Source organism: Citrobacter sp. Ce129 (assembly GCF_030334545.1).
GTDB lineage: Bacteria > Pseudomonadota > Gammaproteobacteria > Enterobacterales > Enterobacteriaceae > Citrobacter > Citrobacter europaeus.
The window spans coordinates 57672-109659 of the sequence record NZ_JAOWDS010000027.1 but is presented as its reverse complement, the minus strand read 5'-3'; the positions used below and the strand labels follow the sequence as shown (position 1 = coordinate 109659).

The 51988-nt window shown below is 52.6% G+C and carries 44 protein-coding genes and 1 pseudogene (1 of these 45 running past the window's edge); 19 read left to right on the top strand and 26 right to left on the bottom strand.

All coding sequences use genetic code 11. The features are described 5' to 3' along the window. Positions 1-426, bottom strand: a 426-nt coding sequence (locus OGV77_RS00815; RefSeq protein ID WP_286502530.1) for an acetyltransferase, incomplete at its 3' end; no start/stop codon positions are given. A gap of 158 nt (positions 427-584) precedes the next feature. On the opposite strand from OGV77_RS00815, the gene metA reads away from it, so the two are divergent. The 4 genes from metA to aceK all read left to right on the top strand — a co-directional run bounded on the left by metA (position 585) and on the right by aceK (position 6604). Beyond that, positions 585-1514 (top strand): homoserine O-acetyltransferase MetA, encoded by a 930-nt coding sequence (gene metA / locus OGV77_RS00810; protein ID WP_043018036.1) that lies wholly within the window; start codon positions 585-587, stop codon positions 1512-1514. A 268-nt stretch (positions 1515-1782) separates the two neighbouring features. Then, the gene (gene aceB, locus OGV77_RS00805) at positions 1783-3384 is read left to right on the top strand and encodes a malate synthase A (protein WP_047407301.1); all 1602 of its coding nucleotides are present in this window, start codon (positions 1783-1785) and stop codon (positions 3382-3384) included. A gap of 31 nt (positions 3385-3415) precedes the next feature. Further along, entirely contained in the window at positions 3416-4720 is a 1305-nt protein-coding gene (gene aceA, locus OGV77_RS00800; protein ID WP_087050422.1) for an isocitrate lyase, read from the top strand. 102 nt (positions 4721-4822) lie between these two features. Beyond that, positions 4823-6604: a bifunctional isocitrate dehydrogenase kinase/phosphatase gene (aceK, locus tag OGV77_RS00795; protein ID WP_087050423.1), complete on the top strand. Its 1782-nt coding sequence runs from the start codon at positions 4823-4825 to the stop codon at positions 6602-6604. Positions 6605-6690: 86 nt separating this feature from the next. On the opposite strand, the gene iclR is transcribed toward aceK, so the two are convergent. Beyond that, complete coding sequence (iclR, locus tag OGV77_RS00790; protein ID WP_043018039.1) at positions 6691-7515, bottom strand: glyoxylate bypass operon transcriptional repressor IclR; 825 nt, start codon at positions 7513-7515, stop codon at positions 6691-6693. 195 nt (positions 7516-7710) lie between these two features. Between iclR and metH the strand changes: the two genes are divergently transcribed. Both metH and OGV77_RS00780 read left to right on the top strand, forming a co-directional pair. Further along, positions 7711-11394, top strand: a complete 3684-nt coding sequence (gene metH, locus OGV77_RS00785; RefSeq protein ID WP_043018040.1) for a methionine synthase — start codon at positions 7711-7713, stop codon at positions 11392-11394. Positions 11395-11530: 136 nt separating this feature from the next. Then, complete coding sequence (locus OGV77_RS00780) at positions 11531-13162, top strand: Na/Pi cotransporter family protein (RefSeq protein ID WP_047407292.1); 1632 nt, start codon at positions 11531-11533, stop codon at positions 13160-13162. Between the two features lie 115 nt (positions 13163-13277). On the opposite strand, the gene pepE is transcribed toward OGV77_RS00780, so the two are convergent. The 10 genes from pepE to OGV77_RS00730 form a co-directional block, all read right to left on the bottom strand. Then, entirely contained in the window at positions 13278-13967 is a 690-nt protein-coding gene (gene pepE, locus OGV77_RS00775) for a dipeptidase PepE (protein ID WP_003841421.1), read from the bottom strand. 508 nt (positions 13968-14475) lie between these two features. Then, positions 14476-14637: a hypothetical protein gene (locus OGV77_RS00770; protein WP_087050424.1), complete on the bottom strand. Its 162-nt coding sequence runs from the start codon at positions 14635-14637 to the stop codon at positions 14476-14478. Between the two features lie 249 nt (positions 14638-14886). Beyond that, positions 14887-15699 (bottom strand): shikimate 5-dehydrogenase, encoded by an 813-nt coding sequence (locus OGV77_RS00765; RefSeq protein WP_087050425.1) that lies wholly within the window; start codon positions 15697-15699, stop codon positions 14887-14889. Between the two features lies 1 nt (position 15700). Then, positions 15701-16924: an L-sorbose 1-phosphate reductase gene (gene sorE / locus OGV77_RS00760; RefSeq protein ID WP_087050426.1), complete on the bottom strand. Its 1224-nt coding sequence runs from the start codon at positions 16922-16924 to the stop codon at positions 15701-15703. A gap of 68 nt (positions 16925-16992) precedes the next feature. After that, positions 16993-17817, bottom strand: a complete 825-nt coding sequence (locus OGV77_RS00755; protein WP_047407282.1) for a PTS system mannose/fructose/sorbose family transporter subunit IID — start codon at positions 17815-17817, stop codon at positions 16993-16995. An 11-nt stretch (positions 17818-17828) separates the two neighbouring features. Next, positions 17829-18626, bottom strand: coding sequence for a PTS mannose/fructose/sorbose transporter subunit IIC (locus OGV77_RS00750; RefSeq protein WP_047407279.1), 798 nt, complete (start codon positions 18624-18626; stop codon positions 17829-17831). Positions 18627-18691: 65 nt separating this feature from the next. Further along, entirely contained in the window at positions 18692-19186 is a 495-nt protein-coding gene (locus OGV77_RS00745) for a PTS sugar transporter subunit IIB (protein ID WP_047407276.1), read from the bottom strand. After that, positions 19186-19593 (bottom strand): mannose/fructose/sorbose PTS transporter subunit IIA, encoded by a 408-nt coding sequence (locus OGV77_RS00740; protein WP_047407273.1) that lies wholly within the window; start codon positions 19591-19593, stop codon positions 19186-19188. The genes OGV77_RS00745 and OGV77_RS00740 overlap by 1 nt, the downstream gene beginning before the upstream one ends. A gap of 9 nt (positions 19594-19602) precedes the next feature. Then, on the bottom strand, positions 19603-20409 hold the full coding sequence (locus OGV77_RS00735; RefSeq protein ID WP_043018051.1) for an SDR family oxidoreductase: 807 nt from the start codon (positions 20407-20409) through the stop codon (positions 19603-19605). Between the two features lie 70 nt (positions 20410-20479). Further along, the gene (locus OGV77_RS00730) at positions 20480-21427 is read right to left on the bottom strand and encodes a sugar-binding transcriptional regulator (RefSeq protein WP_087050431.1); all 948 of its coding nucleotides are present in this window, start codon (positions 21425-21427) and stop codon (positions 20480-20482) included. 475 nt (positions 21428-21902) lie between these two features. Between OGV77_RS00730 and rluF the strand changes: the two genes are divergently transcribed. Beyond that, on the top strand, positions 21903-22778 hold the full coding sequence (rluF, locus tag OGV77_RS00725) for a 23S rRNA pseudouridine(2604) synthase RluF (RefSeq protein WP_008786901.1): 876 nt from the start codon (positions 21903-21905) through the stop codon (positions 22776-22778). Here the strand turns inward: rluF and OGV77_RS00720 are convergent. From OGV77_RS00720 to rtcR, 7 genes are all read right to left on the bottom strand, one after another. After that, entirely contained in the window at positions 22775-23047 is a 273-nt protein-coding gene (locus OGV77_RS00720) for a YjbD family protein (RefSeq protein WP_087050427.1), read from the bottom strand. The two genes, rluF and OGV77_RS00720, sit on opposite strands and share 4 nt — an antisense overlap. Positions 23048-23120: 73 nt before the next feature. After that, the gene (locus OGV77_RS00715) at positions 23121-23879 is read right to left on the bottom strand and encodes a DeoR/GlpR family DNA-binding transcription regulator (protein ID WP_032942078.1); all 759 of its coding nucleotides are present in this window, start codon (positions 23877-23879) and stop codon (positions 23121-23123) included. Next, positions 23866-24729, bottom strand: coding sequence for a Cof-type HAD-IIB family hydrolase (locus OGV77_RS00710; RefSeq protein WP_047407265.1), 864 nt, complete (start codon positions 24727-24729; stop codon positions 23866-23868). Before OGV77_RS00710 ends, OGV77_RS00715 begins: the two co-directional genes overlap by 14 nt. Before the next feature lie 18 nt (positions 24730-24747). Then, on the bottom strand, positions 24748-25587 hold the full coding sequence (locus tag OGV77_RS00705) for a beta/alpha barrel domain-containing protein (RefSeq protein WP_032942081.1): 840 nt from the start codon (positions 25585-25587) through the stop codon (positions 24748-24750). A gap of 27 nt (positions 25588-25614) precedes the next feature. Further along, on the bottom strand, positions 25615-27201 hold the full coding sequence (locus OGV77_RS00700) for a PTS sugar transporter (protein ID WP_043018055.1): 1587 nt from the start codon (positions 27199-27201) through the stop codon (positions 25615-25617). Positions 27202-27444: 243 nt separating this feature from the next. After that, on the bottom strand, positions 27445-28383 hold the full coding sequence (gene panS / locus OGV77_RS00695) for a ketopantoate/pantoate/pantothenate transporter PanS (RefSeq protein WP_043018056.1): 939 nt from the start codon (positions 28381-28383) through the stop codon (positions 27445-27447). Between the two features lie 110 nt (positions 28384-28493). Further along, a complete protein-coding gene (gene rtcR, locus OGV77_RS00690; protein ID WP_087050428.1) occupies positions 28494-30074 on the bottom strand; it encodes an RNA repair transcriptional activator RtcR in 1581 nt (526 codons plus the stop codon). A gap of 451 nt (positions 30075-30525) precedes the next feature. Between rtcR and OGV77_RS00685 the strand changes: the two genes are divergently transcribed. Continuing rightward, on the top strand, positions 30526-31653 hold the full coding sequence (locus OGV77_RS00685; protein WP_087050429.1) for a slipin family protein: 1128 nt from the start codon (positions 30526-30528) through the stop codon (positions 31651-31653). 5 nt (positions 31654-31658) lie between these two features. Beyond that, positions 31659-32444, top strand: coding sequence for a nucleotidyltransferase domain-containing protein (locus OGV77_RS00680; RefSeq protein WP_087050430.1), 786 nt, complete (start codon positions 31659-31661; stop codon positions 32442-32444). A 42-nt stretch (positions 32445-32486) separates the two neighbouring features. Here OGV77_RS00680 and lysC read toward each other — a convergent pair whose 3' ends face one another. Next, entirely contained in the window at positions 32487-33836 is a 1350-nt protein-coding gene (lysC, locus tag OGV77_RS00675; RefSeq protein ID WP_043018060.1) for a lysine-sensitive aspartokinase 3, read from the bottom strand. A gap of 436 nt (positions 33837-34272) precedes the next feature. Between lysC and pgi the strand changes: the two genes are divergently transcribed. The 5 genes from pgi to OGV77_RS00650 all read left to right on the top strand — a co-directional run bounded on the left by pgi (position 34273) and on the right by OGV77_RS00650 (position 40289). After that, entirely contained in the window at positions 34273-35919 is a 1647-nt protein-coding gene (gene pgi / locus OGV77_RS00670) for a glucose-6-phosphate isomerase (protein WP_075145361.1), read from the top strand. Between the two features lie 471 nt (positions 35920-36390). Beyond that, positions 36391-36633, top strand: a complete 243-nt coding sequence (gene yjbE / locus OGV77_RS00665; protein ID WP_043018063.1) for an exopolysaccharide production protein YjbE — start codon at positions 36391-36393, stop codon at positions 36631-36633. A 187-nt stretch (positions 36634-36820) separates the two neighbouring features. Continuing rightward, complete coding sequence (locus OGV77_RS00660; RefSeq protein WP_087051795.1) at positions 36821-37459, top strand: YjbF family lipoprotein; 639 nt, start codon at positions 36821-36823, stop codon at positions 37457-37459. Next, positions 37456-38193, top strand: a complete 738-nt coding sequence (locus OGV77_RS00655; protein WP_087051796.1) for a capsule biosynthesis GfcC family protein — start codon at positions 37456-37458, stop codon at positions 38191-38193. The genes OGV77_RS00660 and OGV77_RS00655 overlap by 4 nt, the downstream gene beginning before the upstream one ends. Further along, complete coding sequence (locus tag OGV77_RS00650) at positions 38193-40289, top strand: YjbH domain-containing protein (RefSeq protein ID WP_087051797.1); 2097 nt, start codon at positions 38193-38195, stop codon at positions 40287-40289. The genes OGV77_RS00655 and OGV77_RS00650 overlap by 1 nt, the downstream gene beginning before the upstream one ends. An 85-nt stretch (positions 40290-40374) precedes the next feature. Here OGV77_RS00650 and OGV77_RS00645 read toward each other — a convergent pair whose 3' ends face one another. Beyond that, on the bottom strand, positions 40375-40827 hold the full coding sequence (locus tag OGV77_RS00645; protein WP_043018067.1) for an acyltransferase: 453 nt from the start codon (positions 40825-40827) through the stop codon (positions 40375-40377). Positions 40828-40965: 138 nt separating this feature from the next. Here OGV77_RS00645 and psiE point away from each other — a divergent pair, with 138 nt between their 5' ends. Then, positions 40966-41376 carry a phosphate-starvation-inducible protein PsiE gene (gene psiE, locus OGV77_RS00640; RefSeq protein WP_003031674.1) on the top strand — a complete coding sequence of 137 codons (411 nt, stop codon included), beginning with the start codon at positions 40966-40968 and terminating at the stop codon, positions 41374-41376. A gap of 75 nt (positions 41377-41451) precedes the next feature. Here psiE and nhaC read toward each other — a convergent pair whose 3' ends face one another. The 4 genes from nhaC to malF all read right to left on the bottom strand — a co-directional run bounded on the left by nhaC (position 41452) and on the right by malF (position 46825). Next, entirely contained in the window at positions 41452-42903 is a 1452-nt protein-coding gene (gene nhaC / locus OGV77_RS00635; protein ID WP_087051798.1) for a Na+/H+ antiporter NhaC, read from the bottom strand. Next, complete coding sequence (locus tag OGV77_RS00630) at positions 42896-44074, bottom strand: MalY/PatB family protein (protein WP_047413313.1); 1179 nt, start codon at positions 44072-44074, stop codon at positions 42896-42898. The genes nhaC and OGV77_RS00630 overlap by 8 nt, the downstream gene beginning before the upstream one ends. A gap of 301 nt (positions 44075-44375) precedes the next feature. After that, positions 44376-45266: a maltose ABC transporter permease MalG gene (gene malG, locus OGV77_RS00625; protein WP_043018069.1), complete on the bottom strand. Its 891-nt coding sequence runs from the start codon at positions 45264-45266 to the stop codon at positions 44376-44378. A gap of 14 nt (positions 45267-45280) precedes the next feature. Further along, entirely contained in the window at positions 45281-46825 is a 1545-nt protein-coding gene (malF, locus tag OGV77_RS00620; RefSeq protein WP_043018070.1) for a maltose ABC transporter permease MalF, read from the bottom strand. A gap of 40 nt (positions 46826-46865) precedes the next feature. Here malF and OGV77_RS24800 point away from each other — a divergent pair. Beyond that, positions 46866-46940 (top strand): annotated as a pseudogene (locus tag OGV77_RS24800) (hypothetical protein); the annotation flags it as partial. Positions 46941-46955: 15 nt separating this feature from the next. Here OGV77_RS24800 and malE read toward each other — a convergent pair. Then, positions 46956-48146, bottom strand: coding sequence for a maltose/maltodextrin ABC transporter substrate-binding protein MalE (gene malE, locus OGV77_RS00615; protein ID WP_047407230.1), 1191 nt, complete (start codon positions 48144-48146; stop codon positions 46956-46958). A gap of 360 nt (positions 48147-48506) precedes the next feature. Between malE and malK the strand changes: the two genes are divergently transcribed. The 3 genes from malK to malM all read left to right on the top strand — a co-directional run. Then, positions 48507-49616, top strand: a complete 1110-nt coding sequence (gene malK / locus OGV77_RS00610; RefSeq protein ID WP_048215134.1) for a maltose/maltodextrin ABC transporter ATP-binding protein MalK — start codon at positions 48507-48509, stop codon at positions 49614-49616. A 91-nt stretch (positions 49617-49707) separates the two neighbouring features. After that, entirely contained in the window at positions 49708-51063 is a 1356-nt protein-coding gene (locus OGV77_RS00605; RefSeq protein ID WP_087051799.1) for a maltoporin, read from the top strand. A gap of 113 nt (positions 51064-51176) precedes the next feature. Next, a protein-coding gene (gene malM, locus OGV77_RS00600) for a maltose operon protein MalM (RefSeq protein WP_087051800.1) crosses the window boundary here: on the top strand, positions 51177-51988 show its 5' portion. 136 nt of this gene lie beyond the right edge of the window; 812 of the gene's 948 nt are visible here — the first part of the coding sequence; it begins with the start codon at positions 51177-51179; its stop codon lies off the right edge, out of view.

Genomic DNA, 51988 nt, shown 5'->3' with positions numbered 1-51988 from the left:
GAGGTTGAGTAACGGGTACGGCCGTCCGAGATCGTCCACTTCTGTACGTCCCGTCACGTTAAATCCCATCTTCTTATAGAATCCAACTGCCTGCTCATTCTGTTCGTTAACGTTGGTTGTTAGCGTTGAACTCATTGATAAAGCATGTTCAATCAGCAACTTACCCACACCACTCCCACGCACATCCGGATCGACAAACAACGCATCTATATGCTTATCGGTAAGGAGCATGAAGGCGACGGGCTCATCCTGTTCTGTCACTGCAACCCATAGAGGGGCTTCAGGTAAAAATGAACGTACCAGCTCCTCCAGCTCAATCCGATAATCCGCAGAGAGGAAATGGTGTGTGGCATCTACTGAACGACACCAAATAGAAACTAACTTATCTCCTTCGTCCAGACGCGAACGACGAATGGTAATGGTCATAGCATTCTCCTTTTTTTCTTTACTCCACTATTCTACAGCAAGGAGCCGTGAAACTTTCTCAACTTGAGGATGCAGGCTCGACATTCGCATGATTCCTGGGTATCTTCAGCTATCTGGATGTCTAAACGTTTAAGCGTATGTAGTGAGGTTATCAGGTTATGCCAATTCGCGTGCAGGACGAGCTACCCGCCGTCAATTTCTTGCGTGAGGAAAACGTCTTCGTGATGACGACATCCCGCGCTTCCGGTCAGGAAATTCGTCCACTGAAGGTGCTCATCCTCAACCTGATGCCCAAGAAGATTGAAACGGAAAACCAGTTCCTGCGTTTACTCTCTAACTCACCGCTGCAGGTAGATGTTCAGCTATTGCGCATCGATGCCCGCGAGTCACGCAACACCCCAACGGAGCATCTGAATAACTTTTACTGTAATTTCGAGGATATCTGCGATCAGAACTTTGACGGACTGATTGTGACCGGCGCGCCGTTGGGCCTGGTTGAATTTAATGATGTGGCTTACTGGCCGCAGATTAAACAAGTGCTTGAATGGGCGAAAGATCATGTTACATCGACGCTATTTGTCTGTTGGGCGGTGCAAGCCGCGTTGAATATCCTGTACGGAATTCCTAAGCAAACCCGCACGGATAAACTCTCAGGTGTCTATGAGCACCATATTCTTCACCCTCATGCGCTGCTGACGCGTGGATTTGATGATGCGTTCCTGGCCCCGCATTCGCGCTATGCCGATTTCCCTGCTGCGCTTATCCGCGACTACACCGATCTCGAGATTTTTGCTGAAACCGAAGAGGGAGATGCTTACCTGTTTGCCAGCAAAGATAAACGTATTGCCTTCGTGACGGGTCATCCTGAGTATGACGATCACACACTCGGCAGCGAATATTTTCGTGACGTCGAAGCGGGCTTAACGCCGGAAGTTCCCTATAACTATTTCCCGAAAGATGACCCACAAAACAAACCGCGGGCAACCTGGCGTAGCCACGGCAATCTGTTGTTCACCAACTGGCTCAACTATTACGTCTACCAGATCACGCCATATGATCTGCGTCACATGAATCCAACGCTGGATTAATCTTCTGTAGCAGACGATCCTTAAGCGTTTCAGCATGTTGAATCAGGCACCTTCGGGTGCCTTTTTTATTTCCGAAACGCACCTCATCATGTAATTAAATTTAATTTATATTGTTATCAATAAGTTAATTGATAATTAAATTAAAAATGGAAATTGTTTTTGATTTTGAAATTTAAATGAGTAGTCTTAGTTGTGCTGAACGAAAACCGCACAACGATCCTTCGTTCGCATTGGGGATGTGTTTGGATCAATGACGAGGAACTACGCAATGAATCAACAGGCAACGACAACCGATGAACTGGTCTTTACCAGGCCGAGCGGCGAACAGGAGCAACAAATTCTGACCGCTGAAGCGGTAGAGTTTCTTACCGAGCTGGTGACAAGATTTACGCCAAAGCGGAATAAACTTCTGGCTGCGCGTATCCAGCAGCAGCAGGATATTGATGACGGTAAGTTGCCTGATTTTATTTCGGAAACAGCTTCCATTCGTGAGGGTGACTGGAAGATCCGCGGAATTCCTGATGATTTACTGGATCGCCGCGTAGAGATTACCGGACCGGTTGAGCGCAAGATGGTCATCAACGCGCTGAACGCGAACGTCAAAGTCTTTATGGCTGATTTTGAAGATTCGCTGGCTCCTGAGTGGAGCAAAGTTATCGACGGGCAGATCAACCTGCGCGATGCGGTCAATGGCACCATTAGCTATACCAATGAAGCGGGTAAAATTTATCAGCTCAAACCCAACCCGGCTCTGTTGGTGTGTCGTGTTCGTGGTCTGCACCTGCCGGAAAAACACGTCACCTGGCGTGGCGAATCGATCCCAGGCAGCTTGTTCGACTTTGCCCTCTATTTCTTCCACAACTACAAAACGTTGCTGGCGAAAGGCAGCGGCCCTTATTTCTATCTGCCAAAAACACAGGCCTGGCAAGAAGCGGCATGGTGGAGCGAAGTGTTCAGCTATGCAGAGGACCGCTTTAACCTGCCGCGCGGCACCATTAAAGCGACCCTGTTGATTGAAACGCTGCCGGCTGTTTTCCAGATGGACGAAATTCTGCACGCCCTGCGTGACCACATTGTGGGCCTGAACTGCGGTCGCTGGGACTACATTTTTAGCTATATCAAGACGCTGAAGAACCACCCGGATCGCGTGCTGCCGGACCGTCAGGTGGTGACGATGGATAAGCCATTCCTCAGCGCCTATTCGCGTCTGCTGATTAAAACCTGTCATAAACGCGGCGCGTTCGCGATGGGCGGCATGGCGGCGTTCATTCCCAGCAAAGATGCGGAACGTAACAACCAGGTTCTGACCAAGGTAAAAGCGGACAAAGCGCTGGAAGCGAATAACGGTCATGACGGCACATGGATTGCCCATCCGGGACTGGCAGATACCGCTATGGCGGTGTTCAACGACGTACTCGGTGAAAACAAAAATCAGCTATTCGTGACCCGTGAAGAAGATGCGCCGATTACCGCAGAACAACTGCTGGCGCCTTGTGAAGGTGAGCGTACTGAAGAAGGCATGCGCGCCAATATCCGTGTCGCGGTGCAGTACATCGAAGCGTGGATCTCCGGTAACGGCTGCGTACCGATTTACGGTCTGATGGAAGATGCGGCCACCGCCGAAATCTCCCGTACCTCCATCTGGCAGTGGATCCACCACCAGAAGACGCTCAGCAACGGTAAGCCGGTTACCAAACCGCTGTTCCGTCAGATGCTGGCCGAAGAGATGTTGGTGATTCAGGACGAACTGGGCGAGCACCGCTACAGCAGCGGGCGTTTTGACGATGCCGCGCGCCTGATGGAACAAATCACCACATCAGATGACTTAATCGACTTCCTCACCCTGCCAGGTTACCGCCTGCTGGCGTAATCCACCACATAACAATATGGAGCATCTGCACATGAAAACCCGTACTCAACAAATCGAAGAATTACAGAAAGAATGGACTCAACCGCGCTGGGAAGGCATCACCCGTCCATATAGCGCGGAGGAAGTGGTGAAATTACGTGGCTCGGTCAACCCGGAATGTACGCTGGCGCAGCTTGGCACGGCAAAAATGTGGCGTCTGCTGCACGGTGAATCGAAGAAAGGTTATATCAACAGCCTCGGCGCGCTGACTGGCGGTCAGGCGCTGCAACAGGCGAAAGCCGGTATCGAAGCAGTCTACCTTTCAGGTTGGCAGGTGGCGGCAGATGCCAACCTGGCATCCAGCATGTATCCAGACCAATCGCTGTATCCGGCGAACTCGGTCCCGGCAGTGGTGGACAGGATCAACAACACATTCCGTCGCGCCGATCAGATCCAATGGTCAACCGGCATTGAGCCGAACGATCCGCGCTATGTCGATTACTTCCTGCCGATTGTTGCCGATGCGGAAGCTGGGTTTGGTGGCGTACTGAACGCGTTTGAACTGATGAAATCGATGATTGAGGCTGGTGCAGCGGCCGTTCACTTCGAAGATCAGCTCGCATCGGTGAAAAAATGTGGTCACATGGGCGGCAAAGTGCTGGTTCCGACTCAGGAAGCTATCCAGAAACTGGTGGCCGCCCGTCTGGCAGCCGACGTCATGGGTGTTCCGACGCTGGTGATTGCGCGTACTGATGCTGACGCAGCCGATCTGATTACGTCTGATTGCGACCCTTACGATAGCGAGTTCATCACCGGCGAACGTACCAGCGAAGGGTTCTACCGTACGCATGCGGGCATTGAGCAGGCGATCAGTCGTGGCCTGGCCTACGCACCGTATGCGGATCTGGTGTGGTGTGAAACTTCCACGCCGGACCTCGAACTGGCGAAGCGCTTTGCCGATGCGATTCACGCGAAATTCCCAGGCAAACTGCTGGCCTACAACTGTTCGCCGTCGTTTAACTGGCAGAAAAACCTCGACGACAAAACCATTGCCAGCTTCCAGCAGCAGCTGTCGGATATGGGTTACAAATACCAGTTCATTACCCTGGCGGGCATCCACAGCATGTGGTTCAACATGTTCGACCTCGCGCATTCCTATGCGCAGGGCGAAGGCATGCGCCACTATGTTGAGAAGGTTCAGCAGCCAGAATTTGCGGCGGCTAAAGACGGTTACACCTTCGTATCCCATCAGCAGGAAGTGGGTACAGGCTACTTCGATAAAGTCACCACCATCATTCAGGGCGGTACTTCCTCGGTGACCGCGCTGACCGGCTCGACCGAAGAATCGCAGTTTTGATTAATGCCCGGTGGCGCTGCGCTTACCGGGCCTACGAAGGGATGTAGGCCGGATAAGCGAACGCGCCATCCGGCATGACGTTGTGCCGGATGGGAGAAATCGATGACGCGTGGCCTGGAATTACTGATTGCTCAGACTATCTTGCAAGGTTTCGACGCCCAGTACGGGCGTTTTCTGGAAGTCACCTCCGGCGCGCAGCAGCGTTTTGAACATGCCGACTGGCATGCGGTTCAGCAGGCGATGAAAAGCCGTATTCACCTTTACGATCATCATGTGGGTCTGGTGGTGGAACAGCTGCGCTGCATTACTGACGGTAAAAGTACCGACGCGGATTTTTTACTTCGCGTGAAAGAGCATTACACCCGGCTACTGCCGGATTACCCGCGCTTCGAGATTGCGGAGAGTTTCTTTAACTCCGTCTACTGCCGGTTATTTGACCACCGCTCGCTGACTCCCGAGCGGCTGTTTATTTTCAGTTCTCAGCCAGAGCGCCGTTTTCGCACGATCCCACGTCCGCTGGCGAAAGACTTCTTTCCTGATACCGGCTGGGAGTGGCTGCTTACGCGCGTCCTTAGCGATCTGCCCCTGCGCCTACCGTGGCAGAATAAACATCGTGATATCCACTTCATCATCGAACACCTGACCGAAACCCTGGGAGCGGATGTGTTGCCGGGCTGTCATTTACAGGTGGCGAACGAACTGTTTTATCGCAACAAGGCCGCCTGGCTGGTCGGTAAATTGATTACCCCTTCCGGGACGCTGCCGTTTTTATTGCCAATCCACCGGACTGACGAAGGCGAACTGTTTGTCGATACCTGTCTGACCACGACAGCGGAGGCGAGCATTGTGTTTGGCTTCGCCCGCTCCTATTTTATGGTGTACGCTCCGTTGCCTGCGGCGCTGGTGGAGTGGCTGCGCGAGATCCTGCCCGGAAAAACCACCGCCGAACTGTACATGGCGATTGGCTGTCAGAAACACGCGAAGACCGAAAGTTACCGCGAGTATCTGCTCTATCTTGCCCATTGCGATGAGCATTTTATCGAAGCGCCGGGTATTCGTGGCATGGTGATGCTGGTGTTTACCCTGCCGGGCTTTGACCGGGTGTTTAAAATCATCAAAGACAAATTTGCCCCGCAAAAAGAGATGTCTGCCGCCCACGTCCGCGCCTGCTATCAGCTGGTCAAAGAGCACGATCGTGTTGGGCGAATGGCTGACACTCAGGAGTTCGAGAACTTTGTGCTGGATAAACGGCAAATCGATCCGGCGCTGATGGCGCTGTTATTGCAGGAAGCCCCGGAAAAAATTACCGATCTCGGCGATCAGATTGTCATTCGCCATCTGTATATCGAACGACGGATGGTGCCGCTGAATATCTGGCTGGAGCAGGTCGAAGGCCAGCAGCTGCGCGATGCCATTGAAGAGTACGGCAACGCGATTCGCCAACTGGCTGCCGCCAATATTTTCCCCGGCGATATGCTGTTTAAGAACTTCGGCGTGACCCGCCACGGGCGCGTGGTGTTCTACGACTACGATGAAATATGCTACATGACGGAGGTGAATTTCCGCCATATCCCGCCGCCACGCTACCCGGAAGATGAGATGAGCGCTGAGCCTTGGTACAGCGTATCGCCGGGAGATGTCTTCCCGGAAGAGTTTCGTCACTGGCTTTGTGCCGATCCGCGTATCGGGCCGCTATTTGAAGAGATGCACGCTGACCTGTTCAGCGCTGACTACTGGCGCGGCCTACAGACGCGCATCAAAAACGGTCACGTGGAAGATGTTTACGCCTACCGGCGTCGGCAACGGTTCAGCGTACGTTATGAAACCGACCGTAGGCCGGATAAGGCGCTTGCGCCGCCATCCGGCAATGTGCGCCGTGCCTGATGCGCTACGCTTATCAGGCCTACAAATCTGCACTAACCCTGGACAGTAGGCCGGATAAGGCGTAGCCGCCACCCGGCAATCCCATCTTAGCGAATCCCGCCATACGCCAGCGTCACTTCTTTCGCCGCTTTGATCGCCATAGCGCCAAACTCGGTCACGCGATCGTCGGTAATGCGCGAAATGGGTCCGGAAATGGAAATAGCGGCGAACGGCTCGCGGTGCTCGTCATAAATGCATGACGCCACGCAGCGCAGGCCCAGCGCATGTTCCTCATCATCAAAGGAATAGCCGCGCTTGCGCGTCTGGGCCAAATCCTCTTTCAGATGCACCGGCGACACCAGCGTGGCGTGGGTGTAAGCGTGCAGGCCTTTACGGTGTAGCAGGCCAGTCACCTGTTCTTCGCTCAGTTGGGATAAAAACGCCTTACCCGCGCCGGAAGCGTGCATCGGCAGTTTGCCGCCGATAGGCGCGGACATGCGCATCAGTTGGGTGCACTGCACCTGGTCGATAATAATGGCCTGATGGTCGCTTTGATCCAGCACGGCGAGGTTTACCGTCTCACCGGAGTCTTCCATCAGCTTGCGCAGGATCGGGTGGACAATCGCCAGCAAATTACGGCTTTGTAAAAAGCTGCTGCCGACGATAAACGCATGTGCACCGACGGCCCAGTGTCCTAAGTCACCGACCTGGCGGACAAAACCCTGCTGCTGCATGGTGGTCAATAAACGGTGAGTCGTGGAATTTGGCAGGCCGGCCTGCTGTGCCAGTTCGGTTAGCGCCACGCTGCCGTTGGATTCCGCAATCCACTCCAGTAGCTTCAGGCCGCGGGTCAGAGACTGAACCTGCCCGGTTGCAGGCGCAGTAGCAGCGGCGGGTTTTCTACCGCGTTTCGCGGGGATTGTGGCAACCATGGCGGACTCCTTTTCTGTATCGTGGAAATCATTTTCGTTTTATTCAATTATAATGCAAGAATTCCTGTACTGATCGGATGAGTGAAGCTGAACATGTCTCATGTTGGCCGTTGTTCCCTTTTCCACCTCTCAGGTTTGTGCCAGTATGGCCTGTTGAGTTTTTTTCGGTCTGGTTGAGCGTTGTCGGGAGCGAGTGTGAGCAGCAAAGTAGAACAATTACGTCAGCAGTTAAATGAACGTATTCTGGTGCTGGACGGCGGTATGGGCACCATGATCCAGGGATATCGTCTGAGCGAAGAGGATTTCCGCGGCGAACGCTTTGCCGACTGGCCGTGCGATCTGAAAGGCAACAACGACCTGTTGGTGCTCAGCAAACCGGAGGTGATCGCCGCGATCCATAACGCCTACTTTGAGGCGGGCGCGGATATCATCGAAACCAACACCTTTAACTCCACGACTATCGCCATGGCGGATTACCAGATGGAATCCCTGTCGGCGGAAATCAACTTTACGGCAGCTAAACTGGCGCGTGCGGCGGCAGACGAATGGACGGCGCGCACGCCGGAAAAACCGCGCTATGTCGCGGGCGTGCTCGGCCCAACCAACCGTACGGCGTCTATCTCGCCTGACGTTAACGACCCGGCTTACCGCAACATTACCTTTGATCAACTGGTGGCCGCCTACCGTGAATCTACCAAAGCGCTGGTGGAAGGCGGCAGTGACCTGATCCTGATTGAAACCGTCTTCGATACCCTGAACGCCAAAGCCGCTATTTTTGCGGTGAAAACCGAATTCGAAGCGCTGGGCGTTGAGCTGCCGATTATGCTCTCCGGCACCATCACCGATGCTTCCGGGCGTACGCTTTCCGGCCAGACTACCGAAGCATTCTATAACTCCTTGCGCCACGCGGATGCGCTGACTTTCGGCCTGAACTGCGCCTTAGGTCCGGACGAGCTGCGCCAGTACGTGCAGGAACTGTCGCGCATTGCCGAATGCTACGTGACCGCGCACCCGAATGCCGGTTTACCAAACGCCTTTGGCGAATACGATCTCGACGCCGACACCATGGCGGCACAAATCCGCGAGTGGGCGCAGGCGGGCTTTCTCAACGTGGTCGGCGGCTGCTGCGGCACCACGCCGGAACACATCGCCGCCATGAGCCGCGCGGTGGATGGCTTGCCGCCACGCCGTTTGCCGGAAATCCCGGTTGCCTGCCGCCTGTCCGGCCTTGAACCGCTGAACATCGGCGACGACAGCCTGTTTGTGAACGTCGGCGAGCGCACCAACGTCACCGGTTCGGCGAAATTTAAACGCCTGATCAAAGAAGAGAAATACAGCGAAGCGCTGGATGTCGCCCGCCAGCAGGTGGAAAGCGGTGCGCAGATTATCGATATCAACATGGACGAGGGGATGCTCGACGCCGAAGCGGCAATGGTGCGTTTCCTCAACCTGATCGCCGGTGAGCCGGATATCGCCCGCGTACCGATCATGATCGACTCCTCGAAATGGGACGTTATCGAGAAAGGGCTGAAGTGCATTCAGGGTAAAGGCATCGTTAACTCCATCTCGATGAAAGAGGGGGTTGAGACCTTTATTCATCACGCGAAGCTTCTGCGTCGCTACGGTGCCGCGGTGGTGGTGATGGCTTTTGACGAGCAGGGGCAGGCCGACACCCGCGCGCGTAAAATCGAGATCTGCCGTCGGGCGTACAAAATTCTTACCGAAGAAGTGGGCTTCCCGCCGGAAGACATTATCTTTGACCCGAACATCTTTGCCGTCGCGACCGGTATTGATGAGCACAACAACTACGCGCAGGACTTTATCGGCGCCTGTGAGGACATCAAACGCGAACTGCCGCATGCGCTGATCTCCGGCGGCGTTTCAAACGTTTCATTCTCGTTTCGCGGCAACGACCCGGTACGTGAAGCTATTCACGCGGTATTCCTCTACTACGCCATTCGCAACGGTATGGACATGGGGATCGTCAACGCCGGACAGTTGGCGATTTATGACGACCTGCCCGCCGAGCTGCGCGATGCGGTTGAAGACGTGATCCTTAACCGCCGTGACGATGGCACCGAACGACTGCTGGAGCTGGCTGAGAAATATCGCGGCAGTAAAACCGACGACACGGCGAATGCCCAGATGGCGGAATGGCGCACCTGGGACGTGAAAAAGCGCCTCGAATACTCGCTGGTGAAAGGCATTACCGAGTTTATTGAGCTGGATACCGAAGAAGCGCGCCAGCAAGCTGCGCGTCCGATCGAGGTTATTGAAGGACCGCTGATGGACGGCATGAACGTGGTCGGCGACCTGTTCGGCGAGGGAAAAATGTTCCTGCCGCAGGTGGTGAAATCCGCTCGCGTGATGAAGCAGGCGGTGGCCTACCTCGAACCGTACATTGAGGCCAGCAAAGAGAAAGGCTCCAGCAACGGCAAGATGGTCATCGCGACCGTGAAGGGCGATGTGCACGATATCGGCAAAAACATTGTTGGCGTGGTGCTGCAATGTAACAACTACGAAATCGTCGATCTTGGCGTGATGGTGCCCGCGGAGAAAATCCTCAGAACGGCGCGTGAAGTGAATGCCGATCTGATTGGCCTTTCCGGGCTGATTACCCCATCGCTGGACGAAATGGTCAACGTGGCGAAAGAGATGGAGCGTCAGGGCTTCACCATCCCACTGCTGATTGGCGGTGCGACCACCTCGAAAGCACACACCGCGGTGAAAATTGAGCAGAACTACAGTGGCCCGACGGTTTACGTGCAAAACGCCTCGCGTACCGTTGGCGTCGTGGCCGCGCTGCTCTCAGACACCCAGCGCGATGACTTTGTCGCCCGTACGCGTAAAGAGTACGAAACCGTGCGTATCCAGCATGCGCGTAAGAAACCGCGTACCCCGCCGGTAACGTTACAGGTTGCCCGTGACAACGATCTGGCCTTCGACTGGGAAAACTACACGCCGCCGGTGGCGCACCGCCTCGGCGTGCAGGAAGTTGAAGCCAGTATCGAAACCCTGCGCAACTACATCGACTGGACGCCGTTCTTTATGACCTGGTCGTTGGCCGGGAAATATCCGCGCATTCTTGAAGATGAGGTGGTAGGAGAAGAGGCGAAGCGCCTGTTCAAAGATGCCAACGACATGCTGGATAAACTCAGCGCTGAGAAGACCCTGAATCCGCGCGGCGTGGTGGGTTTATTCCCGGCCAATCGCGTGGGTGACGACATCGAGATTTACCGTGACGAGACGCGTACGCATGTCATCAACGTGAGTCATCACCTGCGCCAGCAGACGGAAAAAGTCGGTTTCGCCAACTATTGCCTGTCTGACTTTGTCGCGCCGAAACTGAGCGGCAAAGCGGATTACATCGGTGCTTTCGCGGTTACCGGCGGTCTGGAGGAAGATGCGCTGGCGGACGCCTTTGAAGCCCAGCATGACGACTACAACAAGATCATGGTGAAAGCGATCGCTGACCGTCTGGCGGAAGCATTCGCGGAGTATCTGCATGAGCGCGTGCGTAAAGTTTACTGGGGCTATGCGGCGAATGAGAACCTCAGTAACGAGGAGCTTATCCGCGAAAACTACCAGGGGATTCGCCCGGCGCCGGGCTATCCGGCGTGCCCGGAACACACTGAAAAGGCCACCATTTGGGAACTGCTGGACGTGGAAGCGCACACCGGGATGAAGCTCACTGAATCATTTGCGATGTGGCCAGGCGCGTCGGTCTCCGGCTGGTATTTCAGTCATCCGGACAGCAAGTACTACGCCGTGGCGCAAATCCAGCGCGATCAGGTTGAAGATTATGCCTTCCGTAAAGGCATGAGCGTGGCGGAAGTCGAACGTTGGTTAGCGCCAAACCTCGGCTACGACGCTGATTGATTCACAAAACTGTCATCTTTATTTACAACAAACAGGGCACTCATTGAGTGCCCTGTCTCTTTATTACGTTTAAACCCTTATACTGAAAGAAGGCTTCGGCCTCAGGAACATATAACGATAAGGAGTACCTGATTCCGTGTTAACTCTGTTACACCTGCTTTCTGCCGTCGCGATGCTGGTTTGGGGTACGCATATTGTGCGTACCGGCGTGATGCGTGTCTTTGGCGCCCGCTTGCGTACCGTCCTCAGCCGTAGTGTTGAAAAGAAGCCGCTCGCCTTTTGTGCGGGTATCGGCGTGACGGCGCTGGTGCAAAGCAGCAACGCCACCACCATGCTGGTCACTTCGTTTGTCGCGCAAGATCTCGTGGCGCTCACCCCTGCACTGGTGATTGTACTCGGCGCCGACGTGGGGACCGCTCTGATGGCGCGTATCCTGACTTTCGACCTCTCCTGGCTGTCGCCACTGCTGATTTTTATCGGCGTGATCTTCTTTCTCGGACGTAAGCAGTCCCGCGTGGGGCAACTGGGGCGGGTTGGTATTGGGCTGGGATTGATTTTACTGGCGCTGGAGCTGATTGTGCAGGCAGTAACGCCGATCACCCAGGCGAATGGTGTGCAGGTTATTTTCGCCTCGCTCACCGGCGATATCATGCTGGATGCGCTGATTGGCGCCATGTTTGCGATTATCAGTTACTCCAGCCTGGCGGCGGTGCTGCTGACGGCCACACTGACCGCCGCAGGCATTATCTCGTTCCCGGTGGCGTTGTGTCTGGTGATTGGCGCCAACCTCGGCTCTGGCCTGCTGGCGATGTTGAATAACAGCGCCGCGAACGCCGCCGCCCGCCGAGTGGCGCTCGGCAGTCTGTTGTTTAAGCTGGTGGGGAGTCTGATTATCCTGCCGTTTGTTCATCCGTTGGCTAATCTGATGGATGAACTGCCGCTGGCGAAATCTGAACTGGTTATCTACTTCCACGTCTTCTACAACCTGGTGCGCTGCGTGGCGATGGTGCCGTTCGCCGAACCGATGGCGCGTTTTTGTAAGCGCATCATCCGCGATGAGCCAGAACTTGATGCGCATCTGAAGCCCAAACATCTGGACGTTAGCGCGCTGGATACGCCGACGCTCGCTTTGGCTAATGCCGCCCGTGAAGCTTTGCGCATAGGCGACGCGATGGAGCAGATGATGGACGGGCTGAAGAAGGTGATGCACGGTGAGCCGCGTGAAGAGAAAGAGCTGCGCAGGATGGCGGACGACATTAACGTGCTATACACGGCCATTAAGCTCTATCTGGCGCGGATGCCAAAGGATGAGCTGGCGGAAGAGGAATCACGCCGTTGGGCGGAGATTATCGAAATGTCGCTCAACCTCGAGCAGGCTTCCGATATTGTCGAACGTATGGGCAGCGAGATAGCCGATAAGTCGCTGGCCGCCCGCCGGGCATTCTCTGTCGAAGGGCTAAAAGAACTGGATGCGCTCTACGATCAGTTGCTCAGCAATCTGCAACTGGCAATGTCGGTGTTCTTCTCAGGTGATGTGACCAGTGCCCGTCGTCTGCGCCGCAGCAAGCACCGCTTCCGTATTCTCAACCGTCGTTATTCGCATGCGCACGTTGACCGTTTGCATCAGCAGAACGTGCAGAGCATCGAGACCAGCTCGTTGCACCTGGCGCTGTTGGGCGATATGCAGCGTCTGAACTCGCTGTTTTGTTCAGTGGCTTACAGCGTGCTGGAACAGCCGGATGAAGACGATGAGCGGGATGATTATTGAGTGAGGTGAAGCGGTAGGCCGGATAAGGCATTTATGCCGCCATCCGGCAATGCTGTCGTCTACCATATAGGCCGGATAAGGCGAAGCCGCCATCCGGCATCAGACAACAAATCAACTAAAAGCAGTGGCCTGCTTCAACGGCAACCGCCTCTTCACCCGCTTTAAAGATATACGTGGTGTTCGGGCCGCCGAGCACGGACTTACCGTTACTCACCTTAATCCAGTTACCTTCCGGTAAGCCAATTACCGTCAGCTCTGGCGCCACAACCAGCAGCTCGCGAATACGCTGTTCACGCGTTTCGCCTTTGTGGCCTTCCGGCAGCGCGTTGGTGAAATGTGGGTTAATCTGCAGCGGGAACAGACCCAGGGCATCAAAGCCTTTTGGATCGACAATCGGCATGTCGTTGGTGGTGCGGATGGTCTGGCAGGCAAGGTTGGAACCCGCGCTCCAGCCGATATACAGCGCACCGCGTTTGACGACATCCACAATCGGCGCCAGCAGTCCGCGTTCGCGGCTTTCTTTCAGTAACTGGAAGGTATTACCCCCGCCGACAATCACCAGCTCTGCGTTTTCAATAGCGGCAATCGGATCGGCAACGGTATGAATACCCGTAACGTTGACGCCCATTGGCGCAAAGATGGCTGCCGTTTTCGCCGTGTACTCATCCCAGGTTTGCGTCACGCCAGCGAACGGAATAAACACCGCCGTACGGCGACCATTCAGTTGTTCAGCAATCAGCGGCAGCGCATGTTCCATCCAACCTTTGCCCGGCAGCGTCGAGTTACTCAATAAAAGCAGTTCCATCATTTCTCCATGTAATCAGAAAATTACCAACCGCAGTCATGTTACCACCGTCAGTATAACGCCTCACTGATATGGCTCACGATGTTGGAAGTGAGGTTCTGGAAAGCGGCTCGCAATAGATTTTTATGCCTATTTGTAGACGTTGTTGTCGGGAAGGGGGGCAATGTACCGGGCACGCTGAAAGTGAATAACTACCAGTAACCCAAATCAGTCATTAGCAACCAGCTTGTGAAACCAATCATCCCGGTACCACCGACGATATATAGAAAAACGTTAACATAAAATCCTAAGTCCCCGCGGTAATAGTAATCTTTTATAGGGGAGCTTTTTCTTGTTTCAATGATAACACCTGTCTGGAATCCTCTAATACCATGCAATAACATCCAGATCGCAGTGACGTACATAACGGTCACGAGAGCTATGTTTTTTAACTCCATGTTAATCTTTGACTGTCTCCTTTAGTCTGTTTACTCAGCCTTCAGAAAAGGTTGATGAGAATTTAGTATCACTAGACTTCAATTCCCTTCTGTTTCAGCTCTTTTCTAATCACACGTTTAATCCAGGCTGCCAACGATTCATCGCCATCCTGCCGTTGTGCTTCTTCCATCGCTTTGCGCAGTTCCGGATCCAGACGGAATTGAAACGTGGGATTACCTCTTCTTTCGTTCATGTGTGTTGATACCTTAATTACACAAGAGTAGCGTGTGTATGTGTGATGACACATTACTCTCACACACCAAACATGACAACGCCCCGAAAGTGCGGGAACACGATCAGGGCGTCTAACCACAACATTACATCAGCCAGTTGATTCCCGCGTTGGCGCAGTTGGAAGTGAAAGCTGACCAGCAATTGTTTGCTGTTGCATAGTACCTAAAATAAACAGAGCGCCCATCCCTGGCGCTCTGTTCCTGCTTTTTTACCCCGCCCGCGCAAATTCTGCCGCTTCGGCGATTAGCGCGTCATCCGGGCGTACGCCGGTGTACATGGCGAACTGCTCCACGGCCTGTAAGGCAATCACCTCTGCACCGCTGATGGTCTTTTTACCTAATTGCTGTGCCAGTTTGATTACCGGTGTTTCCGGCGGCAGGGCGACGACGTCAAACACCACGCTGGCGGCAGCGACCATTGCTTCGCTGTAGGCCAGTTCATCGCTCTCTTTACCGCCAGCCATGCCGACGGGCGTCACGTTGACCAGAATATCGCAGGTAATCCCTTCCGGCTGAGGCTGCCACTGGAAACCGTACTGTTTTGCCAGCGCCGGGCCGCTCTCACGATTGCGGGCGGCGACGATAACATCGCGAAAACCGGCATCGAGAAACGCGGCGATAACCGCTTTACCCATTCCACCGCTGCCGCGGATCATGACGCGTGCGTGGGTATCAAGCTGGTGGCTGGCAATCAGGCTTTTTACCGCAATATAGTCGGTGTTAAATCCTGTCAGCTTACCGTTGTCATTGACGAGGGTGTTGACGGAGTCAATGACTTTTGCGGAAGGATCGATGGCATCCAGAAACGGCATGCAGCTCTCTTTAAACGGCATCGATACCGCGCAGCCGCGGATGCCTAGCGCGCGAACGCCTTTCACCGCGGCCTCAATATCCTGCGTAGTAAAGGCTTTGTAGATAAAATTTAACCCCAACTTTTCATACAGATAGTTGTGAAAACGTGTGCCGAAGTTGCCGGGTCGGCCGGCAAGCGACATGCACAACTGGGTGTCGCGGTTAATCATGTTAAATTTCCTCGGCGTGAGACAATATGTACTGTTCGGCTTCCTGCGACCAAATCCCCTGATGGCGTTCCAGGATGTCACGCAGGGCTGGATCATCAATCTGGGTGAGCGCGGTTAACGGAAAGGCTTTGCCGGTGTAGACCAGTTTTTTCCCGCCACCGACTTTTGGCAGTTCCAGCGTTGTCTCACCAGCCGCATTCAGCCCCAGAATGTGCGTCACCACTTTTGCGGCCTGAACCTTCTTCTCTTCGATCAGTTTTACCGCCGTGCGCATATCGTCGGTATTGCCGCCAGATGTCCCAACATAATGGGTAAAGGCGTAGTGCACGTCGTAGAAGTTAATCGGCGCGCTAAACTGCTTATCCTGCGGACCCGCAAAGAAATTCATGCAGCCATCGGCAGCCAGCAGGGAAGAGGCCAGCGTGACCAGCTCTTCGTTGGGTACAAATACAAAGATGTCGTCAAACCCATGGCCGCCGCTCAATGCCATCAATGTGTCATAAGCTGCATCCTGGGCGTGAAGGTAGTGGATCAACGTTTGTGGCTCTGACGGATAGTGCTTGCGGGCGTAGCTCAACTTGTCGTTATTGGTGTCGGTCACTACCAGCAGCGCCGGGTTAACCGGACCATGCAGCGCGTAGTCGATCGCCAGTAGTCCCATTGGCCCAGTGCCGCCGAGGATTAACGTACGCCCCTGCGGACGAATGCCCATCTTATGGTTATAAGTGCCTTCCTGCAGGTGATAGTTGGCGTTGAATGCGCCAATCACGCAGGACAGTGGCTCAACCAATGAACCTTCAAAATAGGTTTCGCCTTCGTAAGCCAACAAGCAGTCCTGCTCCATGACTTCATCAGGAATGATGACGTGCGTGGCTTCACCGCCCACCCATGGGAAGGAGTAGCCGGGACAGTCCGGGCGATCCGGCAGTTGCAGGTTAGCCTGAATGACATAGCGTTGGCCGGGCTGAAACTTGTGCTGCCATTTTTTCCCCACGGCAATAATATCGCCGCAGAACTCGTGGCCGATGATGATTGGGTTGGTGACCACATCATCTGGCACCTTTTTGTGGTTCTCACCCTGATTAGCCTCTTTCCAGGAAGAAAGGCAAAGGCTGTCGGTTACGACGGAAGCAAGAATTTCATCATCCTGCATTTCAGGAAGATCGAAGGTTTCCAGGCGCAGATCGCGTTTACCATAAAGGCGTAAAGCTGTTGTTGTTTGCATTGTTACCACCTCTTCCTCTTTCGAGGACAATTTGTTGAAGTAGCCCCAGCATCGCCGGGGCGGAAAAATCAGGACAGGAAGCCCAGCGCGTTACCGATAATCCCCAGCGCAAACAAGGCGAAGATCAGCCACACCGGATTAATTTTCTTGTTGAGTAGCCGCACCATCAGCAGCGTCAGACCCAGCGCCAGCAGGCCGGGGCAGAGTTGGTCGAGAATGTTCTGCACGGTCATGGTGACGGTGGTACCGTCTGTGCCAGGCGTTTGCGATACCACCAGTGGTACGTTGATGCTGGTCCATTTGGTGACCAGCACCCCCATGACAAACAGGCCAAGAATTGATGCGCCTTCGGTCAACTTTTGCAGCAGGTTGCCGCCCATGTCGCTAACGATGTTGACCCCTTTACGAAAGCCAAGCTGTAAGCCGTACCACTTCATTGCCAGACGTACTGCATTGAAAATAAAGAAGAACAATAGCGGGCCGAGAATGTTACCGGACAGTGCCAGCGATGCGCCGAGCGCGGCGGTAATCGGGCGCAGTGTTCCCCATACCAGCGGATCGCCGACGCCGGCCAGCGGACCCATCAGCCCAACTTTGATGCCATTGATTGCACCATCGTCAATTTCCGCGCCGTTGGCGCGAGCTTCTTCCATCGCGGCGGTCACGCCAATTACCGGGCCGCAAACGGCAGGTGTGGTATTGAAGAACACCAGGTGCCGTTTGAGTGCCGCAACCTGGTCCTCTTTCAGTGGATACAGGCGCTTGATGGCAGGGATCATGTCGTAGCAAAAGCCCAGCCCATGAATGCGTTCAAAGTTGAATGATGCCTGTTGCAGGTTGGAGCGAACAAACATGCTAAACAGGTCGGATTTGGTCAGTTTTTTCTGTTCCATGGCTGGCTCCATTAGTCATCAAGCTGGTCGAGAGCTTGGGAAGAGGCGGGTTGCGCCTGCGGTTCGGCTTTACGCCACTGTGGGTTTAACTGGATGTAGACCAGCGCGATGATCACGCCCACGCCACCGAAAGCCAGCAGACTCAAATCGAGATACCCTCCGGCAATAAATCCGAGGAAGAAGAAGGGCATCAGGTACTTCACTCCCATCATGCGCAGCACCATGGCGTAACCGACCACCACGATAAAGCCACCGGCAATCTGCAATCCGCGGGTGACGAATTCCGGAATGGCGTTGAGCATGCTGCTGACCATATCCGCGCTGACAAACAGCGAGACGATTAATGCAGGAATGGCAACGCGCAGCGCCTGTACGCCGAGAGCGGAAACATGCAGCATGTCGATGGTGCGAAAGCGGGCGTCTTCGGCTGCTTTATCCGCCGCGTGCTGGAACACCACGGTGATGGTACGGGCGAATACCGTCAGTACCTGGCCTGCCGCCGCGACGGGCAGGGCGATGGCGATACCGGTAGCAATGCTTTGCTGACCGACGATAACCAGAATGGCGGAGATAATACTGGCGAGCGCTGAATCGGGAGACTGCGCTGCGCCGACGTTCATCCAACCCAGAGCAATTAACTCCAGCGTGCCGCCGAGCATAATCCCGGTTTTTAAATCACCGAGGATCAGGCCGATAACGGTACAAGCAATAAGCGGACGGTGGGTCTGGAACTCATCCAACACGCTGCCCATTCCGGCAATACAGGAAAATATAAATATGGCGATAATTTGTAGGGTACTTATTTCCATAATATGTCACCTTGTGAATGTGATCATCCCTGCCTGTTAAAGCATAAATACACAGGCATTTTTATTTATTCAGCGAGCGATTGTTCTTTTATTTTTTCAAGGATATTAACTGATGGATCCGATGCGACGACGCGTAAATCCAGCGTAACCCCCAATTTATCTAACTCACGAAAAGCTTTGATATCGTCATCATCTAAAGAGACCGCTTTGGTTAATTGTTTTTTACCTGGCCGCCAGGCCATGCCGCCAATATTTAACGTGGCGATTTTTACCCCTTGTTTTACCATTGCTAAAGCATCCTGCGGGCAGGTAAACAGATAAAAAACGGTTTCGCTCTGATATTGCGGGTTATGGTAAACAGCGACTGCTTTTTCGAGATTAACGACGTTAACCTTCATTCCGGGCGGGGCGGCCTGACGTAATAATGTTCGACGTACTTCATCGTTATAAACGTCGTCATTGCAGATAATAATTCGTTGGGCATTCGCCACCTTCGACCAGACGGTGGTGACCTGACCGTGAATCAAGCGGTCATCGATACGAGCAAGGGTAATGTTCATCAGAAATCCTCTTCGGTCGTTTCCAGATGTTGCCAGACGACACAGGTTTGTTGAGCAATGGTCGTCAGGTGTTCACACAGTTCATCCACATTCATACTGCTTTGGTTATCAACCAGTTCCAGCGCCAATGGCAGCGACAACCCGCTAATAACCCGAATAGCGGGATTTTGCATTGCCAGCGTAGCGGCAGCATTCCAGGGACTGCCGCACTGCAGATCGACGGCAATCAGCCATTCATCGCCAGTGTGAACGCTTACTAACTTTTTCAGTTTTTCCACGATGTTGCTGGCGTTCTCCCCAGGGACAAATGCCACGGCTTCGACGTTGGCATCGCCGTAGACCATCTGTACCGATTCCAGCATGGCGCAGGCCAGATTGCCGTGAGCGCAGAAGATTGCATTGACCATAAAACCTCCTTAACCGCGCGTTTTTCCGCCCGCAATGTTAGTGGTTACTCCGGTGATATAACTGGCGCGCTCTGAGAGGAGATAACAAACAAAATCAGCGACTTCGCTTAAACGTCCTGAGCGACCAATCGGGATCGCGTTCCTGGTATAACCCTCACGCAGCTGTTCAACGGTGATGTTGCGGGTCCAGGCCAGCGCTTCTTCATATTCGGGGGTGCGCAAACCGGTTTTTTCCAGAATGCCAGGTGCAATGCCAACCACACGAATGCCGTGTTTGCCCAACTCTTTCGACCAGGAACGGGTAAAGCTATTCAACGCGGCTTTAGTGGCGGCATAGCAGCTTTGGCCCTCTGAGCCTTCCAGTCCGCTTTCTGAAGAGACATTCACAATCACGCCGTTATGCTGTTTTACCATTTGGCGTGCCGCCGCTTGCGACATTAAGAACACACCTTTCTGGTTGATATTAACCATTTTTTCAAAAGCAGCTTCGTTCAGTTCGTATTGCCCGGCGGGTGCTTTTTCATCGACCAGTAGCCGCGGGAAGTTAACGCCAGCATTATTTACCAGTCCATCAATACGTCCGTAGCGTTGGATAATTTCAGTAACAGTATGATTAACCTCTTTAGCGCTGGAAATATCCGTTGGCCAGAAATGATATCCGCTATGGTTTTCATATTTACCTTCGCCACTATGAATATCTGCCATTTGCACATTTGCGCCTTGCGCTAATAACTCCTCGACAATGGCCAGACCAATTCCGGATGCGCCACCGGTAACAATAATGACTTTGTCTTGCAGATTTAACCACGTTTGCATAATAAACTCCCAGTTTCAGATAAGGGGATCCCACATAAAATTAATTATGGCAGGATCAATTCAAATATATTTACTTCAACAATAATTCAGCGGTATGGCTGTTGGTGACTAAACAGTTAATATAATTCCCACGTAATGCGCCTAATATCCCAGTGTATTTTTCTTCACCCATTGCAATGCCAATGGAGTAACGCGCCTGTTTTAATTTATTGGTTTCGATGGAGAGCGTCTTTTCACTCATCCTGGTCTCTACGGTTACACCGTTGATATCGTAAAAGCGCGAGCAAATGTCTCCGGCCACATGGCGGGCATGCAGGTCATCACTCTCTTCACTGCCGTAAAAAGCGTGCCAGTTGGCACCATCGCGTATTGCCGGAGACCCAATTCCGACCAGCGCGACGTCCAGATTATCCCAGTAGGCGGAAATCGATTTAAAGTGCCGGGACTGCATAATACCGTTACGGATCAGCGAGTTTTCCAACAGCGCCGGGAAATCGGCCAGGTGCGATTCCCCCTTGAGCTTTGCCGCGGCGCCGTAGGTCAGCGTATTGACGTGGTAGCGGCTTTCAAGTTTGCCGGACGGTCCGCCGATAATCGGCACACAGATAAGCTGGCGTGACTGGTTGGCCGGGGATAATCCTTCAACCAATCCCCGTACCGCGCGACCCCATGAAAAACCAATAATGTCGCCGGGCTCCAGTAAGCGTTCCAGTAACTGTGCGCCATGCACGCCCATCATATTAAGTTGTTCATCTTCCTGTTCGCTGTCGCAGGAGACTACGACCGCTTCTTTCAGGCCAAATTTTTGTTTTAGCTGCTGTTCCAGCCACAGATTTTCGTTGTAGTCGTAATTAATGGCGATGGTGACGATACCCTGCTCGCGGCCACGTTTTAGTAACCGACTGATCGTGGTGCGGTAAATCCCCAGCTCGCGGGCGATTTGCGCTTGTGTCATATCCTGCTCGTAATAAAGCTGCGCGATTTTTACGATCAGGCGGATATCATCGCTGTTTTCCATCGCCATTTTGGGACTCCTGCACATTTGTGCAAATCACGAAATTGCCTTCTTGATCTGATATAACCCCATCTGTTTCACATCTCAAAGCTATTTTCACTTATTTCAGCGTCAATAACTGACCGATTGTGCTGCACATTTGATGTGGTGATTGCGCGTCTTTGGCACATATGTGCTTGTTGCTCTAATGTCTTGATTCTGCTTGTTTTCATTCAACAAAATTGCAGATATGGATCACTGACACTTTTGTGTCAAAAGGCGGGGCGGATCACAAATAGCGCTCGGGCATTCGAACACGATTATTTTTTATCGCCCACAAGGTAGGGTATATTTCGCTTTTAATACACAAAGTCATTCAAGTTGTACCAAGGCGGCAAGGGAGCGAATCCCTGGGAGCATAGATTGCTATGCGACCTGGGTGAGTGAGGGCAGCCAACGCAAAGACAGCTTGAAGGATGAAGTGTATACAGGAGAAACTATGCTGCCCGACTCATCTATCCGATTAAACAAATACATCAGTGAAAGCGGAATCTGCTCGCGCCGCGAGGCGGATCGCTTTATCGAACAAGGGAATGTCTTCCTGAATGGCAAACGCGCCACCATTGGCGATCAGGTGATGCCTGGCGACGTCGTAAAAGTAAATGGTCGATTGATTGAGCCGCGTGAAGCGGAAGATCTGGTTTTTATCGCGCTGAATAAGCCGGTAGGGATTGTCAGCACCACCGAAGATAGCGAGCGCGACAACATTGTTGATTTCGTCAATCACAGCAAGCGCGTGTTCCCAATCGGTCGTCTGGACAAAGATTCTCAGGGACTTATCTTTCTGACCAACCACGGCGACCTGGTGAATAAAATCCTGCGTGCCGGTAACGATCACGAAAAAGAGTATCTGGTGACGGTAGATAAGCCGGTCACTGATGATTTTATCCGTGGGATGGGGGCCGGTGTGCCAATCCTCGGCACCGTCACCAAAAAATGTAAGGTGAAGAAAGAAGCGCCGTTTGTGTTTCGCATTACGCTGATTCAGGGGCTGAACCGTCAGATCCGTCGTATGTGCGAACACTTTGGCTATGAAGTTACCAAACTTGAGCGTACGCGTATCATGAACGTTGGTTTGTCCGGTCTGCCGCTGGGTGAATGGCGCGACCTGACGGATGACGAACTGATCGATCTGTTCAAGCTGATTGAGAATTCGTCCTCAGAAGCCAAACCGAAGGCGAAAGCGAAGCCCAAAACCGCAGGCATTAAGCGCCCGGTAGTGAAAATCGAAAAATCGGCGGAGAAAGAGAAATCGCGCCCGGCGGCAAACGGTAAGCGTTTTACCTCGCCGGGGCGTAAGAAGAAAGGGCGTTAACGTCTGCCGCGCGTTGGCGTATTTGCTGACCAGGAAAACGATGCTTCCGCATCCGGTTTATAAGCCTGCTTTTTCTTCAACTGGCGGGCTTTTTTCGCTTCCGCTTCGCGCAAGGCCATCAGTTTATCGATGTACTCTTTCTTGATGCTGTTGGTTTCTGCGTTGGTCAGCGGGCGACCATGCGCAATGCGCGCGCGGTCGAGCAGCGTTTTCAGTTCACGCTGTTCGCGTTCGGTCATCTCTTTTTGGGTAATGCGGGGGAGTGCCATATGGGTGCCCTCTGTTAGCCGATATCCTCAGTGTACGGTAATCCAGAACCTGCTGATAGCGTCATGTATTGTATTATTCAGCAATACGTAATTTTCCGGCAAAGTCCTGCTGTGTATAGCCCGTTGTTCTGAATCGCTTGTCTGTGATGATGTTATCGATCTCTTTTAATGTGGCGATACACATCACACCGTCCTGGCCAAATTTTGTATGGTCGGCAAGAATTACCGACTTTTTACTCATAGCAATCATTGATTTGGCAACATAGGCTTCATCGAAGCTTTTCACCAGCACACCATGTTGAGGTGAAATACCACCCGCGCCGATGAAGCAGATATCTGCGTGAATAGTGTTTATTTGCTGACAAACGGAGACGCCGAGATTGGCGCGGAAATGGTAGTCATATTCACCACCTAATACATAAACGCGCGCTTTGAGATTATGTTCTTTGATTTTATCGGCAATCAAGGCTGAATTAGTAATAACGGAATAGGCCAGAGGAGGTAATTGTTCGGCCAGAATAAGATTGGTTGTGCAGGAATCAATGAATAGAGTGTCGTGCTCGCTGACCATCCCGGCGGCAAGTTTACCAATTGCCATTTTTTCTTCGCGGTGTATATCAATCCGCGCGCCAAATTCATCTTCCTGAACAACCTGCTTCTTGACGGCTCCACCGTGAATCTTGGTAATTTGCCCTTCAGACTCCAGGATGGAGAGATCGCGGCGAATGGTCTCTGATGTGACTTTTAGCGTTTCCGATAATTTGATAACCGTCACTTCACCGAATTTATTTAATTCATCGAGGATATGTTTTCTTCTTTTAATCGGGTTCATTATTTTCCGCCAACGTCGTGCTTTGGCGCATGGTAACTGGATGTGCAGAGCAACGCAACCACTCCAACGCACAGACAATACCCTCATCATCATTAGAGGCCGTCACATAGCTGGCTTGTTGTTTTACTGCCTCTGGCGCATTCCCCATTGCAATACCAATGCCGGCGGCGGAAAACATACTGATATCGTTTTGCTGGTCGCCAATCGCCGCAACCTTTTCTGCTGTTATATTTAACTGGCGCATTAACATGCTAATAGCATAACCTTTATTTATTTCGCTACGTTGGATATCAATGTAATTCTCCCCAGTGATAGTCGCTGTATAGCCATAAGGTAATTTATTATTCACTTCTGCAAACAGTGCATTTATTTTTAACTGCTCAGTAACGAGTGTGATTTTATAAATATCATGCCGGTTTAAAATATTTCCAGGTGCTGCCGAAATAAGTGGTAATTCAAATAAACGGGCTTCATAAGTTGTCCATGGCGCTACCTGTTGGTCGCAACGATGATAAATAGCATCGGCGCTAAAAAAGTGATGAGGACAGAGGGAAAGCGCAATATGTCGGTCAATATCCCGAAGATTCATACAAGAGAGCGCTGCAGTATGGATATTGCGCTGCTGCGCCATCTCGAGAATCTGACCTCCGTTGAAGCCTGCGCACCAACCAAACAGTGCATCAACCTGCTGCTGCTGTAGCAGGCGCATCATAGAGGAGACCGGTCTGGCAGAACAAGCGGCCAGCAGGCCACCGCGCTGGTGGAAATCAATGAGTGCCTGACGTGTGCGTGGACTGATTGTCTTTTGCGAAGTCAGTAGTGTTCCATCCAGATCGGTGACCAGTAACATGCTTCTTTTCCCTTAATATCAATGCGCAATAAACGGTGTGACAGCCTCTTTGGCGGCGTTGCAGACCATATTGTCGATTGCCGTACCGACGACCAGAATATTGACCCCGGTATCCTTAAACGCTTTGGCATTGGCGAGGTTAATTCCGCCTTCCGCCAGCGTCGGCACGCTTACCGCGCCGACCAGTGCCCACAGGCGATCTTTAATGGCTTGCGGAATATCACCTGCGGCTACGCCTTCGTAGCTCATACCGGTCATTAAACCAATCATGTCGACGCCAATTTCCTGCATCCGTTTTGCTACGCTGGCGACCTCTTCCGGAGTGCGCGCAGGAATACCGAAGGTATGCAGGTCATCCGGGTGACCAATATAAGCATCAACGGTCAGGCCATACTGATGGGCGAGATTAACGATGTCCTGTAGATCGTCCCAGTCGGATTTATGGGTGTGTAAGCCATCGGCACCAGCACGGGCAATCTCCAGTATCTCTGTTTCCGTGAGCGGGACTGGTAACGTTTCGGTAAAGCCACCTGCGATACCGACGGTAATGAAGATATCGTCAGGGACCACATTACGTACGCCATGTACTGCTTCGGCCATCTGGCTGTTAGTAATTTCGTGGCGGATTTGTTCCGCCGCGTGCATGTTGCTCACCCCCTTATGCCCACGCGCTAACGCCAGTGCGGGATGGTTCGGTTCGAGCAGCTTAACGCCCGCCTCACATACTGCTTTTGCCAGACGCGCATCGTCGCCGGTTATCCCTGTGCTGAGGATGGTTTGCCCGCCGTGCAGCGTGATGGCATCTTTCACTTTCTGTAACGCTTTAGCGCGTTTTTTATTCATATCGCCTTTAAACATGGTGTACCTCTGGTGTTGGTGCATTAATTAATGGGCTGACGCGGTAGATTCTTTCTGTGCGACAGCCTTAAAACGGTTGGCAATAATGGTGGAAATACAGGTCAGGCCCATGACGGTAACCATCACAATCGCCATTTGCAGCGCATTGCTGGATAAGAACGGAGAGGCAAATGCAGGGACATAAGCCACGCCTTTGACGTTAAAGAAACCCAGCATCATGCCGCCCAGACCGGCCCAAACGATCGCTGAACCAAAGACAATTTTGTTGGCAAACATGAACGGATAGGCCGATTCAACGAAGGTCCCAAAGCCGAGGTTGATAAGCAGGCCGGGCGTCGCGACGGCTGCTTCGCTTTTTTCTCGTGGTGCGATGACGTTAGCCAGGTTGATACCTGCAGCAACCATCACCAGGCCCACCATATCGACAGCACCGAGGAAGCTGACACCGGATTTTTCCATTTCCAGGAGCACCAGCGGCAGAATGACTGCGTGATAGACTCCCCCCAGAATAGCTGGCCAGATAACCAACCCAGCCAGCAGGCCGGCAAGAATAGGGCTGAAGGCCAGTGTGCTTTCGATAGCCAGTTTGATGTAATTACCTGCTGACAGCGCCAGCGGACTCAGCAGATAGTGCATGATTAACCCAGCGGCCAGGCCCGAGATCCCACCCGCTACAATGTTGACGGTGGTCATCGGAAAGCGCCAATTCAGGCATAATTCAAACAGCCAACGAACGAAAATCCCGGCCATCAAACCACCGATGATCCCTCCAATCAGACCGCCTTCGACGGAAAGTACTCCGGCGACCACCCCAGCAACAATTGAGACTTCATCCAGTTCCGAAATCTGTTTTGCTGCGAGAACCGCAACTAAAACCGGCAGGCCCTTCAGTAGAATTTCAAAGATATCGTTGAGTTTTTCCAGGCCCGGAATGTGACTGAGTGCGAGCACGATTGCCATGGCGATAAAGCCCGGCAGCGCAGGGATCATAATGCTGCGAATATTGAAGCGCTTAAGCAGGCTTTTTCCAGAACCGCCCTGTGAAGGAGAAGCGCTGCCCAACTGTGGTTTATATTTAACGCCCCAGTGCTTACACAGTGATGCGATGAAGGAGACTGCGCGGGTTCGGCTGGTGGTTCCCGTCGTGCCCGAGGTTGCGACGACATTTGCCCCTTTTGCCGCCACTAGCGCCATTGAGGTTCCGCCGGTGCCAACAATCGGTGTTTTCATCTCAACAGCGGCGGCAAAGACTGCCTGGTTGGCCTTCACCGGATCGGCGCTCATCACGATGATCCCGTCGATCTCACCGTTACGGATCATCTCAGCAATCCTGAAATCGCTCTCAACTACCGAGTCGTTCACTTCTGAAAGTTTGCCCTGAAATATCCTTTGTGGTTTTTGTTGGTTTTCTGTGGTTAGTGCAAATACAGACGCTGGCGTGTGAGGTTTGGCAGCGTCCATTGAGGCCTCTGCCGCAATGAACTGCACAGCGGCAACTTCCACACCTGCGGCTTCGCACTGCTGGTAAATTTCCTGGAGTAGCTTTTCGGGTTCAGCACCACCCAGGTTGTAGAGGTTGCCTCCACTGCTTCCAATAATCGCAATTTTTTTCATAGCGGCCTCGAAGATAGGGTAAGGGTTTATCTGTGTTGTAGTGGAATCATATTCCCAATTAAAACAAACTAAATCAACATTCTAAAAATGATTAATTTGGGGTTTGAAACAGGTTTATTTGTATATTTGATTGAAATATAACAATTAAATAATTATTTTGTTTTGTGTTGATGTTTGTTGTTTTGTGATGGGGTTCAAATGCAGGTAGGGAGAAATGGAGGATGCCTCCTCCATTTATGAAGATTAGTGTTGTTTTACTGCGTGTGGTTTCTCTTCAATCGGCTTGCCGGACCAGTAGCCTGCCAGCAGCGAACCGGAAAGGTTATGCCAGACGGAGAACAACGCGCCGGGCAGGGCGGCAAGCGGGCCAAAGTAGATCTTGCCCAGCGCAGCGGCAAGTCCCGAATTCTGCATGCCCACTTCGATAGCCAACGTCCGGCAGGTTGACTCGTCGAAACCAAACAGTTTTCCGCCCCAGTAGCCGCCGAGCAGGCCAATGGTGTTATGCAGGATTACGGCGATAATCACCACAAAGCCGACCGACGCAATGTGCGAGGCAGAACCCGCCACGACGGCGCTGATGATTGCCAGAATGCACACCATAGAAAATGCGGGCAGATAGGGTTCCACGGCTTTTACGACGCGTGGGAACAGGTGGTGAATGACCAACCCCAACGCAATCGGAATGACCACGATCTGCAGGATACTCAGCAACATACCCATCACATCGACCTGGATATGCGCATCGACATACAGCCGTGTCAGCAGTGGTGTGGCGACAACGCCGACCAGCGTTGAAACCGATGAAATAGTCACAGAGAGCGCCACATCGCCTTTTGCCAGATAGATCATGACGTTTGATGCCGTTCCGCTGGCGACGCTACCGACCAGCACCATCCCTGCGGATAATTCCGGCGGCATGTTAAATGCCAGCGCTAAAATCCATGCGGCGAGCGGCATCACCAGATAGTGCAGGAAAATACCCGCCGCGACGGGTGCTGGACGTGAGAGTACGCGTTTAAAGTCGTCCACCTTCAGGTGAACGCCCATGCCGAACATGATCAGCATCAGTAACGACGGCACGAATGGCCCGACAGGCGTAAAGGTGGTGGGCGTGTAATACGCAATCACAGAGAGCAGCAGCGCCCATAACGGGAACAGCCGCGTGAGAGTAGCGAGCATGTTATATTCCTTGCGATTGAAATGTGTTGTGTTGTTATAAAAAGCCGGGTTCGAGCCCGGCTATAGTTATTGTTTATCGCGTGATGAAATATTATTCAAACAAATTATGTTTATGTTCCGCTGCGAACGTTTTCCCAGCTCAGCCCGAAGCGGGCGAGATATTTGCGCAGGCGGTCTGCATCGTTAGGATTGGCTTTCTTCTGCCGTGAGACGGCAAACAGTTCGCGCCCCGCTTCCGACAGCGACGCGCTGCGGCGGCACACTTCCAGCACCGTTTCTAACTGGCGGCGATCGAACAGGTCAATGTCCATGTTCAGTTCAGGTTGCGAAGCGGCAATCTGCCAACTCTCCTTTAACAGCGCAATTTCTTCTTCGACAAGGGATAAGGTGATGCGCCCCTGTTCGGCAAGTGTCGCCATTCGCGCGATGGATGAACTTAGCTCGCGAAAATTGCCGCGCCACTGCGCCTGTGGGGAACAGGCAAATGCCAGATAACAAACGCGAGCCTCTTTGTCGAAACGGATCTGCATCTGTTTACGGCTGGAAAAACGGTGTAGCTCATACTCGATGTTCGGGGCGATATCTTCCCGCCGCTGCGCCAGACCGGGCAGGGCGAAGCTCCACATATTGATACGTGCATAGAGATCTTCGCGAAAACGGCCTTCAGCGACCCACTGCTGCATGTCGCGATGGGTTCCGGCTATCAGTTGAAAATCGCTGTGTACTTCTTTGTCCGATCCAAACGGGAAAAAGGTTTTTTCCTCTATCGCTTTTAGCAGCATGGCCTGCTCGTCCAGCCCTAACTCGGCTATCTCATCAAGGAACAGCACGCCGCCATCCGCTTCACGCAGCAGTCCGCTGCGCGCTGTGAGTGCGCCGGTAAACGCCCCTTTCACGTGACCGAACAACGTAGACATCGCATTGTCGCCACGCAGGGTTGCGCAGTTGACGGCGACCAGTTTCCCTGCCACCAGATGCTTCGACTGGCGTAGCTGAAAAATACGTTTCGCCAGGAAGGATTTACCCGCACCGGTGGGGCCGGTGAGCAGGATCGGGTCGGTCGAACGTAATGCTACACGCTCAATGCGATCGATCAGTTTATTGAAGGTGGCGTTGCGCGTATCAATCCCGTCCTTCAGAAAGGAGACAGACTGTTGCTGTTCGCGCTGAAAACGACTGGTGAGCGTGGCATAGCGGCTTAAATCGAGATCGATAACCGAGCAGACGCCAGCGGCGACGGCTTCGTCCGATGAACCGGCTGGTGCCGGGCTGGTTTGTAGCAGGCTGGCGGGCAGGTAGCGGGCTTCCGTCAGCAGAAACCAGCAGATCTGCGCGACGTGCGTCCCGGTGGTGATGTGCACCAGATACTCTTCATTATCCGTATCAAAGCAGTAGTGGGTGGCGAAGTCGAGGAAAGCGGCGTAGACCTCTTCAAAATCCCAGGGGTCGTTAATAGTCACGGCATGTGGGCGTACTTCGGTGTCAGGTGAGAGCAGCGCGACGTCTTCAATCAACCTTTGCGCCATGCTCTCATCGCGTGGCTGGTGCAGCAGTTCCAGTCTGTCGACAGGGAGATCAGGCTGTTGGCACAATCCAACCGTGGGTCGCCACTTTTTAAATCGATTAGCGCGTTTACCGCGCTTGTCCAGCACCGTACCCAGTACACCAATGACTACCCGTCTCTTTTTCATAGTTTATCCACAAAGATAAATATCGATATAAAAAGATAAGAAAATATCTTCGCCACGGCAATCTTTAATCTAAGTGCGTAAAATAAAATGATTGTTAATCAATGAGTTAAAAGTTTAATTCGCGTATTTTTCTTTTTGGCACGCTTCTGGCAATAACTCTTACGTCAATCACGCTGAAAACGCAGGGGGTTAAACCTCGCCGGCACGTCAGGAACGGTACAGGCTGTTTTCCAGAAGTGTTCCGTCAGCCGATGACACACAGTGGGTTCGATTCCCAATTTCATCCTCCGAATGAAAACTGGTTGTTAATCATAGAAATAAAACGGAGCGATGCGCAGTTAGCACGCTCCAGAACAGGCTGCCGGTAAAGATGCCGTGCGACAGGCAAAAGGGAATTCCCCTGCCGCTTCGCCCCTGCACCCGCACCTGAACAACATAAAGGAATAATAAAATGGCTAAGAAAATCACGATACAAAAGGGGCAGTTAGGTCTTTTATCCCGCGAGGGCGATTACTATCAGACGCTGGAGTCTGGGCAGCACCGTTTGCCGTGGTTTAACGCCCCTGAAGTGCTGATCGTTAATAGGGATGGTAGCGAGGTACCGCAAGCGCTGGCGGAGTATTTGCGTCGCTTCCAGCCTGCATGGGTAGAGCGTTACTGCCTGGTTGTTGATACGACGGATACCGAAGCCGGAGCGTTGTATGTCAACGGTGTTTTACAGGAGATCTGCCCACCTGCCACGCGCCGTCTGTACTGGCGTGCAGAGGAAGCGCTGACGCTGGTGCGCATGGATACTCGTCAGGTTTTGGTACCGGTTGAGGTGATGAATGCGGTATTACAGTCACGACGTAACGGTACGGTGAAAGGTCGTGAAGCCATCTTAACGGTGCAAGTTCCTGCGTGGCACGTTGGTGTGCTGAAAATTGATGGCGAAACCCAGGCGCTGTTACCGCCGGGTTTGACCGCATACTGGAAGATAAACCATCTGATTGAAGCTGAAGTTGTTGATACCCGTTTACAGGTGCTGGAGGTCGGCGGGCAAGAGATCCTGACCAAAGATAAGGTCAATCTGCGATTAAATCTGGCCGCAAACTGGCGTTATAGCGATGTGTTGCAGGCTTTTGGTCAACTGACCAAACCGCTGGACCACCTTTACCGCGAGTTACAGTTTGCGCTGCGTGAAGCGGTGGGAACGCGCACGCTGGACGAACTGCTGGAAGATAAGCAGGTGATCGATGAGGTGGTGAGCGCACAGGTGAAAGCCCGAATGACGCCGTTTGGTATTGAGGTGGCTTCGCTCGGCGTGAAAGATATTGTCCTGCCGGGAGATATGAAAGCTATTTTGTCCCAACTAGTTGAAGCTGAGAAATCCGCTCAGGCCAACGTTATCCGCCGTCGTGAAGAGACTGCCGCGACGCGATCGCTGTTGAATACTGCGAAAGTAATGGAAAACAACCCGGTGGCGTTGCGCTTAAAAGAGCTGGAAACCCTCGAAAGAGTTGCTGAACGTATCGATAAAATCTCGGTGTTTGGTGGCCTCGACCAGGTACTGCACGGCCTTGTGAACATAAAAGGATAAGAATAATGAGCTACAACACAGTGGACGGCGCGATGCGCGAAAGGGTATTGCGCCAGCTAAAAGAGGTAGAGCAGCGCTATGGCGTCAGGGTGCTGTATGCCTGTGAATCCGGCAGCCGCGGCTGGGGATTTGCCTCGCCGGACAGCGACTATGACGTGCGATTTATCTATGTTCATCCGCCCGAGTGGTATCTGCGGGTCGAGGCGCCACGAGATGTTATCGAGTTGCCGATAGATGATGAGCTGGACGTCTGCGGCTGGGAATGGCGCAAGGCGCTGGGGTTACTGAAAGGCGCAAACCCTACGCTTATCGAGTGGCTGGATTCTCCAGTGGTCTATCAGCAGGATGAAGTGACCGTGTCAGCGCTGAAAGCGTTGGTGCCTAAATGGTTTTCTCCACTACGTGCTCGTTGGCACTACTATTCGATGGCGCGGAAAAACTTCCGTGGCTATCTGCAGGGTGACGACGTACGGCTGAAAAAATACTTCTATGTTCTGCGCCCGCTGCTGGCTGTGCGGTGGGTCGAAGCGGGGAAAGGTGTACCACCGATGCGTTTTGCCGACCTGCTGGCGGGAAGTGAACTGGATGCGCCGTTGCGTCAGGAAATTGATGAACTGCTGGAACGCAAGCAGTGCGCGAGAGAAGCGGAGTATGGTCCGCGCCGCCCACTGTTGCATGCGTTTATCCGCGCCGAACTGAAAAGAGGAGAGATTCCGCCGACGTTACCGGATAGCCGGGAGGGTGATGTCAGAGAACTGGACAGATTGTTATATGAAACGGTGATGCGGTGAAAACGCCCGATGGTACAAGAGCCATCGGGCGTTGGCATCTACTCACTCAAACAAATTATGGTGCAGCTTCTGTACCACCTGTTCGGCTTCGGTACCAGGCACCAGGAAGCACAGGTTATGGCTGGACGCGCCGTAGCAAATCATGCGGATGTTGAACGGCTCCAGTACGCCGAACACCTCTTTACCCACGCCACAGGCTTTGGACAGGTCGTTGCCAATCAGCGCCACCAGCGCCAGGCCTTCTTCCACTTCAACCCGACACAGGGCAGACAGTTCCATCAGCAGAGACTGTGTTAACAGTGTATCCCCGGTGGAGGTCGAACCGGTGGTATCCAGCGTCAGCGCCACGCTGACTTCGGATGTGGTAATTAAATCTACCGAGATGTTATGGCGTGCCAGAATACCGAAAACTTCCGCTAAAAAGCCACGAGAGTGCAGCATATTCAGGCTATGCAGCGTTACCAGCGTTTGCTTACGGCGCAGCGCCAGCGCCCGGAACAGAGGTGGATTCGCGGTTTTATTGCAGACCAGCGTACCGCCTGCTTTTGGATCCTTACTGGAGCCCACAAACACCGGGATATCGCTACGTACGGCTGGCAACAGGGTTGCCGGGTGCAGCACTTTCGCGCCAAAGGTCGCCATTTCCGCGGCCTCTTCAAAGGCGATTTCATCAATACGCTGCGCCGCCGGAACAACGCGTGGATCGGTCGTGTAAATGCCCGGAACATCGGTCCAGATATCGACGCGTGTGGCATGCAGCGCTTCGGCCAGCAGGGCGGCCGTATAATCGCTCCCGCCGCGCCCCAACGTGGTGGTGCGGCCTTTGCCTTCACTGCCAATAAAACCCTGAGTAATCACCAGACCTTCGCTCAGACGCGGTGCCAACTGGAGCGTTGCCAGTTCAGCCAGCGCCGCGACGTCAGGTTCTGCGCGGCCAAAACGATCGTTGGTGCGCATCACTTTACGTACGTCAAACCACTGCGCCTGCACGTTGCGTTCACGCAGGATCTCGACGAACAGCAGGGTAGACATCAGTTCACCGTGGCTGACCAGTTCGTCGGTCAGTGCGGTTGAGGTCGCCAGTGACGCCGCTTCTGCCAGCGTGGTGATGTTTTCCAGCAGACGTTCGATCTCTTCACGGATCACGTTTGGATAACGCAGACGTTCCAGAATATTGAACTGAATTTGACGAATGGCATCGAGTTTTTCGAAGCGCGCGGTTGGCTCCAGCCCTTCAGCCAGTGCGACCAGCAGGTTGGTGATTCCCGCGGAAGCGGAAAGTACCACTACACGGACATTAGCATCAGAAAGCACTACATCAGCGCTACGATTCATGGCATCAAAATCCGCCACGCTGGTACCGCCAAACTTGGAGACAACTACATCAGTCATAACTACCTCGTGTCAGGGAATGAATAGAGCGACCATGGCACATAAGGCAGAACAGAAACCGGTGCAGGCGCAAATGCAAATACCGTATTACATTTCGTCCTTCAATCTGCCTCTTCGTTGGCTGCACCTGCTCACCACAGTCACTTACTTCAGTAAGCTCCTGTGGATTCTCAGGTTTGCCGCCTTGACGCATATCGAATGACTTTATGTATATAAATAAAAGGCATGGCTTGTACTGTCAACGCTGGGATTATGCGGATTTTTCATGCTGCAACTGCGTTGAGTAACGGTACTAATAACAACGCTGATAACCGCTATACTTTTTAGCCACGTTTGGCGGATGCCCTGGCAATGGCATTAAAACAATCACACTTTTCTGTGACTGGCGTTACAATCGATCTCAGTCACAATTCTCAAAATCAGAAGAGTATTGCTAATGAAAAACATCAATCCAACGCAGACCTCAGCCTGGCAGGCACTACAAAAACACTTTGAAGAAATGAAAGACGTTACTATCGCGGATCTGTTCGCGAAAGATAGCGATCGCTTCACTAAGTTTTCCGCGACGTTTGACGATCTGATGCTGGTGGATTTCTCCAAAAACCGCATCACTGAAGAGACGCTGGCTAAACTGCAGGATCTGGCGAAAGAGACCGATTTGGCAGGCGCCATCAAGTCCATGTTCTCCGGTGAGAAAATCAACCGCACCGAAGACCGTGCCGTGCTGCACGTGGCGCTGCGCAACCGTAGCAATACGCCAATCATCGTTGACGGCAAAGATGTCATGCCGGAAGTGAACGCGGTGCTGGAGAAGATGAAATCCTTCTCTGAAGCGATCATCTCCGGAAGCTGGAAAGGCTATACCGGTAAAGCCATCACTGATGTAGTAAACATCGGTATCGGCGGTTCTGACCTCGGCCCGTTCATGGTGACCGAAGCGCTGCGTCCGTACAAAAATCACCTGAACATGCATTTTGTGTCGAACGTTGATGGGACGCACATTGCTGAAGTGCTGAAGAAAGTGAACCCGGAAACCACGCTGTTCCTGGTCGCTTCCAAAACCTTCACCACCCAGGAAACCATGACCAACGCCCACAGCGCACGCGACTGGTTCCTGGCTACCGCAGGCGACAACAAGCACGTTGCCAAACACTTCGCTGCGCTCTCCACTAACGGTAAAGCGGTTGGCGAGTTCGGTATTGATACCGCGAATATGTTCGAGTTCTGGGACTGGGTTGGCGGTCGTTACTCCCTGTGGTCTGCTATCGGTCTGTCCATCATCTTGTCCGTAGGCTTCGACAACTTTGTTGAGCTGCTCTCCGGCGCCCACGCAATGGACAAACACTTCTCCACCACGCCGGCTGAGAAAAACCTGCCAGTGCTGCTGGCGCTGATCGGTATCTGGTACAACAACTTCTTCGGTGCTGAAACCGAAGCGATTCTGCCGTACGACCAGTATATGCACCGTTTCGCGGCCTACTTCCAGCAGGGCAATATGGAATCCAACGGTAAATACGTTGACCGTAACGGCAATGCTGTAGACTACCAGACTGGCCCAATCATCTGGGGTGAGCCGGGTACTAACGGCCAGCATGCGTTCTATCAGTTGATCCACCAGGGCACCAAAATGGTTCCGTGCGATTTCATCGCGCCGGCAATCACCCATAACCCGCTGTCAGATCACCATCCGAAACTGCTGTCTAACTTCTTCGCGCAAACCGAAGCGCTGGCTTTTGGTAAATCTCGTGAAGTCGTTGAGCAGGAATATCGCGACCAGGGTAAAGATCCGGCAATGCTTGACCACGTTGTGCCGTTCAAAGTGTTCGAAGGCAATCGTCCAACTAACTCCATTCTGCTGCGTGAAATCACGCCGTTCAGCCTGGGAGCGCTGATTGCACTGTATGAGCACAAAATCTTCACTCAGGGCGCCATCCTGAACATCTTCACCTTTGACCAGTGGGGCGTTGAGCTGGGCAAACAGCTGGCAAACCGCATTCTGCCAGAGCTGAAAGATGGTTCCGAAGTGAGCAGCCACGACAGTTCTACCAACGGTTTGATTAACCGTTATAAGTCCTGGCGTTAATCTGCTTCTTCCTTCGAACCGCAGCGGTGTTGGCTGCGTACGTTAACCCCGGTCACATAGCTATCTATGCTCCCGGGGATTAACGATCTTGCCGCCTTGCTGCAATTCGAATGAATTTGCAGATTGCTTATAAAAAAAGCCGATATTAATATCGGCTTTTTTTATAAGATTGCTCCAGGATATCTACGTTTTATCTTCATTACTTAATTGAGCTTAATCCTAAAATAATTTCCTTAATGTTGTTCAATATCTGTTGTTTTCGGATTTACCGGATATTGCGTTTTCTATATTTATATTTTAACTGATTGATTAAATGGATGTTATTTTATTTTATTAATCGTTATCTCGCTTGCTGACTAATTATCCTAAATTCCCGTATGGCGTAATTTGCACACTTTGGCTTGTGTATACTCGATCTCGCCCGAAATTCTTTTGGGTAAATCTCCATTCATACAATGAAGGGAATTTGTGATGAAAAAAGTTCTGTATGGCCTTTGGGCTATATCTGCGCTTGCGGCGACTTCTGTCTATGCCGCCCCCGTTGAGGTGGGTGAGGCTGCAGGGTCGGCTGCCGCGTCGGTTTCGGCAGGAAGTTCCTCCGCAACCAGCGTGAGCACCGTAAGTTCTGCGGTGGGGGTTGCCCTGGCGGCGACCGGTGGCGGCGATGGTTCTAATACCGGAACCACCACCACAACAACCACCAGTACCCAGTAATACCGGTACGTAGCCCCTAAATAATTCGCGTTGCAGGAAGGCGGCAAGTGAGTGAGTCCCCGGGAGCATAGATAGCTATGTGACCGGGGTGAGTGAACGTAGCTAACGCATCTGCAACGTGAAGTATGACGGGGATTAATTCTAACCACACTTCGGTGTGGTTATTTTGCCGCTGCGGAGAAACGTCGTGAAGCGACCAGCGATCATAATGGTTTGCCTGTTACTGCAGGCGTGCTCAGCCACCACCGAAGGGTTGGGTCATTCGCTATGGGAGAGCGTGTTTGGTACTCCCGGCGTACAGATGACGGACGATGAAATCCAAAACATGCCCTACGCCAGCCAGTACATGCAACTCAACGGCGGTCCCCAGTTGTTTGTGGTACTCGCGTTCGCAGAAAACGGACAGCAAAAATGGGTGACTCAGGATCGGGCCATTCTCGTCACGCAGCATGGGCGCATTGTGAAAACGCAGCTCGGTGGTGACAACCTGATCGAGATGAATAATCTGGCGACAGACCCGCTCATCAAACCAAATCAAATAATCGATGGCGCAACGTGGACCCGTACGATGGGCTGGACTGAACATCAGCAGGTACGCTATGCCACCGCACGCTCAGTTTTCAAATGGGATGGCGCAGACACCATCAAAGTCGGCAGCGATAACACGCCGGTACGGCTCCTCGATGAAGAGATAACTACCGAACAAACACGCTGGCATAACCGCTACTGGATCGACAGCGAAGGGCAGATTCGCCAGTCGGAACAGTATCTTGGCGCACGTTACTTCCCGGTGAAAACCACGCTGATTAAGGCGGCAAAATCATGATCAAACGAGCCGTACTGGCGCTGCTGTTAAGTCTGAGCACAGCGTCCGTTTTTGCTGCGGGCAGCGTTAAGGTCTTTACCTCCGCCAGCGCAGAGCCAAAAACGCTGACCGGGGCTGAACATCTGCTCGACCTGGTTGGACAGCCGCAGTTGAGCAATAGCTGGTGGCCAGGCGCAGTTATCAGTGAAGAGCGGGCAACGACTGAGGCGGAACGTCAGCAGCAGGCATTACTGGCCCGCCTGGCGACGCTGAGCGCTGAAGAAAGCGGTGACGATGCCGCATCTATCAAGGCATTACGCCAGCAAATTCAGGCGCTGAAGGTGACCGGCAGACAGAAGATTAATCTCGATCCGGATGTTGTGCGCGTCAGCGAGCAAGGTAACCCGCCGCTGCAGGGCAATTACACGCTGTGGGCCGGAGCGCAGCCAACCGATATCACGCTGTTTGGCCTGCTAAGCCACCCAGGTAAACAACCGTTTATGCCCGGGCGTGATGTCGCCAGCTACCTCGATGGGCAAAGTCGGCTCGGCGGCGCGGATCGTAGCTACGCGTGGGTCATCTATCCCAATGGACGCACGCAGAAAGTACCGGTCGCTTACTGGAACAAACGTCACGTTGAGCCGATGCCCGGCAGCATCATTTTTGTCGGACTCTCTGATGCTGTCTGGAGCAGCACCCCGGATGAAATCAATGCCGATATTCTTCGCACCCTGACCCAGCGGATACCCGAATAATGAGAAAAACTTACCTGCTCAGCTTACTGGCGCTGGGCGTAAGCGTTGCTTGCCATGGTGAAACCTGGCCCGCGCCCATTGGACCTTCGCAGTCCGATTTTGGCGGCGTGGGGCTGCTGCAAACCCCAACTGCACGCATGGCGCGCGAGGGCGAAATGAGCCTCAACTACCGCGACAACGATCAGTACCGCTACTACTCTGCGTCGGTACAACTGTTCCCGTGGCTGGAAACCACGCTGCGCTACACCGATGTGCGTACTAAAAAATACAGCAGCGTCGAGTCGTTTTCAGGCGATCAGACATACAAAGATAAGGCTTTTGATCTCAAATTACGGCTGTGGGAAGAGAGCTACTGGATGCCGCAGGTAGCGGCTGGCGCGCGCGATATTGGCGGGACGGGCCTGTTCGATGCGGAGTATATAGTGGCGAATAAAGCCTGGGGGCCGTTTGATTTCTCGCTTGGCCTGGGCTGGGGATATCTCGGGACCAGCGGCAACGTCAGCAATCCGTTTTGCTCATACAGCGATAAATTCTGCTATCGCGATAACAGCTACAAGCAGGCCGGCTCTATTGACGGCAGCCAGATGTTTCATGGTCCGGCATCATTATTTGGCGGTGTGGAATATCAGACTCCCTGGCAACCACTGCGCCTGAAGCTGGAGTATGAGGGGAATAATTACCAACAGGATTTTGCGGGCAAGCTGGATCAGAAGAGCAAGTTTAACGTCGGCGCTATTTATCGCGTCACCGATTGGGCCGACGTTAACCTGAGCTATGAGCGCGGGAACACCTTTATGTTTGGGGTCACGCTGCGAACTAACTTTAACGATCTGCGGCCAAACTATAACGACAACGCCCGGCCGAAATATCAGCCGCAGCCGCAGGATGCCATCCTGCAACATTCGGTGGTGGCGAATCAGCTAACGCTGCTGAAATATAACGCCGGGCTGGCCGATCCTAAAATTCAGGTGCAGGGCGATACGCTGTATGTGACCGGTGAACAGGTGAAATACCGTGATTCGCGTGAAGGGATCGAACGTGCCAACCGGATCGTGATGAACTCCCTTCCCGACGGGATCCGCACGATCCGTATTACGGAAAATCGCCTTAACTTGCCGCAGGTGACGACTGAAACGGAGGTTTCCAGCCTCAAGCGCCATCTGGAAGGCGAGCCGTTGGGTCATGAAACCCAACTGGCGCAAAAACGCGTTGAGCCCGTGGTGCCGAAAACGACCGAGCAGGGTTGGTATATCGATAAGTCACGCTTTAATCTCCACATCGATCCGGTGCTTAACCAGTCGGTGGGCGGCCCGGAAAACTTCTATATGTATCAGTTGGGCGTGATGGGAACAGCGGATTGGTGGGTGACCGATCATCTGCTGACCACCGGGAGTTTGTTCGCCAACCTCGCCAATAACTATGACAAATTTAACTACACCAACCCGCCGCAGGATTCGCATTTACCACGAGTGCGTACCCATGTGCGCGAGTATGTGCAAAACGATGTCTACGTGAATAACTTGCAGGCCAACTACTTCCAGTCACTCGGAAACGGGTTCTACGGACAGGTTTACGGTGGCTATCTGGAAACCATGTATGGCGGAGCGGGGGCGGAAGTGCTGTATCGCCCGCTGGACAGCAGTTGGGCGTTTGGTGTTGATGCCAACTACGTGAAACAGCGTGACTGGCGTAGCGCGCAGGACATGATGAAATTCACCGACTACAGCGTGAAGACCGGGCATTTGACGGCTTACTGGAATCCGTCATTCGCTCAGGATGTACTGGTGAAAGCCAGCGTGGGTCAGTATCTGGCGGGGGATAAGGGCGGAACGCTGGAAGTGGCGAAACGCTTTGATAGCGGTGTTGTGGTAGGTGGCTATGCAACCATCACCGATGCCTCGCCGGATGAGTACGGAGAGGGTGATTTTACCAAAGGGGTGTACGTTTCCGTACCGCTGGATCTGTTCTCGTCTGGCCCGACCCGCAGCCGTACGGCGATTGGCTGGACGCCGTTAACGCGTGATGGCGGCCAGCAGCTTGGACGTAAGTTTGGTCTGTATGATATGACCAGCGACAGAAGTGAGAACTTCCGTTAACGCTTGATCGCCCGGTGCGCAGAGCTTACCGGGCCTACAGTACGGCAGTAGGCCGGATAAGGCATTTATGCCGCCCTCCGGCAATTTATAAACGACGCAATAATTTTGCCGGGTTGCCCGCGTACACACCTTTCTCGGTAATCGATTTGGTCACTACGCTTCCCGCGCCGATGACTGCGCCATCGCAGATAGTGACCGCCAGAATGGTCGCTCCACTGCCGATCGAAACATCGTCGCCAATGATAATTCTCCCCCAACTGTTGCGGTCAGCGTTGGGTTTTCCTTCGCGAAACATATCGTTGGCGAACATCACGCCATGCCCGATAAAACAGCGGGCGCCCAGGGAGACATATTCGCAGATGAAGGTGTGCGACTGAATTTTGCTGTCTGCGCCAATCTGCGTATTGCCCTGGATTTCTACAAATGGTCCGACAAAGACGTTGTCACCCAATGTGCAGTCGTAGAGATTGGCGGGCTCATAAATCACCACGTTCTCACCGCAGGTAACGTTGCGGACAGCGGATTGTCTTATCTGCATACTTCATCCTGTGAAATGTGTCGTGACATTCATCATTCCCCGTTGACCTGTCTTGCACAAAACATAAACAAAAAATGTAGATCTCTGTCACATTTTTGCGTTATACAGAAACCTCGTCACTGAACAGGAGGGGCCGTTATGACGTCGCTATCTCGTCCGCGCGTGGAGTTTATCTCCACCATCTTACAGACTGTGTTGAATCTGGGGCTGCTGAGTCTGGGCCTGATCCTGGTTGTATTCCTCGGGAAAGAAACGCTGCATCTGGCAGATGTGCTGTTCGCGCCGGAACAAACCAGCAAGTATGAGCTGGTGGAAGGGCTGGTGGTTTACTTCCTCTACTTTGAATTTATCGCCTTGATTGTGAAATACTTTCAGTCAGGGTTTCACTTTCCGCTGCGCTATTTTGTCTATATCGGGATCACCGCGATTGTGCGGTTGATCATTGTCGATCATAAAGCGCCGATGGATGTGCTGATCTATTCTGCGGCGATCCTGCTGCTGGTGATCACCCTGTGGTTGTGCAATTCCAAACGGCTGAAGCGAGAGTAACAGACAACACGCCGCAATCGGGCTGCGGCGTGTAGACGTGGTTAATGACTGGCGAATATCTTAATCAGGCCGATTCTATTTGCTTTCATTTACGGTTTCCATCATGAGCTGTTGCTGCTTTTCTTTGGACAAGCGAGCGATGCCAAAGCCAGTGAAACCCCATAGCGTCGCAAAGAAAATGCCACTCCAGCAGAGAATAGCCCACGGAAGATAGCTTAATGTAGCAACACCAAGCGTACCTGCCATGTAGGCACCCGCGGCAGTCCAGGGCAGAATCGGTTCAAATATGGTGGCAGAGTCTTCTACAGTCCTCGCCAGATTTTTTGGATGTAGCCCGCGCTCAATATAAGCACTTCGTAACATTTCAATCGGGATCAGGATTGAGATCTGACCATTACAGGTCACGCTAATCATTGTTAAGCCACAGGCAATAGTCGCAAGAATCATGGTTCCTGTGGAATGAACTAATTTGAGCAGATTATGGACGATGACTTCTAAAGCGCCGCTCAAGGCCAATGTTCCCGCGAATGAAAGGGCGCAGAAACAAATAAGCAACGTACTCATCATCGAGTTCATGCCACCGCGGTTGAGCAAATTACCTAATAGCGGATTAACATCTTTATCGGTAAGCATTGAAACGTTAAATCCGTCTACTGCACTTTTTACAATGTCGTGTAGTGCGAAACCCTGAATGACGCTGGCGTTGATCATGGCTACCAGTGCCGAAACAAGCATAATTGGAATAGTTGGTTTCTTGGTAATCGAACCGTACAGGACAATGGCAATGGGGAGCAATAACAACAAATTAAAATGATAAATCCCCTTTAATCCCTCTGTAATTAGCTGAACTTTGTCGGGCACGGTTGAGCCGCCGAGATCGCCATTCATTCCATAGAGGGTCATAACAACGGCTGACAGAATCAATGAGGGAAGGGTTGTGTAAAGTAAATGAACGATGTGTTCATAGAGATCTATCTGGGCCGCCATCGCAGCCAGGTTAGTGTCGCCAGAAAGAGGTGACAGTTTGTCCCCGAAATAAGCCCCCGCCACAATAGCGCCAGCAGTTGCTGCCAGATTAGCCTCCATTCCGATGGCCACACCCATAAATGCTACACCGACAGTGCCTGCCGATCCCCAGGATGTCCCTGTGCATACAGAGACGACGGCAGTAACGAGCAGGGCGGTCACATAGATCATTGAAGGATTTATCAGATTAAGGCCGTAATAAATCATCAGCGGAATAGTACCGCCTATCATCCATGTCCCAATCAGGAGGCCCACGCTGATCAAAATTAGCAGAGCAGGCATTGTTTTGGCGATTTTCTGCGATATTGATTCAAGGATTGCATTGTAGCCGTACCCCAACCGCTTAACTAACAGCGCAGCAATGACGGTTGAAAGAACCATTAATGGCTCAGGTGGCAGATCGAAAGCTGCATAGCCAACTCCCAGCAATAGAACCATCGCTAGTATTGGTAACAATGATTCCACCAGAGTTGGTGTTCTTGGAGTATTGTTATTATTCATGGAGGGAAACTCCTGTAGTGAAGGGTATGCTCTGATAAATCCGTTCAAATGCTTGTGTAAGAGTGGTTCTTGGCGTGGCGATGTTCACGCGGAAAAAACCAAGTCCTTCATCGCCAAAATCTGATCCCCAACTCATCTCAACACCAGCGAGGGAGACAAACCAATGGCGTAGTTGCTCTTCGCTGATGTTCATCGCTCGGTAGTCGATCCACAACATGTAAGTTCCACCACCAGAGGCGACAACCCAGTCTGGAAAATGAGCCTGGCAGAATGATTGAACCCAGCGCCTGTTTTCGGCCAAATAATTTTTTAATGCTGCTAACCAAGAATCGCCATGGCGGTAAGCACAGAGAAATGCAGGAACAGAGAAATAACCAGGATTATGGATACCTGCTGCAATAAGAGCTGATTTAAACTTTTCACGATACTTATCATTAGCAATAACAATATTGGCGATTTCAAGTCCGGCCATATTGAATGTTTTTGCTGGAGATGTACAAATAAACGAGTTTTGTGCAACGTATGAACTTATCGAAGAGATTGTTTGATGTTGTTTTTTGGTGAAATTGAAGTCTGCATGAACATCATCGGAAATAATAAAAACATTATATTTCTCTGCTAATGAAGCTATTTTTCTCAGATTGTCTTCTGACCAGATTGTTCCTGTTGGATTATGCGGCGATATTAGAATAAAACAACAAGCCGTTTTAAACTTATCTTCGAGATCCGCAAAGTCTATTTCATAGCGGTGGTCACGATAAAGTAACGCACTTTCCAGCAATACTCTATGGTTGACTTCAACTGCATGGCTAATAGGATGATAGGCTGGGGCCAGGCTGACAATAGCATCTCCCGGCTGGGTAAAGTTCTGGATAAATAATGAGACGGCTTGTACCACTCGTGGGCAAAAAACAATGTGTTCAGGGTTGACCTTCCACGAGTAATGGCGTTGGTACCACTGTGCTGTTACTTGCTGCCAGTCATCACTTAATAATGTATAACCGTAGATACCTTTCTGATTTGCGGCTGACAATTCAGAAACTATAAAATCAGCTACGGGGATATCCATATCAGCTACAGACAGAGGGATGATGTCACGCCCCTTGTTATTATATTTAGCGCTATAGGTTCCGTCGCGTGAAATAACTTTATCAAAATTATAAACTTTCATATTTGTTACTCGCCCGATTTTATCGTTAGGGTAATGTAATATTTCGAGAGTGGAAGTGTTATTCTGTATTTTGTTTTCGTCATTATGAAAATTTGCATATGTGATGCTTATCACAAAGATGTTAATTGTCTGTCAATAAAAATAATCCAGTGAGTGTAAACGTTTTACATCGCTTAAGCGTATGGAATTTACATAAAAAAAGGCGCTCCGTAGAGCGCCGAATAACAGTCACAGGTTGGGATAACATAAATTGAGGGTTGCAGTGGCATTGCCCGTTGCCGGGCGGTTACTTCGGTAAAACTTAACCTTTCACACCACCCGCCGTCAGGCCGTTGACCAGCCAGCGCTGCGCCAGCAGGAATACCAGAGTGATCGGAATGGCTGAAAGTACAGCTGCGGCGGCAAAGTCGCCCCACAAGTAGTTCTGTGGATTGAGGTACTGCTGCATACCTACCGCGAGGGTGTAGCTGTTCACATCACGCAGCAGCAGTGACGCGACCGGTACTTCGGTAATGGCGGCAATGAACGACAGAATAAACACGACCGCCAGAATCGGAACGGAAAGCGGTAACAGCACCAGGCGGAAAGCCTGCCACGGCGTAGCGCCATCCAGCGCGGCCGCTTCTTCCAGCGAACCGTCGATGGTTTCGAAATAGCCCTTAATCGTCCACACATGCAGCGCAATACCGCCGAGATAAGCAAAGATCACGCCGCCGTGAGTGTTCAGGCCGATAAACGGAATGTACTGGCCCAGGCGATCAAACAAAGCATACAACGCGACCAGAGACAGTACCGCCGGGAACATCTGGAAAATCAGCATCCCTTTCAGCAGGGTTGCTTTGCCCGGGAATCGCATACGGGCAAAGGCGTAAGCGCAGGTGGTGGAAAGCGTCACGATACCGATCGCAGTAATGGTGGCCACTTTCACCGAGTTCCACAGCCATAACAGCACCGGGAACGGCGGCGGGGTCACGCGGCCATCCGCGTGCTCAACGCTAAAGCCCAGCGCCAGTTTCCAGTGCTCCCAGGAGATGTTTTCCGGGATCAGGCTGCCGGTAGCAAAGTTACCTTCGCGCAGCGAGATAGCGATAACCATCAGCAGCGGGAACATGATCGCCGCGATAAAAATCAGCAGCCCTAAGTGCGTTGCGAATAAACGTAACTTTTGTGATTTCGGTTGGACCATAGCCATTGTCGTTATCTCCCTTAATCAAACTTCATACGTGTGGCTTTCAGGTTCACAATCGCCAGCGCGCCAACCAGCAGGAAGATCAGTGTGGCAATCGCCGCCGCCAGACCGAAGTCCTGACCACCGCCGCCTTCAAAGGCAATACGATAGGTGTAGCTCACGAGCAGGTCGGTATAACCGGCTGGCGTGGTGGTACCGAGCCTGTCCGGACCACCGTTGGTCAACAGTTGAATCAGCACGAAGTTGTTAAAGTTAAAGGCGAAGCTGGCGATCATCAGCGGCGTCAGGGGCTTGATCAGCAGCGGCAACGTAATCTTAAAGAAGTTCTGGAACGGACCTGCGCCATCCATCGCCGAGGCTTCGTACAGATCGTCAGGAATTGCTTTCAGCAGGCCCATGCACAGGATCATCATGTATGGATAGCCCAGCCAGGTGTTGACGATAATAATCATCGAACGCGCGGTGGTTGGGTCGCTGAACCAGGCCGGCTTGATGCCAAACAGCGCGCTCAGCATCATGTTAATTTCACCAAAGCTCTGGTTGAACAGCCCTTTGAAAATCAGAATCGAGATAAACGATGGCACGGCATACGGCAGAATCAGCAGGACGCGGTAAATCGCTTTGCCCTTCAGGGATTCCCACTGCACCAGACAGGCGAGCACCATGCCGACGGCCACGGTCAAAATAACGGTCAGTACCGAGAAGACCACCGTCCAGACGAAGATAGCGAAGAACGGTTTCTGGATGCCCTCGTCGGTAAAGACGCGGGTAAAATTATCCCAGCCAATAGTAACGGTGTAGCCCGGGCTAAGCTTGTCATCGCCCCAGTTACCGTCTGCATTCACCGACTGATAGAAACCAATGTCGTTGTTCGGACGATATTTTACACCGCTCTGGCTGTTGGTGAGCGTACCGTCATCAGCGAGCGCATAGAGTGGCTGCGTGCCGGAGAACTGGCGCAGTGAACTCATAATCACCTTGCTTTCATCCGGCAGGATGGCGGTCAATTGGGTTAATGCCTGGCGATTTTGCGTAATGATACGCAGCGTTGCACGCTCGCCCGCTGGCAGCGCTTCGGCTTCTTTCAACTGCAGCTTCTGTTCGCCGCCAAATTTAAAGGCGTCGGAGAGATAATTCTTGCCGGTTTCACCGTCGGTGAGGGCCAGTTGCCACTCATCACCCGCCGGATACAGGCCAAAATTGTAGGTTTTACCCGCCTGATAAGAACGATCCATCAGAACTTCCTGAGCGCGTTCAAAGGTCAGTTGGTTGGTGCTGCTGTAGTTGGTAAAGGCAATGGCGATCGTACAAATCAGCGGAAACAGGACAAACAGCCCCATACCGGCAACGCCTGGATAAACATAGCGCCAGGCATAGGCTTTACGGTTAGCAAAAATATACAGGCCAGCAGAGCTTAAAATCAGCGTCATGATGGCAAACAGGTACTCCCCCTGAGCGTACATCAAAACAACAAGGTAACCGACCAGCAGCCCAAGCAGACCCATCACTGACCATTTCAGCGTGTCGCTTTGCCACCAGTGTTTCTTTTTAATGACATCCATGGGGATCTTCCTCTACAACATTGAACATCTGTCGGCAAAAGTGCCTGATGGCGCTGCGCTTATCAGGCCTACGGTGAGTTGTAGGCCGGATAAGGCATTTATGCCGCCATCCGGCACGTGTGCTACAGCACTACTTGGTGATACGACCTTGTGCATCTTTCAGTGCGGCATCGACGGTCTGACGACCGCTGGCTGCGTTAATCACTGCGGTACGTACGGCATACCAGAATGCGGACATCTGTGGGATGTTCGGCATGATTTCGCCTTTCTGGGCGTTATCCATGGTGGCGGCGATGCGTGGGTCTTTTGCTAACTGATCCTGGAAGGATTTCAGCGCAACGGCGCCCAGTGGTTTGTCCTTATTCACTTCATCCAGACCCTGATCGGTCAGCAGGTAGTTTTCGAGGAACTCTTTCGCCAGCTCTTTGTTCGGGCTGGCGGCGTTGATACCCGCGCTCAGCACGCCAACAAACGGTTTAGACGGCTTGCCTTTGAAGGTTGGCAACAGCGCGACGCCGTAGTTGATTTTGCTCTTGTCGATGTTAGACCATGCCCACGGGCCGTTGATGGTCATCGCGGTATCGCCTTTGTTAAAGGCCGCTTCAGCGATGGAGTAATCGGTATCCGCGTTCATGTGTTTGTTCTTGATCAGGTCAACCAGGAAGGTCAGGCCCGCTTTCGCGCCAGCGTTATCCACGCCCACGTCTTTCACGTCGTACTTGCCGTTTTCAAACTTGAACGCGTAACCGCCGTCGGCGGCAATCAGCGGCCAGGTGAAGTACGGTTCTTGCAGGTTGAACATCAGCGCGGATTTACCTTTCGCCTTCAGTTCTTTATCCAGTGCAGGAATTTCTTCCCAGGTTTTCGGTGGATTTGGCACGAGGTCTTTGTTGTAAATCAGCGACAGCGCTTCAACCGCGATCGGGTAGGCAATCAGTTTGCCGTTATAGCGTACGGCATCCCAGGTGAACGGATAGAGCTTGTCCTGGAACGCTTTGTCAGGCGTTATTTCAGCCAGCAGGCCAGACTGAGCGTAGCCGCCAAAACGGTCATGCGCCCAGAAGATGATGTCCGGGCCGTCGCCGGTCGCGGCAACCTGCGGGAATTTCTCTTCCAGTTTGTCCGGGTGCTCAATGGTGACTTTGATCCCGGTGTCTTTCTCGAATTTTTTGCCCACTTCAGCGAGGCCGTTATAGCCTTTGTCGCCGTTAATCCAGATAACCAGCTTACCTTCTTCAATCTTGGCGAGAGCCGAGGCGGAAAACATCATCGTCGTTAATGCAGACAATGCGAGGATGCGTGCGCCAGTTTTGATTTTCATAGTTCCCATCCTGTTTGGTGATTTTGCAGAGGTGGCTTAACGGTTACTAGTTTCTTTATACGACAACCTCTTTCCATCCTCCTTACCCCTACGCCCCACCCGCTCTTTATGTGATCTGTGTTACATAAATGTGAGTATTGCGTACTGGCGCACATAAAAACCCACCGATTTTTGCAGGCTGCATCACGAAATTCCTCCGCTGCGTACGGCCCGGGTCTCAGACGCTGCTCTCTCATCCTCCCGCCTCCTCCCCCATAAAAAAGCCGGGGGGTGGAGGATTCACGCAGTCAAGGGATCACGCATAGTCAGCCCATCATGAATGTTGCTGTCGATGACAGGTTGTAACGAAGGGAGAAGGGCATGGCGAGCGTACAGCTGCGAAATGTAACGAAAGCCTGGGGTGACGTGGTGGTATCGAAAGATATCAATCTCGACATTCACGAAGGGGAATTCGTGGTGTTTGTCGGACCTTCAGGCTGCGGTAAGTCGACCTTGCTGCGTATGATTGCCGGACTTGAAACCATCACCAGTGGCGATCTGTTTATCGGGGAGACCCGGATGAACGACATTCCACCCGCCGAACGCGGTGTGGGCATGGTCTTTCAGTCCTATGCGTTGTATCCCCATTTATCTGTCGCGGAAAACATGTCGTTCGGCCTCAAACTGGCCGGAGCGAAAAAAGAGGTGATGAACCAGCGCGTGAACCAGGTCGCGGAAGTTCTGCAACTGGCGCACCTGCTGGAACGTAAACCGAAAGCACTTTCCGGCGGACAACGTCAGCGTGTGGCGATTGGCCGTACGCTGGTCGCCGAACCGCGCGTATTCCTGCTGGATGAACCCCTGTCGAACCTGGACGCCGCACTGCGCGTGCAGATGCGTATTGAAATTTCCCGCCTGCATAAACGTCTTGGCCGCACGATGATTTACGTCACCCACGATCAGGTCGAAGCGATGACGCTGGCCGACAAAATTGTGGTGCTGGATGCCGGTCGCGTAGCGCAGGTCGGTAAGCCCCTGGAGCTGTATCACTACCCGGCGGACCGCTTTGTAGCGGGCTTCATTGGTTCGCCGAAGATGAACTTCCTGCCGGTGAAAGTCACGGCAACGGCCATCGATCAAGTGCAGGTTGAGCTGCCCAACCGCCAGCAAATCTGGCTACCGGTAGACAGCCATGCGGTGCAGGTTGGCGCCAACATGTCTTTAGGTATCCGCCCGGAACATCTGCTGCCCAGCGATATCGCCGATGTCACCCTCGAAGGTGAAGTGCAGGTGGTCGAGCAGTTGGGTCACGAAACACAAATTCATATCCAGATCCCCGCCATCCGTCAAAACCTGGTTTACCGCCAGAACGACGTGGTGTTGGTAGAAGAGGGTGCCACATTCGCTATCGGCCTGCCGCCAGAGCGTTGCCATCTGTTCCGTGAGGATGGCACTGCATGTCGTCGGTTGCACCAGGAGCCGGGCGTTTAAGGTCCCCATAAAAAAACGAAACGCAAAACCATTCGCAGTTGCAGAAGGTGGCAGCGTTTAAAGAAAAGCAATGATCTCAGGAGATAGAACGATGATTACTCTGCGCAAACTCCCTCTGGCGGTTGCTGTGGCAGCAGGCATTATGTCTGTTCAGGCAATGGCCGTGGACTTCCATGGTTATGCTCGTTCCGGTATTGGCTGGACGGGTAGTGGCGGTGAACAACAATGTTTCCAGGCAACAGGTGCACAAAGTAAATACCGTCTTGGTAACGAATGTGAAACTTATGCGGAAATCAAATTAGGCCAGGAAGTGTGGAAAGAGGGCGATAAGAGCTTCTACTTCGACACCAACGTTGCCTACTCCGTTGCACAGCAGAATGACTGGGAAGCGACCGATCCTGCTTTCCGCGAAGCCAACGTGCAGGGTAAAAACCTGATTGAATGGCTGCCAGGCTCCACTATCTGGGCCGGTAAGCGTTTCTATCAGCGTCATGACGTCCACATGATCGACTTCTACTACTGGGATATTTCAGGTCCTGGCGCTGGTATTGAAAACATCGATCTGGGCTTCGGTAAACTGTCTCTGGCGGCCACCCGTTCTCAGGAAGCTGGGGGGTCTTATACCTTCAGTAGCCAGAATATCTACGACACCTCTAAAGATACCGCGAACGACGTATTTGACGTACGTTTAGCGCAGATGGCTACTAACCCTGACGGTATGCTGGAACTGGGTGTGGACTATGGCCGCGCGAATAAAACCGACGGTTACAGCTACGCGGATGACGCAACGAAAGATGGTTGGATGTTCACCGCAGAACACACCCAAAGTATGCTGAAAGGCTATAACAAATTTGTTGTTCAGTACGCGACTGACGCCATGACAACGCAAGGTAAGGGCGGCTCGCAGGGGACTTACGGCTCTACCTTCGATACTCAGGTATCTCCAGATGCACCTGTCATCCATCATGTTGACAACAACATCAATAACAATGGTAGCCTGGTACGCGTACTTGACCATGGTGCAATCTCTCTGGGCGACAAGTGGGACCTGATGTACGTCGGTATGTATCAGAACATCGACCTGGATAACGACCTGGGTACCGAATGGTACACCGTGGGTATCCGTCCGATGTACAAATGGACGCCGATCATGAGCACCTTGCTGGAAGTCGGTTACGACAACGTTAAATCACAGCAGACCAGCGATCGCAACAGCCAGTACAAAATCACCCTGGCGCAACAATGGCAGGCTGGCGACAGCATCTGGTCTCGCCCGGCAATCCGCGTCTTCGCAACCTATGCCAAATGGGATGAAGAGTGGGGTTACGTGAAAAATGGCGACAAAGTTTCTAAATATGCCGCCGCAACTAACTCTGGTATCAGCACCACCAGCCGTGGCGACAGCGATGAGTGGTCCTTCGGTGCCCAGATGGAAATCTGGTGGTAATCCAGCGCTAACCTGACGTAAAGACCGAAAGAGGGGCGCAAGCCCCTCTTGATTACGGTTTAGCGCGCTATTGCCTGGCCACCGCTGAACCCATGCTATCTGAGGTGATAACAATGAAAATGAAGAAAAGTCTCGTTGCCCTTTGTTTATCTGCAGGGTTATTTGCCAGCGCGCCTGGCATCAGCCTGGCCGATGTTAATATTGTTCCGCAGAACACCACCGCGGCCCCAACAATCCCCACGGCCGCGCTGCAACAGTTGACCTGGACGCCGGTTGATCAATCCAAAACCCAATCGACACAGCTTGCGACAGCGGGCCAGCGTCTTGATATCGCGGGTATTACCGGCCCGGTCGCGGCCTGGAGCGTGCCGGCGAACATTGGCGAACTGACCCTGACGCTGTCCAGTGAGGTCAACAAACAAACCAGCGTATTTGCGCCAAACGTCTTAATTCTTGACCAAAACATGACGCCATCTGCGTTCTTCCCCAGCAGCTATTTCACCTACCAGGAGCCCGGCGTGATGAGTGCCGATCGCCTGGAAGGGGTCATGCGCCTGACGCCTGCGCTGGGCCAGCAAAAACTGTATGTTCTGGTCTTTACCACGGATAAAGATCTGCAACAGACCACGACTCTGCTTGACCCGGCAAAAGCCTATGCCAAGGGGGTAGGTAACGCGATTCCGGATATCCCTGACCCAATCGCTCGTCATACCACCGACGGCCTGCTGAAACTGAAAGTCAAAACCAGCTCCTCCTCCAGCGTTCTGGTCGGGCCGCTGTTTGGCTCGTCCGGCCCTGGTCCTGTTACGGTTGGTAATACCGCCGCACCAGCGGTGGCTTATGCAGCTCCGGCAGCAGCAGTTGCCGCACCTGCGCCGCAGCCGGTGAAGAAAAGTGAGCCGATGCTGAACGACACGGAAAGCTA

Coding starts and splice junctions, on each gene's coding strand:
- metA (WP_043018036.1), top strand. CDS start 585: ATGCCAATTCGCGTGCAGGACGAGCTACCCGCCGTCAATTTCTTGCGT.
- aceB (WP_047407301.1), top strand. CDS start 1,783: ATGAATCAACAGGCAACGACAACCGATGAACTGGTCTTTACCAGGCCG.
- aceA (WP_087050422.1), top strand. CDS start 3,416: ATGAAAACCCGTACTCAACAAATCGAAGAATTACAGAAAGAATGGACT.
- aceK (WP_087050423.1), top strand. CDS start 4,823: ATGACGCGTGGCCTGGAATTACTGATTGCTCAGACTATCTTGCAAGGT.
- iclR (WP_043018039.1), bottom strand. CDS start 7,515: ATGGTTGCCACAATCCCCGCGAAACGCGGTAGAAAACCCGCCGCTGCT.
- pepE (WP_003841421.1), bottom strand. CDS start 13,967: ATGGAACTGCTTTTATTGAGTAACTCGACGCTGCCGGGCAAAGGTTGG.
- OGV77_RS00770 (WP_087050424.1), bottom strand. CDS start 14,637: ATGAACGAAAGAAGAGGTAATCCCACGTTTCAATTCCGTCTGGATCCG.
- OGV77_RS00765 (WP_087050425.1), bottom strand. CDS start 15,699: ATGATTAACCGCGACACCCAGTTGTGCATGTCGCTTGCCGGCCGACCC.
- sorE (WP_087050426.1), bottom strand. CDS start 16,924: ATGCAAACAACAACAGCTTTACGCCTTTATGGTAAACGCGATCTGCGC.
- OGV77_RS00755 (WP_047407282.1), bottom strand. CDS start 17,817: ATGGAACAGAAAAAACTGACCAAATCCGACCTGTTTAGCATGTTTGTT.
- OGV77_RS00750 (WP_047407279.1), bottom strand. CDS start 18,626: ATGGAAATAAGTACCCTACAAATTATCGCCATATTTATATTTTCCTGT.
- OGV77_RS00745 (WP_047407276.1), bottom strand. CDS start 19,186: ATGAACATTACCCTTGCTCGTATCGATGACCGCTTGATTCACGGTCAG.
- OGV77_RS00740 (WP_047407273.1), bottom strand. CDS start 19,593: ATGGTCAATGCAATCTTCTGCGCTCACGGCAATCTGGCCTGCGCCATG.
- OGV77_RS00735 (WP_043018051.1), bottom strand. CDS start 20,409: ATGCAAACGTGGTTAAATCTGCAAGACAAAGTCATTATTGTTACCGGT.
- OGV77_RS00730 (WP_087050431.1), bottom strand. CDS start 21,427: ATGGAAAACAGCGATGATATCCGCCTGATCGTAAAAATCGCGCAGCTT.
- rluF (WP_008786901.1), top strand. CDS start 21,903: ATGCTGCCCGACTCATCTATCCGATTAAACAAATACATCAGTGAAAGC.
- OGV77_RS00720 (WP_087050427.1), bottom strand. CDS start 23,047: ATGGCACTCCCCCGCATTACCCAAAAAGAGATGACCGAACGCGAACAG.
- OGV77_RS00715 (WP_032942078.1), bottom strand. CDS start 23,879: ATGAACCCGATTAAAAGAAGAAAACATATCCTCGATGAATTAAATAAA.
- OGV77_RS00710 (WP_047407265.1), bottom strand. CDS start 24,729: ATGTTACTGGTCACCGATCTGGATGGAACACTACTGACTTCGCAAAAG.
- OGV77_RS00705 (WP_032942081.1), bottom strand. CDS start 25,587: ATGTTTAAAGGCGATATGAATAAAAAACGCGCTAAAGCGTTACAGAAA.
- OGV77_RS00700 (WP_043018055.1), bottom strand. CDS start 27,201: ATGAAAAAAATTGCGATTATTGGAAGCAGTGGAGGCAACCTCTACAAC.
- panS (WP_043018056.1), bottom strand. CDS start 28,383: ATGCTCGCTACTCTCACGCGGCTGTTCCCGTTATGGGCGCTGCTGCTC.
- rtcR (WP_087050428.1), bottom strand. CDS start 30,074: ATGAAAAAGAGACGGGTAGTCATTGGTGTACTGGGTACGGTGCTGGAC.
- OGV77_RS00685 (WP_087050429.1), top strand. CDS start 30,526: ATGGCTAAGAAAATCACGATACAAAAGGGGCAGTTAGGTCTTTTATCC.
- OGV77_RS00680 (WP_087050430.1), top strand. CDS start 31,659: ATGAGCTACAACACAGTGGACGGCGCGATGCGCGAAAGGGTATTGCGC.
- lysC (WP_043018060.1), bottom strand. CDS start 33,836: ATGACTGATGTAGTTGTCTCCAAGTTTGGCGGTACCAGCGTGGCGGAT.
- pgi (WP_075145361.1), top strand. CDS start 34,273: ATGAAAAACATCAATCCAACGCAGACCTCAGCCTGGCAGGCACTACAA.
- yjbE (WP_043018063.1), top strand. CDS start 36,391: ATGAAAAAAGTTCTGTATGGCCTTTGGGCTATATCTGCGCTTGCGGCG.
- OGV77_RS00655 (WP_087051796.1), top strand. CDS start 37,456: ATGATCAAACGAGCCGTACTGGCGCTGCTGTTAAGTCTGAGCACAGCG.
- OGV77_RS00650 (WP_087051797.1), top strand. CDS start 38,193: ATGAGAAAAACTTACCTGCTCAGCTTACTGGCGCTGGGCGTAAGCGTT.
- OGV77_RS00645 (WP_043018067.1), bottom strand. CDS start 40,827: ATGCAGATAAGACAATCCGCTGTCCGCAACGTTACCTGCGGTGAGAAC.
- psiE (WP_003031674.1), top strand. CDS start 40,966: ATGACGTCGCTATCTCGTCCGCGCGTGGAGTTTATCTCCACCATCTTA.
- nhaC (WP_087051798.1), bottom strand. CDS start 42,903: ATGAATAATAACAATACTCCAAGAACACCAACTCTGGTGGAATCATTG.
- OGV77_RS00630 (WP_047413313.1), bottom strand. CDS start 44,074: ATGAAAGTTTATAATTTTGATAAAGTTATTTCACGCGACGGAACCTAT.
- malG (WP_043018069.1), bottom strand. CDS start 45,266: ATGGCTATGGTCCAACCGAAATCACAAAAGTTACGTTTATTCGCAACG.
- malF (WP_043018070.1), bottom strand. CDS start 46,825: ATGGATGTCATTAAAAAGAAACACTGGTGGCAAAGCGACACGCTGAAA.
- malE (WP_047407230.1), bottom strand. CDS start 48,146: ATGAAAATCAAAACTGGCGCACGCATCCTCGCATTGTCTGCATTAACG.
- malK (WP_048215134.1), top strand. CDS start 48,507: ATGGCGAGCGTACAGCTGCGAAATGTAACGAAAGCCTGGGGTGACGTG.
- OGV77_RS00605 (WP_087051799.1), top strand. CDS start 49,708: ATGATTACTCTGCGCAAACTCCCTCTGGCGGTTGCTGTGGCAGCAGGC.